Below are 57,671 nucleotides of genomic sequence, written 5' to 3'. Positions count from 1 at the left end.
AAGATGAGGCAGTAAAAAAAGAACTACGTTTGATTGCTAATAATCAAGAGCAAATAGAAACTGCGTCTGCCATTATTGCCGTACTAGGCGATACTGCAATGTACAACAATGTAGAAAAGATCTATACGAAAAACTTTGAGCTTGGCTTTATGGATGAAGCAACAAAAAATATGATGATTGAAAATTCATTAAAGCTCTATCCAAACCTTCCTAAAGAAATTCTAAAAAATATAGCTACATTTGATGCGGGCTTAATTTCTATGCAAATCATGCTGTTAGCAAAAGATATGGGCTATGATACAGTTACAATGGGTGGCTTTAATAAAGAGGCTTTTGCGAAACGCTTTGAATTAACAGATAATCTAGTGCCAATCGTCTTAATCGCTGTCGGAAAAGCAGCAGCACCAGCTTACGGCTCATCCCGTTTAGTGCTAAATGACATTGCAAAATTCATTTAATCCAGAGAAAAGATTGTAGCAACTACGCCTGGTCTGAAATGCCACTGAATAAAGAAAAATGTTTTTTTCGAATAAATATGATACACTAAATATAGAATAAAAAAGACTGGATGCGTCAACATCCAGTCAAAGCAACAATCATGCCGCAACCATAGCGGCTGACCAAGTTAAAGTTGTAGCAATTGCCACCTTACTTAGCCGGCAGGGTGGCTATTTCTTTTTATTTTGAGAGACAATAATGCTAAGCATCAGTGTCAGTACTGCAATTAGCAAAAGGCTACACTGCACAATCAAACTGAATGCCTCAAATACTGTCATCCGCCTCACCCCCTTTCAAAAGGGAGTTCAGCCGCCACCTGCATTATGAATTGTTGCTATTGTTAGTCTAACAATTTTACGAAATATATTCTATGAAAAGTCCTCAGAAAATTCAAAATTACCACTCGATTACGTAATTAAAACAACACTTTAAAGTAGCTCTGTACATTATTCTAAGCCCGACAATTTAGCTAACGACTCTTTCAAAACTTGTAATTCAGACAGTGACAACGTAACACCCTTGCCCATTTTTGTATGATCCTCTGACCAATCTCTAATGTCGTATTTCGGTTCACGACCATTCCAGCTAATTAAATTCAATTCTTTTTTCCAGCCTTTATTGCCTTCCGATAATACCGCAATTGTTTCAACAATTTCGTATTTAATTTCTGCCATATTCATTCCTCCTTATTGTATCTGTAATAAGAACTATATCTTGAAATAATAGGATTATCAAACGTGACAACGCTAAAAATAATTACTCTTCCTAAGAAACATAAAATGCGTCAGGGTTATTCTAGTTCTTCCGTCAAATTAATTTTTTCACTTGTGTATCTTCTTCCTTGGCTCCCATAAAGCCGTATATCCGTTCATTATTGAGTAATCATATAAATCCACAAGTTTTTTATTTTCATATGTATAGAAATAAGTTGATTTTCTCTAACAATTGACTCTTTTGTTGCATAATTTACATATGCAAGTACAAAAACCTCTTTATACCCTTTAAAGGGAAAAGAGGTTTTGAATTTTATATAATATTATCACACACAATAAAAATCAATTTCATTATCACCATGTAAAGGGGTAGACTTTCAGAACTGATGCTCAAAAGGCTCAGCTTGCCCCTCTCCCATACCTCATTTAAGCGCTCCCAAATTAGACAATCTAATTTAGAAAAATAATATATGATATGTTCAAGTCATTTTTATACTAAAAGTGTATCAATCTCGTCCTTCTCTTTCGCAACTAAATGATTGGTTGCAAGGCTAACTACAATAGCTACTGCCAAGTTAAGAATAACAGCAATCATTCCTGTGCTAATGTCATTAATGACGTGTGGGATGTTCGGGAAAAAGTCAATTAGTTTATGTGATGTTATAGCACCATAAAATACGATTCCTACACCGGTTAAAATTCCAGCCATTGCACCGATTTTGTTAAGAATCCTATTTTTACTGAAACTAAAAAGAAGTGCTGGGACAAGTTGGGTTATTAAGCTATATGACATTATATTTAAGATTGCTAGTGCATCTCCTCCAGTTATTGTGAAAATGAATGCAATCAAAATTATAGCAAACACAAATATTTTTGAAGCAAATAACTGTTGGCTATCTGTTGCCTTAGGGTTTACAAGCTTGTAAAATCCTGTCATTAATCCAATTGAAGCAGACATTAACATAACAGATGCTGGTACTAAAGCAGTTAATAATCCAGCAGCACCGACAACGCCTACTATCCAAGGATCAAATGTTTGAATCGTTAATCGGAGTAACGATAAATCTCCTTCAGCCCCTTGCAATCCTGGAATCTCTATAATGGCTGCAAAACCAATAAAAAATGCGAATAAGAGTAATAGCGTATATAAAGGTAAGGTAATGGCATTTTTCTTCAATGCTTTTGCACTCTTAGATGACAATAATACAGAAAAAGAGTTTGGTAATAAATAGAATCCGAATGCATTTAATATAATGGTTGAGACAAACCAAGAAATACTTAATCCTGAACTAGCGAGAGTTAAGCTTTCCGGTTTTATTTTTTCTACAGCTTCAAATAGAGGTTGTACGCCTCCAAAATAATGGTATGGAATATATATACCTAAAAATACAATGACTCCCAATATCATGATATCCTTTAATACAGCAGTCCAAGCAGATCCGTGGATACCTGAAATAGTAACATAAATTGTAATAATTATAGCACCAATTGTACTAGCCATAATTGGGCTAATCCCTCCGTAGGAAGCCTCCGAAACAATAATGCCTAACCCTTTTAATTGTATAACTATATATGGAATTAATGCGATAGCACCTAAAAACGATACAATTAAACCCAATAATGGACTTTTATAGAAGGAAGCAAAATATTCTGGTTGAGAAATAATATGATGATCTTTAGCATAATTCCAAATCTTTGGTGCAATCCAATAAGATAAAACATAAGCTAAACAAATATATGCAGGCACATAAAAAGCAGCGGCTCCATTCGAATAAGCCCAACCGCTACCACCAAGGAATGTAAAGGTAGTATAAACTTCCCCAGCAATTAGAAGGAAAACGAATAATGTACCAAAGCCCTTATTACCAACAGCAAATTCATCTACATTCATTTTTTTCCCATGTGTTGCTCGGATACCAAGGAAAAGAGCAATCAATGCAAATGCAAAAATAATCAGTAAAGCTATATTCATTATTCATCGCCTCCTTGGTTTTCAGGATCCAATTTATACACAATCGCTAACACTAATGACGATAAAATCATCCATAAGATAATCCAGAACAGGAGAAACGGTAAACCAACAATATAAGGCTCTATTTTATTTGCAAAAGGCAAACATAAGCACATTCCGATAAACGGTATCACCAATAACAGTTTAACGTTTTTCATATAAGCCTCCTTTGAATTCCCTCTTTATCAAAGCAAAACACGGTTTCATAATTTATAAATGTCTTTTCTACGGATACGATCTTTATAAGTTGTTGCAGTCCCAGTTTTACGATTTACGTAAAGTTCTTCAAGAGAAAGTTCAGCTGTGACAACTGTACTTGATTTACTTGTAGTTTCTGCAATCACGCCATTTTTTGTCCAAGGTAAGTCAGCAGGCCCAATAATAGCACTGGTCCCAAATCCGTTTTGAATGGGGCCTTGGATTTCGCCAATCGTAGGGCAATGAACGACATAGAGTTGATTTTCAATACTTCGAGCATGAGCACAATGGCGAACCCTCCAGAAACCGTGTTCAGAGGACGTATAGGAAGGACAAAAGATAATATCGGCACCTTTTCGACTATAAATATGTGCAATTTCTGGGATCTCTATTTCATAACATATGGCAATACCAAATATTACTGGCCCAATTTTGAAAATTTCCAATTCATCTCCCTCTATAGTGTTCCAAGCAGATTCAGCAGGGAAAATATGTGTCTTCCGATGTTTTAATACATTACCTTCTCCATCAAAGATATAGGACGTATTGTAGTTTCCTCTAGAGGTGGGTTCAATTGTAGAACCTGCAATAATAATCTGTTTTCTTTTCTGTGAAAGATTATTAAAAAATTCAAGATAATCATCTAAAAAGAAACCTAGTTTCTCTTTATCTTTTTCTGTAAATTGATTGTAATTGTTATAAGTTGTTAATAAAGACATAGTTAATAACTCTGGTAAGAGAACATAATCACTTGAAAGTGGCACTTCATTGAATGCATATAAAATTTGGTCTTTAAAAGAAGAAAAATTATCAAACTTTTGCAATTCAAATTGACAGCTTGAAATTTTTATTGTCATAAAAGTCCCCCAGCCTCATCACTTTATTTTCGTTTTAGAGCGTTCGAAAAGAATATCACCATCTAGTATTGTTAATTCGACTTGAATATCTTTTAATTCTTGTGGAGAGGTTTTCAAAATACTTCGATCAAGTACAATCATATCTGCTAATTTACCGGGCTCTAAACTCCCCTTTATATCCTCGTCAAAACTTGCATATGCCCCGTTATAGGTATATAGACGAATGGCTTCAAGAACATCTATTTTTTGTTTTTCACCAAAGGAAGTTCCATTGGAAGTGCGTCGATTGACCGCTTCGTAAATTCCAATAAAAGGATTGTAAGTTGTAACTGGTGAGTCTGACCCCGCAGCAGCAATAATTCCTTGATCAATAAAGTCTCTTGCAGGATACATAAAATCCGTACGTTCACCGTAGTTCATTAAATAACTTTCACCAAATTCATACGGAAATGGTGGATTAGGTATTGGAATCAGCTTTAACTCTTTCATCCGTCGCTGTAAATCAGGGCTTGAGATACCAGCGTGTTCAATGCGATGTCTATGATTTTCACGTGGATTTTCTTTTAAAGCACGTCCTACAACATTCAAATACATTTCGATTGCTTGATCGCCTTGTGCATGTACAGTAATTTGATAGCCTAATTCATGCGCTTTACCCAGCACCTCATAAATTTCATCCTCAGTGTAATATAAGATTCCATGATCATCTGGATCGCTAGTATAACCTTCACGTGTAGCAATAGTTGGACCTGTACTACTACCATCCGTAAACAATTTAGCAGGACCCACTTTAAAGAATTCATTTCCAGTTCCAGTTACCACCCCAGATTCCATCATATTCAAGGTGAACTGTTTACAGTCATTTATACTAGCAATCATCGCATAGACACGAATCTTCAAGTCTCCTTTTTGGGAAGCTACTTGTAACATTCGGTAATTTTCTTTTGTAAACGTTCCAGCTTCATGAACGCTAGTAATGCCCACTTTTAAGAAATGTTGCTGCGCGATTTGAATAGCTTGATAAATTTCTTCATTTGAAAAAGCCGCATACCTATTGAACTGCATATAAGCATTTTCGATCAATCGACCAGTAAGTTGACCTTTTGCATCACTTTCAATTAAACCTCCTGGAGGATCAGGTGTTGTTTCGTCAATATCTGATAGACGTAAAGCAACTGAATTGACAATTCCTATGTGGGCGCAAGTACGGGTAATTGCAATCGGGTGATCTACCGAAATGTTGTCCAATTCTTCCAGATTAGGATATCTTTTTTCCTTAACAAATTGTTCATTGAAACCCCAAGCACGAATCCACTGACCCTTTGGTGTAGTAGCAGCTTTGTTTTTTAAAGCAGTCAAAATTGCATCTACGGAGTCTAACCCAGGCTCTTTACAGCTGATACTGAGTTGAGAAGTTCCATACATGACCAGATGTAAGTGAGCATCTATAATTCCTGGTAGAATTGACTTTCCTTCCAAGTCAATTACTTGTGTAGAATCACCAATTAATTCTTTAATCTCCTCATTCGAACCCACTGCTAATATCTTGTTATCAGAAATCGCTATAGCCTCATGGATAGAATCTTGTCCATCTACAGTAATTACTTCACCATTAAAAAAAGCAATGTTCGCTTGCATCTAAATCCCCCTTGTTATAAATTTGAATATTCTAAAAAATGAATATGTTAGTCATCTATTTTACCAAAAATAGATGGTCTTATATTTTTACAAAAAGGTAATTATTTTTACTTATTTTTAGACAAAAGGTTAAATGGTTAATATTCTGCAACTATAAAAAGCCTAATTTAAAAAATTGATACTACAGTAAAAAAGAACCTCCATTTTTATGGAAGTTCTTTTTAAATGCTTTCTTCTTCTATACTAAGCCTCTTGAAAGACGAATTTCTCTTGGGCAATCTAGCCATATTTTATAATCATATTTGTCAGCCAGTTCTTTTCGAATGGTATACACCCCTTCGATTATTACAATGCCACCAATTGGAACAGTATGCCATTCAGCTAAGCTATCCATTTCCCAATCATATCTTTGGTAACATCCCTCTTTTTCTTGGCATAGAGGTTCTAACACCCAACCTAATGCTATCATACATTTCCACATCTGCGATACAAACCCTTTAATACCAACATTTTTGTTTCGACTCTGATTCGCTAATGTTGGATACTTTCCAATACTTAGAACCCCACAAGATGATTCAATTATCAAGTTTAAAGAAAGTGTGAAATCATCTAATCACATACTCGCAAGTGATGCTTATCATTATTTAAATAAATGATTAACCTTTCTAAACTGCCAATTTCACTTTCCAACATTATTTTTTCGTGTTGAATTCTGAATTGTTACCATGTTTTGCACATACAATTCAATTGTAATAAAGGATTTCTCGATTCTTTATCTGCCTAATTATTATCTTTTCTTCATATCTTTAAAAGAAAGATTACAGCATATAATGTACTCTGCCGTACTTCCTTTACAGTGTTCGTAGTATCTACAACAAAAAAATTTTATAAAATGATTCTTCACCACTAGATTCCCGATAATTCCAAAACCCTTTCTAATATTTCGATCAATAATTTATCAAAATTTATCACTAAAATAATATAAATATCCCCATAAATAGTAAATATATATCTTTTCCATAAAATACCTGATACTATCCGCTATAGATTTAGCATTTTAGTATTGTTATTATTATGAAGTATTTTTTTTGAAAGGAGGTTTTTCAATGTACAATTCTTATTATTATAATGATACAGATGCCTTTTTTGCTGGTTTCTTCCTTATTATTATGTTAATTTTCCTTGTAATGGCTATTGTAGGCTATATTATTAGTTCACTTATTTATTATCAGGCATCAAAAGCAAATGGCTTTGATGATCTTGCCTATGTCGCTTGGATTCCTATTATTAACGTTTATAGCCTTTTCTTATTAACAGCAAAAGGTGATGATGACGTAACAGTTCGGGCTGAAGCGAAAAAGAATGTTCTAATTTATGCTGGATTTTTACTGGTCTCATTCATTCCATTTATCGGTTTACTCGCCTCGTTAGGTCTTGGTGTTTATGTTTTGTATTTCACATATCGCCTGTTCTATCGTTGGTCTGGTGAGCCTGGGAGAGCCGTACTTTATATTATTTTAACGTTCATTACATTCGGACTTTTCTATTTTATCTATGGCTTAATCAAAATGAATAAACCTTTCGTTGCATAATTACATATGCAAAGACAAAACCTCTTTACGCCTTTTATAGGATAAAGAGGTTTTCACTTATTTTGTAATTTTACACTATAGTGTCTCATTGACTTAGGAATACCTTTTAGTGCAAGCACTCCACTATAGACTAAAAATCTTATTCTATATTCTAAAAAGAAGACACTTGGAAGCTCGTTCACTAAAGCTAAGAGTTCCGCAATCACTGTTCCTGTCTTTATAAAATCTTTTGCTGTTTGTTCATTATGTAACCTGTCTATTGTTTCTATAATAAGCAGATCAAAATAATTTTCTGGTACACCTTTTATTTCATTATTAATCCATAGGCGCAGAACATCTTTTGTTTGCGATAATATTTCCCATTCATTTTGGAAAGTAAGACGTTCCTGGATCGTTAGTGGCTTTTTCCCTTCTAAATCCCTAAATAGCTTCGCCAATTGCTGTGAACAAAGATGACTTGTATTCACACAATGGTCTGTTGTATTTATAAGAAAAATCTCATTTGATTTATCTCGTAATAAATAAAGAAAAAAACGAAGCCCACATTGTTCATCGGCATTATTACCATACCAAATATAGATAGGAACATGATTTGAAATATCCTCTATTTCACGCAATGTATTCATAAACTTATTTTGAATAACATCTTCCTGTTCGTCGTTGATATTTTCGATTAACCAATCATTTCGGAAGGCTTGACCTCTTTTCTCCTCTAGCTTCCACAATGGTCCCATTGACAAGCAATCAGGGAAACCAATCACATGTTTAGGTGGTGCAAGCGCTACTCTCACTGAACCAGCAGCAGATTCAGAACTCACGATATGAACTGCCTGAGTTATTAATCGTTGGTCCATAAAACGATATTTTTGTATACAGTCATTCATGATTTCTACAATGTCGTATAATCGATCTTGCTCTAAATAGAATCCCCTACCCTCAATTGCTTCACTTTCTTCATGGTTGAATCTTTCAAATATAGATTGTTGCGGTAATGTATATACCTCCCATTCACTACTATCTATTAAATCTGAAGCGTTTATATAATTAGATGTTTTCATATGATAGACAAAAACCAAATTTGACTCCAATAATAAGTAAATATATGGATATTTCACTCTCGATTCCATCACTCACCCCTTCTTTCTATATAAATTTTACCATAGTAAAGAAAAATAGGAACTATTCGTTGTTTCTACCCTCTAACGAACTTGATCTATCAAATTTAAAAAAAGAAGTTAGCAATAGAAAAAGTATGCTATATTATAGTTAGAATATTTCAAATTTACATTTTTCAATAACAAAGGGGTTTGATGATTGTGTATGAAAATATTTTAAGACATCCTGGACCTACACCCATTCCGAAAAAGGTTCAGCTTGCGATGAGTCACGATATTATTAGTCATCGTAGCAATGAATTTGTAGAGCTTTACCGTAAAACAATTGAGTTAGTGAAACCTGTTTTTGGGACAAAACAGGATATTCTACTCCTTCCATCAGGTGGTACAGCAGCTTTAGAGGCTGCGGCGGTTAACACCGTTTCTGCTGGTGAAAACGTTGTTGTAGTCACTGTTGGGGCGTTTGGAGACTATTTCGTTTCAATTTGTGAGAAATACGGCTTTCATGTACATAAGCTTGAAAAAGAATGGGGACAAGCTTGCACTGCTAAAGAACTGCGAGAATTCTTGCAACCTTTGAAAGATATTAAAGCTGTTTTTGTTACATACAATGAAACTTCGACTGGTATCTTAAACCCAATCGCTGAATTAGCACAAGTTGTACGTGAGGAAACGGATGCATTATGTATTGTCGATGGTGTAAGTTGCATTGGTGGAGCTCCTGCTGAAATGGATGCTTGGGGAATCGATATTCTTGTTACTGGTTCCCAGAAAGCTATGATGTTACCTCCAGGTCTTTCTCTTGTCAGCGTTAGTGATAGAGCTTGGAACGTTATGGAAGAAAATAGTACACCGTCTTATTATTTAAACTTATTAAGCTATCGTAACTGGGCAGAAAAAGGGATGACGCCAAACACGCCTACTGTCACACTTATATATGGACTTCACGAAGTATGTAAACTTATAGAGGAAGAAGGAGGCTTCGAAAAAACTGTTGCCCGCCATGAACTAATGAAAAATATGGTTCGTCATGCCATGAACGCCCTTAATATTGAACTTCTCACTAATGATGAGCATGCTTCTCCGACCATTACAGCAATTATGGCACCGAAAGGGATTGCACTCGGTGACTTCTTGACACATTTAAAGCAACAATATCATTTAGATTTCGCTGGAGGACTTGGTCATTTGCAGGGTGAAATTTTTAGATTCGGTCATATGGGCTATTGTTTCCCAAGTGATGTTTTACAGGCCGTTTCTTTAATGGAAGCTGCACTTCAAGACTTTGAATATGACTTTGAGCCAGGTGCAGGTGTACGGGCAGCACAGGATGTATTTTTAACCGCTCAGCGAAAACAATGCAAAGATCAAGTGAAACTTTAATTAGCGGGCTTCTTCATTCCCTCTTCACCGGCACTTGCCGCTAGATTATGCGGGATAGAACTTCAAACCTCCAAATCTATATATGGATTTGGAGGTTTGTTTATTTATTGCCCCTATTTAATCTCAAATTGAGTGTGTGGCTGCACTTAAGTCCTCGATTTATCATCCAGCGTATATATAAACTCACTTATATTTTCCCACATTAAGAAACTCTATAGATATCCAATACCCTTAGACGTACAAAAGAAATATCTTAATCTGCAAAACAGGAGTATTAATCTGTAAAAAATTGATTTTGTTGGGATTGCAATGATATAATTGCCTGAAATGGAGGGGGATTTTTTTGAAAAGAAATTTTTTGTATTTTTTTATGATTACCATAGTTTTATCAGTCATTTTTAGCGGTGTCAAACCACAAGAAACAAAAGCAGCAACTATACTAAACCTTGACCCCGAAAATCTCACTAAAGAAGATACAACTTCAGGGAGCGACCAACGCTTAGATACGTTCTTAAATAAAATGTTTAGCGTTAATGATATGTTTAATAACAAGGAGCTAATAAAGCATTTTCCTCTAAACCGCGATTCCCATATTAAGAAATTAGAAAAAAACATTTTTAAACTGTCTGAAGCTAAGAAAATAGTTGATGGTCTAATGAAAATGCAAGATAAGATAAGACTTGGAGAAGCCTTCTACTATACAAAGGCAGAAATATATGAAATTTTATCTCCAGGATTCACACCTAAATATATTGATAAATACATTAAAGAAGATATGATGCTTACGCAAGATAACAAATATATATTTAAAGGCACTGATGATATAAGATTAAATCCAAACACAATCTTTATGGATTCCTGGGCAGAAAATCAGTACGTAAAAAAACCTACTGTAACTTATAGCACAAAGGATGGTAAAGAATATCTACTTATCTCTCAATACCGCAAACCTTTCAAAAGTATGTTATCTTCCCACAATGGATTTTACGACGACCTGTATTTAATAAAAGAAAATTCAAAATCTAATTGGAAAGCATATGATTTTAAACACCCAACAACAAAATAAATCAAAAATAGAAAGTGAACTTCTTGTTCACTTTCTATTTTTGATTTTACCCCTCTTCAATCATCCCAATCATTGGACATCAAGTGGGCCATCTCTTTCTCCCTCCTCTTCCTCACCCCGAAGCATAGTCAATGAGTCCTGATTGATTTTTGTTCCGCAAAAGATCCATACAATGTGGTAACTAATCACAAAAATTTTTACAGCCTAACGACTGAATAATCTTTTATAGTAAAATTATGATTTTAAAAGCTCAAAAGTGTTATACTAATAAGCACGTTATAAATCGAGGAGTTAGACAAGATGAAATATTTTAAACCGCAAATGCAGCAACTTGTGAAAGAAAACCGTGAATTACATGATCGCCTAAAAGAGTTAATGGCCGAAATGGATTTGCAAAAAAATTATGCTTTAAAAGCTCTATATCACGCTGAAGTAGCGGACGGTGGACGCTATCAGCAAGATTATCAAGCGTTGGACTATTTATATAAATAACTCTAAATGTGCAAAAACACATTGAATAATTGAAATAAAACACGATGTGAAGTTTTGAATAAACTCGTGATCCAATTTTAACAGTAATGAACGCAAGAATGTGGATTTTGATAGCATTCTTGCGTTTTCTCATTGACTACCTCATTGATTAATTTTTGCTACTTGCATTGCCTTTGCCATGTATTCCTCACGCATTTCGACCGGCACCATACTTCCGCCTGTTGCCCATATAAGATGAGTAGCTTGCTCCATCTTATCAACTAAATCATGTTTTTCTAAATAACTTTGTCCATTTTTCATTAACTGAATGGGTCCGAACATCCCTGCATGGGCAGATGGCTCTAAAAATAATCCTTCTACCTCCATAGCTAATGCTAGTGATTTAAATAATTCCTCATCTTTTACTGTGTAACATCCGCTCACATAAGTTTCCATCACTTTACCAACAAATTTTGACGCACGACCAACAGCAAGGCCATCTGCTTCGGTTTTATTATTAAGACCGATATCTTCTACACTAATTTCATCATGTAAACCTGTCATTAAGCCCATTGTCATACAAGGGGATGCTACGGGCTCAGCGAAGAAGATATGGGCATGCTCTCCAAAAATTTCACGTATCCCGTACGCAACTCCCCCCGGTCCTCCACCTACACCACATGGTAAATACACGAACAATGGATGGGCTTTATCCACAGTAATATTCGTCTTTTCAAACTGTGCTTTTAAACGCTTCGCCGCCACTGCATAGCCAGCAAATAGGTCCTTCGAATTTTCATCATCAATAAAATGACACATAGGATCTTGTTCAGCCTCTCGACGACCTTGTTCTACGGCAACACTATAATCAGCATCATATTCAATAACTGTCGCACCTTTTTCACGCAGCAAGGTTTTTTTCCACTCTTTTGCATCACTCGACATATGTACAACGACATTAAAGCCGAGTTTTTTGCCCATAATGCCGATACTCAATCCTAAATTACCTGTAGAACCAACGGCAATTGTGTATTGCTGGAAGAACGATTGAAACTCCTCTGTTGCCAACACCGCATAGTTATCCTCTTTTGTTAGTTTGCCTTTAGCGATTGCAAGCCGCTCTGCATGCCTTAATACTTCAAAAATACCACCCCGGGCTTTAATAGAGCCGGAAATTGGCAAGGCATGATCGCATTTTAAGATAAATTGACCTGGTAATAACACATCAAATTCCTTTTCAAGAGCCTTCTTCATGAAAGGTATATCTTGTATCGATGATTCAATAAGTCCTTTGCTTTCCAACAGCTCTGGAAATGCTATTTTTAAATAAGCAGAAAAGCGTTTAAGTGTTTCTTCTGCCTCTTTCACTTCCCCCATTGAAAAATGATTTGTTTGCACCTTTTTTTCTCGCTTTGTATTTTCCCAGAGTACGGTTTCATGATTTGCTAGCTCTTCTAGTCTTGGATATTGGTTAAATAGTTCGTGTTTAGGTTCATTTTCCATCTTGGGATCCCTCCATTTTTTGTGCTAAAATTGCTCGTTCACAAATTTGTCGAAATTTCATTTCAAACGAAATATTGTTTTCTTGAGTTCGTTTTTTAGGTCCTCTCGTACGCCCCCCAGCACGTCTGATTTTTTGTCCTACATGGCGCATTTCGAGCAAACGTTCGATATTTTCATTGGACATTTCTCGCCCATTTTGATCGATTGGATAACCTCCCCTCGCCAAAACCATAGCAGCTAAACCGTAATCCTGCGTAATGACAATATCATGCTTTGAAAGCGCATTCACTAGCGTAAAATCAACTGAATCTGGACCCTTTGGCACAATAATTGTTATTACATTATCACGTTCAATACGATGGGATGTATCGCAAAACAAGATTGTTTCAATCTCAAACTCAGATGATATAGAAAGCGCCAAATCCACGACTGGACAGGCATCAGCATCAATTAAAACCTTCACAATAAAGCATCATTCCTTTCTCATAATTAGATAAATCACTTATTCCATTATTATTTTAAAATAATAATTCTCTACCCCCATTTGTTCAATTTTTCACAAACTTAAGACTGTTTTAAAAAGTATTTTATTGAATAGTGCGAAAAATACATATACGATACAAATATCAAATAACTGGAGGTTTTTTACTATGACAACTACAACTCTAAGCAACGAACAATTAGCAAAAGAATACGTTGATGGCGTATTTGAGCAACTAAAACAACAAAATAGTTATCAAGCGGAGTTCTTACAAGCAGCTGAAGAAATTTTCATTTCATTAGTGCCTGTATTTGCACAACACCCTGAATATATTAAAGCCAATATCTTATCTCGTATCGTTGAACCAGATCGTATCATCTCCTTCCGTGTAGCTTGGCAAGATGATAACAATCAAGTTCAAGTTAACCGTGGTTATCGTGTGCAATACAGTAACGTAATGGGGCCATACAAAGGCGGTCTTCGCTTCCATCCTTCTGTAAATGAATCAATTATCAAATTCTTAGGCTTTGAACAAATCTTTAAAAATGCTTTAACAGGCCAACCAATCGGTGGTGGTAAAGGTGGATCAAACTTCGATCCTAAAGGTAAATCAGATTCGGAAATCATGCGCTTCTGTCAAGCATTCATGACTGAATTATACAGCCATATCGGGCCAGATGTCGATGTTCCAGCAGGTGATATCGGTGTTGGCGCTCGCGAAGTAGGCTATTTATGGGGCCAATACAAGCGTTTAACAAAAGCAAACGAATCTGGTGTATTAACTGGTAAAACTCCTGGCTACGGTGGTTCTTTAGCCCGTAAAGAGGCAACTGGTTATGGTACTGTCTATTTTGTAAAAGAAATGCTTAAAGACGCCAATGATTCATTCGAAGGTAAAACAGTTGTAGTTTCTGGTTCTGGTAACGTTTCAACATATGCTATTGAAAAAGCACAAGCTTATGGTGCAAAAGTTGTTGCTTGCTCTGACTCTTCAGGCTATGTTTACGATCCAGACGGTTTAGATCTTGATGCAATTAAAGAAATTAAAGAAGTAAAAGGCGATCGTATCTCTACTTACGTTAACTATCGTCCAAATGCTACATTTACAGAAGGCTGCACTGGTATCTGGACTATTCCTTGTGACATCGCACTTCCATGTGCAACTCAAAATGAAATTAATGGCGATTCAGCTCGTACTTTAATCTCTAACGGTGTGAAAGCTATTGGTGAAGGTGCAAACATGCCATCAGATCTTGAAGCCATTAACGAATTCTTAAATGCAGGCGTATTGTTTGGTCCTGCTAAAGCTGCCAATGCTGGTGGTGTAGCTGTATCCGCACTTGAAATGGCGCAAGATTCAAGTCGCGTTTTCTGGTCATTTGAAAAAGTAGATGCTAAATTACATGAAATTATGAAAAACATTTATGCAGATAGTAAAGCGGCTGCAGAAAAATATGGTTTCCCTGGGAACCTTGTAGTTGGCGCAAACATTGCAGGCTTCATTAAAGTTGCTGATGGTATGCTAGCTGAAGGCGTATATTAATAACTTTAACTCACCATTAGATGATAGCGAATATTCGTTATCATCTTCTTTTTTAATAAAAAACAAGTTTAAACAGACATTTAGATTAAATTAAAACGAACGATTTTACTATTAAATATTAAAATCATTCGTGTTATAATAATAGAGTACTACGAAATATTGGAGGGTTTTTTGTGGAATTATTGTATACAGGTAAAACGAAAAATGTGTTCAAGTTAGAAGATGGTCATTACTTATTAAAATTTAAAGATGATGTAACTGGTGAAAACGGCGTATTCGACCCAGGTGCTAATACGGTAGGATTAACTATCGACGGTGCTGGTTTAGCTGGTCTTCGCTTAACTTCTTATTTCTACTCAAAACTAAACGAACAAGGTGTTCCTACTCACTACGTTGATGCAAATTTCAACGACGCAACAATGACGGTAAAACCTGCAACTGTTTTCGGTAAAGGTTTAGAGGTCATTTGCCGCTTCAAAGCAGTAGGATCTTTCTTACGACGCTATGGTGCTTACGTGAAAGAGGGACAAGACTTAGATTCTTTCGTAGAAGTTACCATCAAAGATGATGATCGACTAGATCCTCCTATTTCTGAAGATGCTTTAGCCATGTTAGACCTATTAACACACGAAGAATATGCAATTTTAAAACAACGTACAATTGAAATCGCTAAATTTGTTGCTGCAGAGCTTGCCAAAAAAGGGTTAACACTATATGATATTAAATTAGAGTTTGGTCGCGATGCTAACACAAATGAAATTTTATTAATTGATGAAATTTCAGGTGGTAATATGCGTGCTTACAAGGGCGAACAATACATAGAACCATTAGAACTTGAAAAAATTATGTTAGCTGAATAAAAAATCCATTCTATTAAAATGCCACGTCTGACTAGATACGAGTAATCAAAAAGAGTCGCTACCTTTGCGGCTCTTTTTTTAATAAGATGATATTTCTTTCGAAACTTTTCATTGGATCATTCGTATACTAATTATACGCGTAAGGCATTTAAACTATTATTTTGGAGGTAATTCGATGGATAACTTTAATGAACCATCACAAAAAAGGCCAAAGGTTAATCCATTTTTATCTATTTGGTTGCATCCAAAGCAAACAACCCGTTACATGATAGAAGAAAAATCAATAGGTTTTGCGATTCTTCTCATGTCAATTGGTTATCTTGGTGTTACACTTTCAGACCTTATTGATAGCAAATTTATGATAGACTGGTCTCCTTGGTTTATCCTCATTTTTTGTGTTATTGCAGCACCGATTACAGCGATAATTGCTACAGCTTTTTCTGCACTAATCGCTTGGCTGTTCGGTAAGCTTTTTAAAGGAACAGGTACGTACTCAGACTTATTCAAAGGGCTAAGTTTAACGGCTATTCCATTTATAGTACTTATTCCTTTTTATTTAATTTGGTTATTTACATCACCTGAGTCTTTAATGAACCCTGACTTCACTGGACCTTACCCTTGGTTTTTCTGGATAGCCATTTTATTAACCCTTGTGGTTGTAGTTTGGTCCGTCGTTATTACAGTAGGCATTATTGCAGAAGCACATCAAATACCGAATTGGATGGCCTTCTTAACACTCTTAATTCCAAGCATTATTTTAGGTATTCTACTAATTATTCTTATTATTGTGCTGTTTTTAATTTTCGGCATTTTTATCGGAATGATGTAAAAAAATCTCCCCTCTATATGAGGAGGGCACTGAAAAAGTCCATATCTTCTCACTTCGCGAGGTATTCAAGATTAAATCATCGAATACCTTGCTTTTTTCTTTTGGCACTGTGACTCTACTGTTGTTTTCCGAAGCATTCCGCTCGCTTTCCGCGGGCGAGCGCCGAGCCTCCTCCTACGCTTCGCTACGTGCGGGGTCTCGTCTGTCTCGCTTTCCCGCAGGAGTCGAGCGATGCTTCTCCAAACAACGCAATGTATCATACTATTATTTTAGTCACGCTTTCCTTTAAAAGAGTTGTGCAGGTGGTGCCCCCTGATGATTTCAAATCAAGAAACCCTTAATTTTAGTCCATACATGGCGAATTACGATATTATTGAGCCAAAAGATAATATACTTCGCCAGATCAATGAACTTGTTGATTTTTTTCATTCAATTTAGAAGAGTTAAGAACAGAATATTGTTTAGACAATGGACGTAATGCCATTCCTCCAATTCGTATGCTTTTGTTTGAATAAAATTGCAATTTACATCTTTCGTTGTTTTCCGAAGCATTCCGCTCGCTTTCCGCGGGCGAGCTCCGAGCCTCCTCCTACATTTCGCTTCGTGCGGGGTCCGTCTGCCTCGCTTTCCCGCAGGAGTCGAGCGGTGCTTCTCCAAACAATGCAATGTATCATACTATTATTCTAGTCACACTTTCCTTTAAATTACTGTGCAGGTGGTACTCCTGATGATTTCAAATCAAGAAACCCTTAATTTAAGTCCATGCACGGCGATTTATGTATATTAAAGCTACTAAACAAAATAAATAAGAAATAGAGACAGGAATAAGGCACTTCCTGTTCAAAATTGAACAAAAAGTGCCTTATTTTTATTTTAAAAAGGTTCACTATTGTAAAGGCTAAACTGAAAGCACTGTATTTTGTTGGAATAACTCCGACACCCCTGACTCAACAGCAGCACCACTTACAGCTTGTGAAACAATTTCAACAACTCGTTCATCTAATGATTTAGGGACAATATATTCTTCCGTTAATTCTTCGTCACTAACAAGGGCGGCTATTGCTTCCACCGCAGCAATTTTCATTGCTTCATTAATATCTGTTGCTCGAACATCCAATGCACCACGGAAAATACCAGGGAAAGCAAGCACATTATTAATTTGGTTTGGATAATCGGAGCGTCCCGTCCCCATAACACGTACACCCCATGCTTTGGCGTTTTCATACGTAATTTCAGGATTTGGATTTGCTAGTGCAAACACGACCGGATCTTCATTCATTGAAGAAATATGTGCTTCTGTTAATAAATTGGCTACCGATACGCCGATAAAGACATCAGCGCCTTTAAGGGCATCTTCCAACGTGCCATGTAATTTTTCAGGATTTGTTAAATGGGCTACCGTTTCTTTAACCGGATTCATACCATCAGCGCGACCTTCATAAATGAGACCTTTTGTATCACACATATAAATATTTTTATAGCCCATTTGTACAAGAATACGCAAAATAGCAATTCCCGCCGCTCCTGCACCATTAATGACAACCTTCATCGTAGCCACATTTTTCTTCACAATACGATTGGCATTAATCATCCCTGCACCTACTACAATTGCCGTTCCATGCTGATCATCATGGAATACAGGAATATCACATTCTCGACGCAGACGATCTTCAATTTCAAAGCATCTCGGTGCTGAAATATCTTCTAAATTTACAGCACCAAAAGTGGGAGCAAGCGCCTTCACAATACTGACGATTTCATCCGTATTCTTCGTATCTAAACAAATAGGAAAAGCATCCACATTGGCAAAGCGCTTTAATAAAATGGCCTTTCCCTCCATTACAGGTAACGCCGCTTTCGGACCAATATCACCCAACCCTAATACCGCAGTACCATCTGAAACAACCGCTACCATATTCCCTTTCATTGTATAGTCATAAACAAGCGAGGGATTGCTTTCAATCTCTACACAAGGTGCAGCTACCCCTGGTGAATATGCAAGACTTAAATCATATGAATCTTGCACAGGCACTTTAGAAATCACCTCTAATTTACCGCTATAATACTCGTGCATTTCTAAAGCCTTTTTCATAATATCCATTTAACCCCATCCTTTTCCATTAGAATTATTATATATTTCAGAATCATAATACTTTGTGAAAGTAAAGTCAACGAATTTTCTGTCAATTTTAATTTTTCTTCGAAATATCGGGTTTTATTATCCTCTATACTAATTTTTTGTCTTGTTATCAACTTCACAATCAATTATATTAGAATAATTTTTACATCGATTATCCTTTACGTAAATGTACCAATACCACCATTAAGCCTGTTCAACTTTTCACATAGTATTTTTCTTGTGTAAATGAGAATTTTTTCACAAACTAATGTAAGCGTATCCATTTTTTTATATAGTCCCGTCACATTTCCTTCACATTTTTTCACAAAGTTTTATATGATGCCCTCTCTTGTCCTCCTCGATTTCTAAGCAAAAAAAAAAGCCCTTATGTTAAGGACTCTTTTGTAAATTGATTGATGAAAGCGGTGATAATATGCTTGGAAGACCACTGTTCCCCTGATACTTTTATAATCGGATAATCTCGAGGAAAGATTGCTTTTGTTATTTCTTCTACCGAATAACCTTTATAAAATAATTGCTTTATATTACTTTCCAATTCTTCTAAATAAGCAATTTTTTCTTGTATTTTCATTCGACCATCCACAAGAAAGCCTGCATGACAGCAATACACTACTTCGAAATCATAGCTTAATATTTTTTTCAAGGACGCCAAGGTATGTACGATATTTTCTTCATCAAGAACAACCTTAGTTTTCGTCTGTATATACAAATCACCTGTAAACATTGCACCTGTTTCTCGATTGTAAAATGCTAAATGATCTGTCGTATGCCCCGGAGTTTGAATAACATCCCATATAGCTGACTTCGTTTGCAATGTTTCACCTAATGGTTGAGCAATAAACGCTGGTCGCTCACCCCATAACGCCTGTCGATAGAAAGGATACTCCCCATCCTTTGCACAAACGCTCACCGAATCACCATGAATATAGATAGGTACATCCTTATGTTGCTGAATCCATGCTGCATTTCCTGAATGATCCTCATGAGAATGAGTGAGCGCCAATTGCTCAATCGGTATTTCATTAAAAAAGGATTGGAACTCCTGCGAAAGTGAGTACGAGCCCGTATCAATAAGTAAACCATCTACAAAAAAGCTATAAGCACTCATGCCAATCCCCTGAACTGCCACTTTACCGTGAGCACATTGCACACCACGATTTTGTTGAATCTCTATACTTTTTTCTCGTTTAAACATCCTTTTTCACCCCTTTGTACAAAGAGTGTAGCATAAAATGAATAACCAGTCATTTTACGAATTCATCACAACCCTCATCTTAGATTTAATATTCTTTTTCAAGCTACGCAAATGGAAAAGTAAACGTACATTAACGATGAATATCAAAACAGCTCCTACTATTAATAGAGAGACTATTACATCATATTCACTATTCATAAGAAAAGTCCAGCTAGCTGTGACGCAAAGTACAATCCACATATATTGTTTCATAATTCTTGCAGTAGATCCTAGCAAATTATTTTGTCTCTCAATTTCTACTAAAATTTTGCCGAATTCTAAGATAATGAGTAAATCAACACTTACTGTTAAAACTAAGTGCCATGTAATTGATAGCAAATTTGATGCTACAATATTTGCAATTAAAAGTATGATTCCAATGAAAATATATTTTTTGACCAATGATTGACCTTTAAAATAAGACAAACTCTTCATAAATGCTAGGTAAATCAATAATTGCTGCACATAAAAGGCATATGGATAGACATTTAAAAATACTAGTTTTAAGGATAGAGCGATCGTTAGCCACTTTAACAAGTTCAATTGCCGTTGCTTTTCCGCAAAATTAATCATGCCTCTCAATCTCCTCTCGTATTTTTGGAATATTGAATGAAGCTTCTCTATTTATCCATTTTGGTAACATTCCATCTCTACCACTAACACCAACCTTCGCACGTACATCCATTCCTGCCTCACTAGTTTGAAATGTAATTATTACTCTCTGTCCCTTTTTCACAGCAATAGGAAAATCCTTTTCCGTATAGGCAATTTCATTGACTTTAATGTCCGTAAAACTGACACTATGCTTTAATACTTCAGGTATATTTACTGCATCCAGCACAACATCCTGCATCATAACAAAAATCGCCATTTCATCATTACCACCAGATGTCCCTAGAAAGTCCACTTGCACTTTTTCTGGATGGTCAAAATCCATTTGCAAAAGTGTCGGCAACTTTTCACCATCATCAAGCACTAGAAACACTTCTTTACTGTTAATAAGGGTCTGTATCTCTTCTCTATTCCCAACAAAATAAGCTGCGCGCATAAACTGATGCGAACTGTCATTTGTGACATCTACGGGATAATATGAAATTCCTTTATTTTCGCTATTGCCATAATACTTTGCTTGCAAAGTAAGATTATCAGCCTGTAAATATTTCACAAAACGCCGATCACTTTTATTTGTAATATAATGGATTGTAAAGTCAAAGTTCTCATTGCTATAAAAAAAGTCTTGCACAAGTGGGACCGTAATTGGTTTTGGTAATTGATTTTGCAAATAGACTGTACTATTACCGAGCAATAGTGTCATAATGAAGCCCATAGCTATACTCAACTTTTTATCGATCCCTTTTCGAATTGCTATTATCACAACTAAAATAGTCATAATCATTAGGAAGATTGCTATGCACCAATGCACAATAGGTGAAGATAGACTTTCATCTAATAAACTGCTCGACTGCTGTTGTCGTGTATCCTGCTTTCCTACTCCTAAAGCTATAAAGCCTCCAGCTGCGATTGTCACAGTAACTGTCAATATTTTAGGCATCCAGCGCTTATGCTTTTGTTGCTCATTTTTCGCTCGTTTAATTCCTTTTAGGCTACGCTTATGCAACGATTTCGGGATATCAATTCGATCCAACTGCTTTTTAAAGTCGTTCATTCTTGCACCTCCTGTTCAAGCGCTTGCTTTAATTTTTTTAATGCACGATACAAAATGGTTTTCGTAGTTCCTAATTTTAGCTGCAAAACCTGAGCCACTTGAGACAAAGTATAATCATGATAAAATCGAAGTAAAATTACGTCTTTTTCCTCTTTTGTGAGCTTTGCCATGACATCTTCCAACGCCCATTTTTCTGGGAGCTCCTCTAGTGACTCTTCACCTATTTCTAACTCCGCCTCAAAAGGCCTGTTCTGCCCTCGCTTTTTTAGCAAATCTGATGCACAATTAATGACAATCCTCATTAACCATGTTTTTACATAAGTGACGCTCTGTAATGAATGTATGTATTTAAAGCTGCGGTAAGCGACCTCCTGCACAACATCAAGTGCATCAGCCTCATTGCCTACGTATACATACGCCATTTTATATAAGTCTATTTCAAACTGTGAAAATAACTGTGCGAACGCCTCTGCATCCCCCTCTTTTGCTCGTTGGACGAGTATTTCCTGCACTAGCTCACCCCCTATACTTATTAGACCTTAAAATTCCAAATTTGGCTTTAATATTAGCAAATAATTTAAAGGAGTCGAAGTCCTTATGTTATTTGGATCGTACTGTTTTCCAGTACAAAACTTTAAAAAACACTATAATATGGCTATTTACTTTTTTCATACGAATTGGTTTATCAAATCACATACATAAAGTTTCATTATAGAAATATAACGAAGCGAATACATAATTATTATAAATGACAAGGAACTATATTCTACTAAGGCCAAGGTTAGTGAAAGAAGGAATTAATTCCTATTACAGAAAATGGTATGATTTAGACAAGAGGTGAGGTAAATGAGTCTTATTCTTTTTGCTTTCATTCACATACTCATAGGATTGGCATTACTATACTTTTATCGTAAATTACCAAAAGCAATAGCTACATTTGCGTTTGTTTTTCTTACTATGAGTTTTCTTTATTGGGGAGTCGTTTTATTAAAGTAACGAACAATGCAGGTACTTTCTGTGGGGTGTCGTATTAGTTTCTAGAAAAAGAGGAGGGGCTGCATTAAAAATTAGTATAAAAAATTATTGATTAATTTATTTTCAATCGTGATCATAAATTTTTCAATATTCGACTTTCTTTTCAACTCGGGATGAAGAAATGTTGTTGAAACAGATATTTCTAATGCTTATTATTTGTTATTAAGAACAAATGGTTCAGATGTTATTAATACGACATCAAACGTGATAATCCAACATAACCTATTTGGTTGGAAAGTCACTGCAAGATATGAAAGTACAAATGGAGATTTAGATAAACATCTAATTGATAGAGAAACTAAATAATTCGTAAATTTCGATTCACGAACTATCAAACCATGTTGTACAAAAAAGGTACTGCGAATGGCAGTACCCTTTAGTTTTGTACTTCAAAACAGAACTAGTTAACTTAAGTGAGTGTTCTTATTGAATGGATTTATTCATTTGTCCCTTTTTCTACATCATATTGCGTAATCCAGTCACTAAAGCTGCCTACATACAGTTGAATATTTTCGTAACCTTCATCTGCTAACACTGCATACAATGGTGATGCTGTAACACCGCTGCCACAATATACAACAACACGTTCATCACGAGCAACCTTACTGCGCAACTCATCATTGGCTTGCAAATGGCCATCTGACTTTAATTGCTCCCAGTCAAAGTTTTTCGCTGTTGGAATATGACCAGCTACCTTATCTAAAGGCTCCACGTCACCACGGTAGCGAGCTGCGGCACGTGCATCTAGCAACGTTGCATCTACTACCCCATCAACAATGGCTTTAACTGCTTCACGGGGCGCATAAAGTTCATCACGCCAAACAAATTCAATCGTAGTCGGTGGGTATTTTATGATGTCTTTTGTGAAAGTTATTTTTTCCTCAAGAGCAGGTGCACCACCATTTACAATCACTACATTTGGAAAGCCGGCATATGTCAGCATCCACCAAGCACGAGGTGCGAATGGTGCAGCCCCTTGATCGTAAACGACAATTTGATCCTCATAAGTTAATCCTAATCCTTGAAACGTTGCCGATAGCTTTTCCTTATTCGGCATAGGATGGCGGCCATCGCTGGACCCCATATCTGATAGGTCTTGCTCTAGATCGATATAAATCGCTCCTGGTGCATGTCCCTCTTCAAATAACTTATAACCAGCCTCTTTTTTTTGTAAATCAAAACGAGCATCTACGAAACGGACTCCATCTAACTGAATTTCCTCAACTGATTTGAATACTTTTCCCAAATGAATCACCTCATACGTATTGTAATTGATCATAAATAGCTTTCCAAGAAGCTAAACGGCTTTCTTCCTGAAGTGCAAGTCTTTCTGTAGCAATCTGTTCAAGAGCCTGATGATAAATATGCAAACGTAATTTCTCCGCTTCCTCAGCAATATAGGTAATCGCCCATGTCATGAGTGATACTTTCTGAGAATCTAAATAATTTTGCGCATCTGGTTTTGTTAATACCTCTAACGCCTCACTTAGCTTCGTTTTTTCATTCTTCTCAAAGAATGCCTTTTGATTGCGGAAGTATGATTTCACACTTGAATATTTTGCGATATCTGTAAATGGCCCTTCAAAATCAAGTAAATCTGGCTCAGAAGATTCAAACGCTAAGAATGAGAAGCTACGGTTTAATTCTTTTAGCTCACGTACTTCATCTTTAAAACGCAGTTGCATCTTTTTACTAATAAACTGTGATAAACGGAAGTTTGTTACACGCATTTCTTGTGTAAAGTCAAAGCGTAAACTTTGCATTACTTCCTTTAAAGCATGCTCTAATGCTTGCTGAGCTGGCATTGCTGCAAATGTCGAAGGATTATAGCCTTCCTTAAAGAACTCTGGGTAACGATAATACACACGCTGAAGAACATAATACAGTAATTCATCAAGCTCTTGCTTCGTTTCACTTTCCAGCATACTTGTATTCAGCGCATTGAATTTCGATTTTATATGCTGTTCTAAAGTTGTCAATTCCTCTAAACGCTCATCCTTACGCTTTAAGTTCTCTTCTGTCTGCGCAATTAAGTCACCTAAACGTTGCTCCGTTTTATCGACTTCCTCTGCAAGTGCCTGAACAGCCAATGCACTTAATTCATCATTTAAGAATGTGTGGAAGGCATCTTCGAACGGTGGCATACCTGATGTTAAATCAGTACCCTCTACTTTTTCTTTTAAGGCCATTAAGCTTGACACACCGTAAAGTCGAGGGAAGCGAATGCCAAAGCGTTGTAGCTCTGAACGCACATAGCCTTTTACATCTTCCTGCTCTTCTTCTGTTGTCGCTAAATCAATAGCATTAACGATAAAGAACATCTTATCAAGTTCGAAGGCGTCCTTCACACGCCCTAGCTGGATTAAAAACTCACGGTCAGCTTTAGCAAAAGCGTGATTATAATAAGTTATAAACAAGATTGCATCGGCATTACGAATATATTCAAACGCAACACCTGTATGACGTGCATTAATAGAATCTGCTCCTGGTGTGTCAACAAGTGTTACACCCATGCGTGTTAACGGACTATCGTAATAAAAATCAATATTATCGACAAAGCAGGATTTATTTTCTTGTGCAACAAATTTTTCAAACTCTTCACGGTTAACACGTAATACTTTTCCAAGCTCAGACTTAAATGTTGGGAATCCTTCTTTATATGCACGAATAAATGATTTATGCACATTTAAACGTTCGTCAGAAAGCTGTACCGCAAGTCCCTCATCTGCACGATTTAATGCCTCTTCTAAAGAAGAAACCGATAAACCAATTGCAGCGTACGAAGCTTGAATATCCTCTAGCATTTGATCAGCTGTTTTTAACTGTACATCTGCTGTTTCATGAGGATGCTCTGGTGACACAGGTCGAATTTTATTAATAGCCGCTGTTGTAGGGTTTGGTGATACAGGTAAAACTTTGGCACCCATTAACGCATTTGAGAACGAGGATTTCCCTGCACTAAATGCACCAAACAGGGCAATTGTGAAATCCTTTTTCTGTAATCGTTGTACTTTATTTTCTAAATAAGTTGCTACTTCCGCAAAGCCTTGTACATCTTTTACAGCATTTGCCGTATGAAGGGCACGCTTAACTACACCTTCAATAGGAAGACTCGTTGCACTAACAGCTTGCTGGGCCTCTTCCTGTTGTAACGCTTCCTCTTTTGGCTTTAACATCGTTTCATCAAATAATCGAATATCTGCTAAATCTCGCTTAAAGGCATGATCCCAATTTGTCAGCTGTTGATTTGCTAGTTGACGGATTTCATTGCTTGCCTGGTGCATAATACTTGCACTATATTGCTGATAGCCTTCGATTTCAAGCACTGCTTGAATGGCATCAACTTTCTCTTGCATACCGGCCATTTTTAATTTAGATGGAGCAGCTGTTTCAGTAGCTACTGCTTCTAAAGTTGTTGCTTGTGCATCCTTCCAATTATCTGTTTCTTGAATATAGTAGCGTTTTGTCGCCTCTGCCACACGGTTGGCAAAATTCAATACTGCATCTCCCGTTAACAGTGCGCCAACCTGTACTTGCTGCTCAATCAGTGAGAATGGTAATTCAAAGGCGTAGTCATCAATAGCCTTAGCACGTTCTTCATTTAATGCACCAACATCCTTTAAGACCTTTTTCATTAGCCCTTTTAAATGTCCAGTAATCTGTGCATGCGCCACATTTTGATAGGCACTATAAGCATCCTCTTGACGACGATTACGCTCTTCCTCGGTTTTTTTCTTAGCAGTAAATAAGCCCCCTACCTTGAAACCTTCCTGCTGACTCTCTAAATACAGACGTAATTTATCGCGTAAATCAGCTGGCATAATGGCAGCATTCGCAAGAAGTTCTTTACGTTGCTCTTCGAACGTTTCATTCCATGCCTCAATTGAGAACAATTCAACTTGACGATTTAACTTATTGTACTGCTCTAAAATATCTTTATGGTTTGCCCAGTCATCGGCACTTAATACATCTTCATCGATGTCTAAACGATCTTGTCTTTCTTCTGTTAAATAAGTGTCATGCTCGCTTTGTAATAAACGCAGCGTATTTGATGCAGTCTGTACAAGTTGATCCTGCCAATCATTCATACTATCCATAACAATTTTCTTGACAGCTTTAAAATCGTTATTAGGATGCTCAGGCTCTCTTAATGAAGTGAAAAATACTCCCTTTGGTACTACACCCCAAGCCGCGAAGGAATTGTGAACTGTTGCTTTAAATTCCTCAAAGCTTAACTCATTTTCATTGTGCTTATCAATCATGTTTACGATTAAATAAACGTTTGGATTGTACTTCATTAATTGCTTTGTAAATTGAAAATTCAATTCCGATTGAACGTGATTGTAGTCCATTGTATAAAATACAATATCAGCAATATGGAGGGCTGACTCTGTTGACATACGGTGAGCATCATCTGTCGAGTCGACACCTGGCGTATCCATAACTGTGACACCTAGTGGTAATGTCGATGTACTATGACCAATTTCAATTTGTGACACTAAATCCCCATTTTTACTTAGTTCTTTCACTGTTTTAAAATCATAGCCTGCTTCAAACTTTACAGGCTTTTCATTGTGCATATAGACAATCGCAAAGTCTTCATCTGATTTATGGACTTTGACGATATTGGCACTCGTTGGAATAGGGCTTGACGCAAGTAAATCTTCACCTGATAGCGCGTTAATCATACTTGACTTACCAGCAGAGAAATGGCCAGCAAAGCCTATGACATATTCTTTTTGCTGTATTTTACGGGCAAAAAGTGATGTCTTATCCATACGCTCTGTATCACCATTATGCTGATAAATTATGTATTGTAACGAGGCTTGCTTTAATAGCGCCTCCAACTGTTGTTCAAAATCTTTCATAAAACCAGTAACCCCTTTTTTCATATTAATCAATTTCGCCTTGGTGTAATTGAGTCCGGATTTTGAATTGTGCGACCACAATTCACTCCTTTAAAAATCCGTGACATCCGCCGGTGGCCATCATTTGTAATGTTTGGAAAAGAACTATATCCGCATTCATTTTACCACTACAGAGGTGGTAGTTTTTCTGAATGAAGATAGTCATAAATAATATTCTACCTTATTCGACAAGCAAAGTATAACACTAATTTACTTTGAAAAGCACAGATATCAGGGTTTCAGACGCCATATTCATCCATATTGTCCTGTTTAATCAAAAACAAAGCATTTTTACGCTCATCATCAATTTGTTGTGAAGTTCTAATATTTTTCTAAAAAACTACTATTTTCTCTTTCAAAATGGATGTGCAACTATGCAAATAATAATTTTCTTCATAGTTTAAGGTAAGGAAAACTAAGTTTTTAAAATTTAGACATGAGGTTACCATACTACACGGGAGGGAAACAATAATTAAAGGGAGTGATAAAAAATGGTGAACTTTAGGAATCACCGAAAAATCGAGCAAGAATGTGAATGTGCATGTGATGACCGGTTTATTTGGCCTCGTATAAAAGCTAGTACCATTCCTTCGGTAGACCCTCCTCCAGTCGTTGAACCTAGTGGAAATATCATCCCAACAGTAAATAGATATTTCTATATTGCAACATCAGATATTAATTTGACTAATGGGGCGACTCTACCCGCTATCCAATTTTGGGATGATCATGGGAACCAAATAACTGAATTTATCATTTTTAATCCGAATGGCTACGTTAATCTTTATATCAATGCCGTCATGCAAGAAGGTGGAATTTATACTTTAACGCCATCCTCATTAGCCTTAAGTCCAGATAATTCAACAATTTATGAAGGTACTCCAATCATCATAGAATCCTTAGGTTTTTCTATAAAGTAAGAAACAAACCTGAAAGGGGGTGAACATAAGGTGGCACTTTCTATTATTAATATTCATGTAAATGTTACAGGTACTTCAACGAGATTTTTTAATGTTTTAGCTACACCATTAACGATCACTGATCGTACAACAGTTGCCGCTACTACCTTTTTAAATGATAGCGGTATTGAAGCAACTACTTTTCCAATCGTCACAAACGGCTACTACAATTTATATATAAATGGTGTGTTACAGGAAGGTGGTTCTTATACCGTTTCTGCAACAGAATTAACGTTTCATACAGTTACTGGAACTTTACCTGCCGGAACACCAATTATTATTGAGGCTGTAGAATTAGTAACTACACTTTAAAGAGATCAATAATTTGGAGTATGTTGTGATCTAATTAAACTACTTTCCTATTAATTGTTTCATAAATAGATGAATCGACATTAAATAACTAAAAATGGATGCCTAAAAATGATGATTTACGTTTCATGGCATCCATTCTACTTTTTTATTTATTCCATTTGACACTTTCACTCATAATTTTTGTGGCATAATCCAGTACATGTGGGCCTTGGCTAATCCACATCGCAGGAGGAAACACGAATAGCCTCCTCGATACAGAGCCTAATACCAGTTATTAAATCTTGGATATTCCATCCCGGAATTTTTCCATGCTGAATCGCCAAATCAAATGACGCAGGAATATGAATAAATCCAGCACGGACCTCTTTATGTTGCTTCGCGTAAAGTAGTCCTTCGTACATAATATTATTACATAAATAGGTACCTGCCGTATTGGAAATTTCCGCTGGAAACCCTTCTTTGCATAATCGATTTACCATATTTCTAATAGGTAAATTCGTCATATAGGCATCTACACCATCATCATAAATGCTCTCATCTACAGGTGTATAACCAATATTATCTGCTTCCCCATCCTTAATATTAATCGCAATTCGCTCTGGTGTTATTTTGAAGCGACCTCCAGCTAGTCCTAATGAAATAATAATTTGAGGCTTTATCTCAGCTATATATTGTTTCAGCTGCTGAGCAGATTGTTGAAAATCTACTGATAAAATACGTCCTGTAATTTCATAGCCATCCATTATTTCTCCATTTAACTTTTCTACAATTTTCATCGTTGGATTAATTTTATAGTCAAGAAATGGGACAAACCCTGTTAATAATATTTTTGTCATTTTATCCACCTACATTTCTAGAGGACGTAGCTTGATTGCCCATCCGTTTTTTATTCATTAGCTCTAGCCTTAGTATTCTTTTATATTTCAATACTTCATTAACCATACTACAAAAAAACAATTCTCTTTCACAGTATTTTTCTGAAAAAACAAACAACTCCTCCATCTAAAAAAAAGCATGATCTCAAAATTACTCGGACCATGCTTTACTAGTATGAAAATTGTCGTTTTTGATATCTTCTTATTTTAAATGTGCAGTCGCCTGTTTCATGACGTGTTTTCCTACTCCAATATAGATAACCACTGCCGCTCCAATAAATACGAATGTCATTGCTAACCGCTCCTTTTTTATAAAAATATTATTTAAAAATAGACATAAGTGTCTATCTCACTGATTTTGAAAATCATTCTCATTAATATAATATAAATTTCCCATTAATTCGTCAAGACATACTTTCATCTTACCCTTTTAACATGGTAAGATGTAGAAAAGTCGGAAAAAGGATGCGGTAAAGATGAGTAATTCGAAGTACTTTCAAACTATTTTAAACGGGACAATTCACGCTTTAAAATCGATCCTGCCTATGGATATTGAGGTGAAAACGCCTAGTATTATTTCTGAACCTTTTCAACAACAGCAAATGGGTGTATTAATTGGTTTAATAGGAGATTTAAAGGGTCGTGTAATCATTGATTCCTCTCCTGAAATATTTAGTGGCATCGGCAATACAATGTTCGGTATGCCTCTTGAGGGAGAAATGTTGGAATCCTTTACGGGGGAATTCGGCAATATGATTGCAGGAAATTTATGTACTACCGTTGGACAAGAAAGCTTAGAAATCGATATCACACCGCCAACAGTAATGGTTGGTAACACAAAGTTATATGGCTTTGACAAGGCATTTGTACTCCCTGTTTCAATTCCAAACATTGGTCCACTAACAGTTCTTTTAACAATCGAAGAAGAATAGAGTTCTAGCATATCGGACTGTTCCAATTGATATATCCTATGCCAATACATCATGCTTTTATGATTATCCTTTGTCATTCTCTTTAATGAACAGACTATGCCCCATAAGACTCGGGTCTAAAATCCTAATAGTAAAATTTCTTGAAAAATAATAGATTTTGATAAAATTTACTCCGATTTTAACCCAAAAATAACCATCTCAATGACTATTGAGATGGTTATTTTTTATTCACTCCTCATTTTTTCACATTTTTTTCACATTTTTCGCCAAGATGTGTGATTTTTTTCACATCAAAAAGAAATTTATTTATATATCATGGCAATAAGAAAGACACAATAAAAGCGTAGGAGGAGCAAAAATGGCAAATAAAAAAAAGTCAGATGAAAACTTAAAAGGTTCACTCTATGCGGTATTCGGGGTAGGAATCATTATTATCTTACTTTGGGCATACTGCTTCGATTTGTTCATCAATCGTTTTTAACTTCTTACGCAATTATGCCGAGGCATAATTGATTCTACTAAGAAAGGACAGAGACATATGCACTTACATAAGTATGAGAAATATTGGCTTGTGTTTGGAGTTGCTACTTTAGTAGCATTCCTTATCATTTTAGGCATCGGTGCATTCCATCAAGGCTCACATCCGAACAATGGTAAAAAAACACTAGATTATGAGAAAGTAACAGAATTTGCCCCGTTCGATAATCCTGGTGTCCATAAAGTAAAAGGTAAGGACTGGGATTATGAAGTGGTTGTTTTAGCATCAGCGTTTAATTACAATCCTCCAGAAATTGAAGTTCCACTTGGAGCTAAGGTAAAATTTATCGCAACAAGTGCAGATGTAATGCACGGTTTTGAAGTTGCCGGTACAAATATTAATATGATGCTTGAACCAGGTTACATTTCTGAATATGTAACAGAAGTAAATAAAGTAGGAGAGTATTTAATCGTATGTAATGAATACTGTGGTACAGGACATACGATGATGCACTCTATGCTAAAGGTGGTGGATCCAAATGCGTCTAAATAATAATTTGGCAAAAGTGGATCGTCGTGATGCGAAGCTAGCAATGGCGCATATTTACGTGGCATTCTTTGCATTGTTATTAGGGGGTCTTGCAGGTTTATTACAAGTTTTCGTTCGTTCTGGTCAATTTACATTACCAGCAGGCATTGGTTACTATCAAGTTTTAACTGTACACGGTATTTTACTCGGTCTTATTTTAACAACATTCTTTATTTTTGGTTTCCAAATTGCCAGTGTTAGTCGTACGTCAGGGACTTTTTCAAATGGTCAACGTCGCCTTGGCTGGATTGGCTTCTGGCTAATGACTATCGGTACAGCAGCAGCTGCAACAATGGTTCTACTTAATGAGGCATCTGTTTTATATACGTTCTATGCTCCACTGAAAGCTCATTGGATATTTTATCTAGGCCTTACATTAGTCGTGGTTGGTTCTTGGGTTGGCGGCTCTGGCCAAATTTTGCGATATGCACAGTGGCGTAAAGAAAACAAAGGAAGTGGACAACGAAGCCCTTTACTTTCATTTATGGTTGTTGTCAATAATTTAATGTGGTTCGTAGCAACGCTAGGTGTAGCTGCTTCTGTTCTATTCCAGCTACTTCCATGGTCCTTAGGCTTTATAGAACGTGTTGATGTCGCACTATCCCGTACTTTGTTCTGGTATTTTGGGCATGCTCTTGTGTATTTCTGGTTATTACCAGCTTACATGGTGTGGTATGTCATTATTCCAAAGGTTATTGGCGGAAAAATTTTCTCTGATTCGTTAGCAAGACTTTCATTTATGCTATTTTTAATTTTCTCTGTACCAGTTGGGATCCATCACCAATTGACAGAGCCAGGTATTGATGGTACATGGAAATTCATACAAGTTGTATTAACATTTGCCGTAATCGTACCATCCTTAATGACTGCCTTCTCAATGTTTGCCATGTTTGAATTACGTGGTCGTGAATTAGGTGGGAAAGGACTTTTCGGCTGGTTTAAAAAATTACCATGGAAAGATGCTCGTTTCTTTGTGCCATTTATCGGTATGTTAGCATTTATTCCTGGTGGCGCAGGCGGTATCATCAATGCTTCTTACCAAATGAACCAATTAATCCATAATACCATTTGGGTTACAGGACATTTCCATTTAACGATTGCAACAACAGCAGTATTAACTTATTTTGGTGCGGCATTTTGGTTAATTCCATATTTAACAGGTCGTACACTGACAAAATCCTTAAACAATCTTGGTAATTTTGCCGCTATATTATGGGCTACTGGTATGACAATTATGTCTTCCGCTATGCACATCGCCGGTCTGATCGGTGCACCTCGTCGATCTGATTACTCTGAGTATGGTGGTGCTCAACAAGCTTATGATTGGATTCCTTATCAAATTGCTCAAGCTGTCGGTGGTACAATCCTATTCATCGCTATCATTATCATACTTTATATTGTGGTGAAATTAGCATGGTTTGCACCAAAAGGCGAAGAGGAGTTCCCAGTTGGTGAAGTACATGAAAACGGTGGTACGACACCAGCTATCTTAGAGAACTTTAAAGTATGGCTTGTTATTTTAGTAGCCTTAATTTTATTTGCTTATACTATCCCAATTATCGATATTATTTCAAATTCACCTCCAGGCTCAAAAGGCTTTAAGCTTTGGTAACAATGTTTTGCATCTTAATAAAAAGAGGCTAGAACAAAACTAGCTTCTAATATCAAAAAAGTGAAATTGAGTGTGCTTAATTTCACTTTTTTGATTTTCCTCTATATCAGCTTACATTTCTTAGTGAATGACCGTAAATTTCCTCAAATTCACAGCCATAAATGCAAGACCTATTTCGTTTCTACCTTCAATTTTCCTAGGACAGAAAATCAAGTGAAATGATTCCACATCAATTTTGCGGCGTTCGTTTTTTCTGAAAGCTTTGTTTCCACTTGCGTATAGACCCATAAAATCAGTTTAAGCACCATACGTGGATGAAAGGCAGGACAACTCGTACTTCGTATAAACGGTTCGAGTGTTTATTACGAAAAATAGAAAGCCGGTGAAATTTTACAAGTCGTAAAATTTCACCGGCTTTTTGGTATCAGAGGAGGAGTTTGTCCCTGTCTCTTAGTAAAGGCATCTGCAAAATTAGCATGATGGCTCACTTTTTGCCCACCGAACATTTTTTTGAAATATTTTTTAGCGAGCTCCCCTTTTTCTATTTTTGTATGCTTAAATTCCGCAATCTCAATTGCTTTTCATACGACTACCATCAATCTTTATTGCTATTTCGAATATGAAATATTTTAAAAACACGTTTCGTAAGGCCACATTTTGATAATTTGTGAAACAAAGGCTCATATATTAATGTGATGCATCGTGATTGTACGTTTCCATTTCAGAAGCAGGATCGAATTGCTCTTTACCCATGGCAAATACCATAATTAGCGCAATAGCAGCTGGGATTATCGCCCAAGCAAAAGTATGAGCAATTGAAATAGTAAGCGCTTCTTGCATTTTATCGAGAACCTCTACAGGAATGAAGTTTCGAGTTTCAGATGTTAGGATAACACTCGGATCACTTAAATCCATACCAGTAGGTGCTTGACCACTTAACGCGGACGTTAATCTATTTGAGAAAATATGGTTTTGGATAATCCCAAATACTGTAATTCCTGTAGTAGAGAAATCGCTTTATCCTTTAGAGCTGATACAACTTCGTATATTTTTCTTGTAAATAGTTTGCTAAATATTTCGCGTTTAAGCCTTCCCCCGTCGCCTCCTGTAGCAATTCGAACGGCTTTTTCAGCGCACCATATTGATGGACTTTGTCTGTTAACCACTCGCGAATTGGAAGAAGCTCTCCCTTTTCTAATAGCTCATCAAAGTTTGGAATATCTTTATCCATCGCATGTTTCCATTGTGCAGCATACATCATTCCTAAAGCATAGGATGGGAAATAGCCAAACATGCCCCCTGACCAGTGCATATCTTGAAGTACCCCTTGTGCATCCGTCTTAGGACGAATACCTAAATATTCCTCGTATTTATCATTCCATACTTGCGGAAGATCCTTTGCTTGAAGATCGCCATTGAATAGATCACGTTCAATTTCATAGCGTATCATAATATGTAGTGGATATGTTAACTCATCTGCTTCAATGCGAATAAACGATGGCTCCACCATATTAATTGCTCGAAGGAAATCCGTTAAAGCTATATCACCAAATTGTTCAGGAGAATACTTTTGTAGTTGCTCGTAGTTATACGCCCAGAACTTTTCGTTCCTACCTACAAAATTTTCATAAAACAATGATTGAGATTCATGTATCCCCATAGATGTCCCAGTTGCTAACGGTAAACCATCAAGCTTTTCATCGATATTTTGTTCGTACATGGCATGCCCACACTCATGGATTGTTCCAAAAATTGCTGAGCGGAAATCATTTTCATCATACTTCGTTGTAATACGATTATCTCCATGATTCAAGCCAATCATAAATGGATGTACACTTTCGTCTAAGCGACCTGCATCAAAATCATAGCCAAGTTGTGCTAACATTTCTAATGCTAATGAACGCTGAGATTCCCGAGGGAAATGTTTAAATAAAATGCTAGTATCTGGTTTATTTGGTGAAGCTGCAATTTTTTGCACAAGAGAAACGATCGTTTCACGCAATTCACCAAAAACTTGATCTAATACATCAGTCGTCATATCCGGTTCATATAAATCTAGTAATGTATTATATGGAGAACCATTTTTAATGCCCCAATATTGAATGAATTTCTTCTGACAGCTTATAATCTTCTCTAAATAAGGTAGGAATAACGCAAAATTATTGGTTGCCTTTGCTTCTTCCCATGCTGTTTCTGCTTTAGATTGTAGAATGACGAATTCCTTATATTCATCAGCAGGGATTTTTTTATTTTGATCATACTCTTTACGTACTTTTTCTACTAAACGCAACGTAACATAATCGAGATCTGCCTTTTGTCCCTCTAGATCCGTTAGTAATTCCCCTAACTCTTCACTAGTTTGCATATCAAATAAGGAGGCAGATAATGTGCCAACTACTTCTGAACGTTGAGCTAACCCCTTCTTTGGCGCACCCGTTCGCATGTCCCAATAAATCACGCTTAGCGCTTCTTCATAATGCTGCATTTTTTTCACATAGTCAGTAAATTGTTGTACAGTCATGTGCAATCCTCCTCCTTTTCACGCTATTAGTTTATCATATTTTCGAAAATTTTGTATATTATGGCTTTATCGTATTTTTATAGAAAGGAATGCTACATATCTTCAGGAATTTATATTCCGCATTCTAAACTTCAAAAGTAAATGTCCTAGGACAAAAAATAAGAATCCTATTATTATATTAGACCATAATATTGCAAACACTTCCCCATCTATTTGAGTAAGTGGACTAAATGTTAAAACAAAAGGTCGGCCACCTGAAAAGAAAGAAATGGATAGGAAAACTACGATAGCTAGTATTGGAACCATAATATTTTTAAATAACATCATTAATACAAACGCGAGACCAGCATATACAAATCCCTGTGAAGCAAACCTGAACAATAGAAAAGGGATATTCAATGGTATTTCAGAGATTATATTTAGTACATAAAGTTGGATAGCAAGCAATAGTAAAAAAAATAAAAAAAATACTGCTGAACGGAAAATACCAAAGTATTTGGTTGAAATAGGAAGTGAAATTAAAAGCTCTTCATTATTATCCTCGAATGTATCATAATACAAATAACTAACCCACCACGCTGCAAACGGACAGACTAAATATTCAAAAGCTAATGCAGCGTTATATTCCCATCCCTCTTCATGAATAGTGGTGCCAACATAGATAGAAGTAATAAGAGTAGTAAAGATAGGAATAAAAAAGGACAGGCCCATATTGTGTATTTCGAAGCGAATGTTAAGTTTGTTCAAATCGCTCATTGAATATCACCATGGTTCATGTTGTATACATAAAAGTCTTCTAAAGTAGGACTCACAGATGTACCCTGAAACAAATTAGAATTATTTGAGGGTACATACCGTACTTTATACTCGCTTCCAAGTTCTTTAATTGAAATGATTTCATTTGAAAGTGTATTCAATTGTTCAGAGGATAAAAAGACCTCTTTAACTTTTCCATCAATAGAAGCTAACAAATCATTTAATTCCCCTGTCACAACAACCTTCCCCTCTTTTAAAATACATATGTGATCACAGGTATTTTCAATATCTTCTACTATATGGGAGGAAATAAGAACAATTCGGTCTTTACCTAGTTTTCTTAAAAGCTGTCTAAATCGGACACGTTCTTCAATATCGAGTCCTACAGTAGGCTCATCAACAATTAATAAGTTAGGATTGCCTAATAAAGCTTGAGCAATCCCTAGTCTTCTTAACATACCTCCAGATAATTGCTTTACTTTTTTATCTTTTTGAAGCATTAGATTGGTTTCTTCTAAAACCTGTGTAATTTCGTTCGTGAGCTCACTTTTACTAATCCCTTTTAATTTCGCAATATATTCTAAAACACGATAAACAGAGGCATTCTTAAAAAAACTAAATGTTTGCGGAAGATATCCAACATTAGATTTCACAGCATTACTATCTTTCCAATTCAACTGATTATCAGCGTAAATTTCGCCATTTGTTGGTTGTATAATCGAGCAAAGTATTCGAATCAATGTCGTTTTGCCTGCACCATTTGGCCCAAGAAGACCGAATGAGCCTTTTATATCGAAATTAATATCGTTCAAGACCAACTCTTTGTTAAAACGTTTCTGTATATTCTTTACATGAATTATCTTCAATTTAAATCCTCTACCTTTTCTAATAAGTTTTTTAAGCTTTCCCAAGGGTTATTCGAGTGTAGTAGTTTAGCCCATTCTTTATAAAATGAACTGCTTAAATCCTTTGATACTGTACTATTTTTAAAACCATTTAATTGGCTAACCAGGTCATCTATTGGATGTTTATCAGATTGTAATTGACCAGATTCCAACAATTGCTGAAATTCAGATGAAGGGATATTAATTTGTTCCAGTAGGATATCTGTTAAAAATGCTCGATATAAAATGGCAAACTGATAATCTGTAATTTCTCCAAGAGAAGCGTTATTAATGAAAAAGCTGTTGATTATATTAACGAGAAAATTATTTTTATAAGTTGTAAAATATTCTTCAGGATACTCTACTGTTACGTGCGTGCCTAAAATTAAATGATCTTGACTATACCAAGTGCCTTGAAATTCATTTCTATCAACTGTGTTTAGATTAGGCAGAAAGAATATTTTTTTAGGAAAAGAAACTTCTGTTGGTAATAATCGAGAACTGTTAATAATACTTGTTAATTTTTGTACATCAGCTTCTAAGGTAGGGAAATCATCCACTATATCCTTCCATGTAAAAGGAATTACCCATTGCGTATCATTTTTTGTATAAACGTCTAAAAGTCCAGATGCTAAAGTTATACCACTAAAACTTTTTCCAGCCCATTCGTCTTTTTCTGTTTTTGGTAAATTACTATATACTTCTTTCCCTCGATGCTTAAAGACTAAGTTATATGCTACATTTTGCGTAAGCTGGTGATTGACACGTTGTAATAAATTAGATTCGTTTAAGACTATAAAAGAAGGTTTATCATAGATACTCGGTAACCAATTAAAATAACTTGGTAAATACACAGCCTGCTCATTGGCAAAGTAAAAATTAGTTTTTAAACCTTCATATTTTAATGAAATATTTAGCACTTCATTTCGTTCAATAGCTCCATTTAAAATGATTTTTAATCGATCTCCGTTTTGATTGAAATTCACCTGCTTTTTATCTATGAGTACGTCTTTAACTTTTAATTCATGAAATAGACTGAAAATGAGTTCATTAGTAGCTGTTTGTCCTTCATAAATAAGTGAATACCAAACTTCAGCAGATAAATTCTTTTTAGTATCTAGCGATATATTCATTTCATTGATTTTATAGGGCTGCTGTTCCCAACTGTGCGTAATATCGTAATTTTTATAATAATTATGTAGCTCAGCATCATTATCTAAAAGAATTTGCCCTCCATTTAAATTAGAAACAAGGCAGGAGATAGTGAATATCAATACTAAACAAAAAGTTATAATGATATATTTATTTTTCTGTAAGAAACCATGCATTACGTTATATATAAATAATAATAGTATAGGAATGCATATAAATAGTAATTGTTTTGCCAGTTGGTCATGCGAAATGGATAAGCCATATAGTGGATGAAAAGCCATTGTTGGATTTGGCTCACCAACATTCAAAAACTTATCCCATGCAAAAAACGAATTGTTGCTTCTTCTTAAGAACATAAAATTAAGTGGTGTCATCAATACATAAATAAGTAATATGAGCGGAAATACAAATTTTCCTCTTATCCAGGTTGCTACCATAAAACCACTTAAATAACAGACTAAAAAGGCTAGTCCATAGTATAAGGAAATATACAGAAATACATCAACGATGAATGATGGATTAATATATATATATTTCCACATAACCAATAAATAAAAGCTAAATGTGCAAATCACAATAATAAAGATGGAAATAATCCCTACAAGTAGTGACCCCATCTGGTGGGTAATATATCCACTTTTAATTGAACTAAATAAATGTTTAAGATCGTATTTATCGCTTAAGCGTACGTTATAAACGCCTAATAGTAGATAGGCAATTGCTCCTATTTGGACTACAGTACTAGATGATGTTAAGGCATTGCCTGGGCTTCCTTCTAACGAATAAATATAGAAACCTAGAGACGCATAGATGAGAAGTCCAATATATGCAATTGGAATGAAATAACTTAGATATAATTGCCTTAACAGAAATTTAAAGGAATATAAAATATTCATAATTTATCCACCTTCACTATTTATATTATTAAAATATAATTTATGTAACATTTATTGTCAAATTTATAAAATAATACCCAAAAAGGAAATACTTGCATAATAATAAACTATATGGTGATTTATTACACAGGAGGTGAGTTATTATGTTAAAAAAAGTAGGAAAAGTTGTATGTTCCTTAGCTATTATTGGTTTCATAGGAACAAATATTGCACAAGCAGCTGGTAGTTCTATAGCCCAAATCTCTTCAAAAAATATTAATCCTGTTGGTTCTACGGTTTCAGTTAATGGGAAACTAGTGACAGCAGCTCAAAATTATAGTGGTTCTGCAAGTTTTAAAGCTATGTCTAAAAAAGAATCGTGGGGATTTGATTCTGTTATTGCATCTTCTTCAATGAGTCCAGGAGATGAATTTTATACTACTAATAATAATCAAAAAGGTGATTATTACGCTGCAGCACAATATACGAGCGGTGGTGCTGCATATTTAAGCGGATATGTATCTGCCGGGCAAAGTAAATAGTAAAATACTTATGGAAAGAGGCTAGGACAAAACTAGCTGATATCCAAAAAGAGAAATCGATGTCACTCGATTTCTCTTTTTTCTAAGATTTATTGGGTTATTTCATTTTCTCTCTTCTCTCTGTTAATGACCTTGTATAAACATAAAAAGAGTAGATTATAAAAACTCTTCGCATTTGATTATTAAAGGAATTTTTTATTTTCATCCCATAAGCTGTTTGTATCTCAAGTAGATAATATAGCGACGAGAACAAATACTACCAAGTGGTATAAACATAAGAGCATTTGTTAATGAAATCAATGCATGCTCTCTACTCCAATAACCTACCAGTACCCTTACAAGAAGAATCCCGAAAAATAAAATAATACCGGCAATTGAGCTTTGTGTAGTTACGATTCCTCTAGTATGATTCATACGAATTTTTTCTAATTTTCCTTTCCATACTCCTATACCCAATCCAACCATTAAACAACTGATATACATCATAATACTTAAGGGCGTTAATTTAATACTTGAAATAGTAGAAACCATTACACCCATTAACAAAACTGGTATAACCCACATTCGAGCTGGTCTAACTTGTTTCTCTCTTAACATTATAAGTACAATGACAATAAAGACGCCCAAGTAGCTAACCATTTTTTCCCTCACTTTATTTTAAAAATATATTTAACCTCAAACTGAAGATGTAGTGAGAACGACCTCCAGGAAGGAGCCATTTAATACGTTTCTTCTTAAAGAAAACTTCATCAAAAAATGCAATAGACTATTTATTATAGCCTATTGTCTTAACTGATGGGATCAAAATTTTATCTTGGGCTACGGGGTTCATATGATTGGTAAATATATTTAACATTACTTTTGATTCATCAACAAAGTTTGGGATTTCAAACATAAATTGATTAGGAGCGAAATGTTGGGGATAGTTACTGATGCAACTTGAAGAGCGTACATCAACTGAGTTGGTAAGAAAATTAATATTTTATCCCTCTATTTAAAATTATTAATTATTTATTACCGCTGAGATGATATACTCTTTTATTAACGGCCATCTATCTCGTGGATTCATTATAAATTCTGAACTAATCGCCACAACCATATTCATTTTCGGTATACAACAAATCATATTGCCTCCATCCCCTATTGCTGAATATGTAAAAAGTCCATCTTCTTGTCGTAGCCACCATAAATAACCGTAATTGTGATGGTTCATCTCCGTTGATTCTCGAATCCATGCGTCTGAGAGAACCCTAGTTTGATCCCAAACGCCATTGTTTACATAGAGGTAGCCAAATCGCGCCATATCACGAGTAGTTAATGTTAGTCCCCAGCCACCTGTCGAATGACCGTTTGGATCATGAACCCACCCCTTGACATTTTTCCCGAATAAATCATCAAATCCATAGTCGTTCATTTGATAGTCGGGAATTTCTTTCATACCAAGCGGTGTAAACAAATGTTCATTGGCAAACGCACGTGCACTCTTGCCTGTACTTCGGGTAAGAATAGCTGACAATACATGTGCTCCAGCTGTAGAATATTTAAAAGCACCTAAATCCCCATTCTCCCCCATTAAATCTAATGTGTATTTTATCCAATCCTGCTGTTGACATAGCTTTTCTAGTGGCTCCTGCCAATCCTCAAATGGATAGGGTACTGTCATCGTAAGAAGATGTCGTATAGTAATCTGTTGTTTCTGCTGATCGGCAGATGTATACTCTGGGAAAAAATCTAATACCCTCTGTTCAACACTTTTAATATATCCTTTATCAATAGCTATGCCTATAAGTGCAGAAAGTACACTTTTTGTGACAGATGCCACATGGTGACAATGATTAGGACCTTTGCCATTAAAATATTTTTCATATGCTAAATGACCATCTTTAATGATAATCATGCCATTTATATTGTTATAATCATTTTTTATTGTCTGCTCTAGCTTCGAAAGCTTTTCATTATTTATATATATGTTTTCAGGCTTTACCGATTGCCAATTGATTGTTGTTTCCATAAAGAACCTCCTAATTTTCGTTTTATCATTTTTTCTTTACAGGAAAATATACCTCAGTAATATAATCCTCGGGAGCGGTGGCGTGATGTGGATCTGTTATGTATATTTCATATGGTGGCGATATCAGTTCATAACCCTCGTTTTCAATCCACTTCATCAAATTAGCATAGACTGAAGTCAATTCCGGATAAGATCTTTTTAAAACGGATTTAGCACAGAGGCTACCTGGCAAATCTCTCGTTCCTTTGACAGGCTCAGCTACCTGAATAGCGAATTCCGTATCATTGCCCGCAGGATTAAATTCAGGGCTATGGTAAATCGTCATTGGCTGACCAAGTAAAGTGAGCTTCTCTTTCGCAATCTTTTCATATAACTCGCTAAAATAACGACCATATCCCGATGCATAATCATCACTGCTCATTATCAATCGCTTATAAAGGATATTCATTGGCTTTGTTTCTACTAGTTGCACTTCGAAACCGTCTAGATACGACATGATAGGTACCCCCTTTTCTAGGTTTGAAATATCATGACTTAGTTGTTTTACAAGATATTCAAAAGCCTTTAGTTGCTCTTGAATTTCATTTTTCTTCTGGTTTAACGCTGAACAAAGCATTGCTTCGGATTGATCCTCTTCTAATGCCAGCATCATTTTAATTTCTTCAAGAGAAAAATGATAGGATTTTAGACGGTTAATATAGAGCATCTTTTTTAGTTGCTCGATAGAATAATAGCGATAACCGCTTTCAGCATTAATCTCATCTGGGTTAATTAATCCAATTTCATCATAATATCGAAGTGTTTTTGTCGAGACACCACATATTTTTGAGAATTCTCCTATTGATAGCACAAAACCACCTACTCATTTATTTGTTACTTGCTACAATTCATTTATACACCTTCCCCTTAGGACAAAGTCAATCAAGATCCATGCTGTTTTCTTAAATACTTTATTGACCGCTTAGTACAAAAAAGATATTCTAGTAATGTAAATGAGAGGAGGATTAATGTGAATAAACGAGGCAGACCCCGAGAGTTTGATTATTCCTCGATTGTAGATGTCGCCATGAAAACTTTTTGGATAAGAGGGTATGAGGGATGTTCTACACAGGATTTATGCAATGATACTGGACTTGGGAAAGGCAGCTTATACAATACTTTTGGTAGTAAACATGAACTGTATCAACAAGTATTAGAACGCTATCATGAATTTGGAATTAAGGCACAGCAGGAATTGTTATATGCTCCAATTGCATTGAAAGAACGATTAAGTAATTTTTTAGAATGGGCATTGAATGAAGACTTTGGGAATATTGATCAAAAAGGTTGTTTATTAATCAACGCAAGTGTGGAAAGAGCTAGGAATGACGAAATGGTTCAAGAAATTTTTTCAAGGCATGTCGAGCTTCTTAAACAAGCTATTGAAAAAGTCATGGAGGAAGGATTGCAATCTGGAGAAATTTCAAAAAAGCAAACAGCTGAGGAATTAGCAAGTCTATTTTTAAGCAGTTATTATGGGTTTCGTGTTCTTAATGTTTCGATGCAAAATCGAATGCTATCCGAACAGATTATGAAAGGAACATTAGCATCTATTTTCGGCGCTTAGTGCGCTCTTTTTTAGCATCATTTTTGTACCGAACGTTACAATAATTAATTTAGGAGTGTTTTTATGCCATCAATTATTTATTTACTAGCTTTAGCGATATTTTGTATGACTACATCAGAATTTATGGTTGCAGGTATGATGAACGAACTTGCTCTTGCATTTCAGGTTTCTGTATCTTCAATTGGGTATCTAATTACAGCTTATGCAGGTGCAATGGTAATAGGAGGACCTATTTTAACTGCAACTCTTCTACGAATACGCAGCAAACAAGCTTTATTATTTTTAATGTTTGTATTTTTAATTGGCCAATCGCTCGGAGCTATTGCTTGGAACTATGATAGCATGATGGTTTCCCGTATTATTACTGGTATTGCTTCATCTTCGGCATTTGGTGTTGCTATTTCCTTTTCTGCAACATTGGTTCCTCCTAATTCAAGGGGAAAAGCTGCATCTATTGTACTTGCAGGTTTAATGATTGCAACTGTCATCGGCTTACCTATAACAACGATTATCTCGCAAAACTTTGGTTGGCGTATTAGTTTTTGGTTTGTTTCTATTCTCGTACTAGTTTCCGGGATTATGATTCAATTTTTACTACCCTCGTCGCCAAACAAAAAGCTATTAAACTGGAAAGACGAACTTATGCACTTTAAAAACATTCATCTTTGGGCAGCGTACATAACAAGTATGTTTATTATAGGTGGTACGTTTGCAGCATTTAGTTATTTCACGCCCATCTTTACAACTATCACAGGCTTTTCAAGCGCAAGTATTCCCTATTTACTTGCTCTCTATGGTAGTGCAACAGTCATTGGGAATATAGTGATTGGCAAGTTTGCTGATAAATATACAATGGAAACACTGTTGAGTGGATTGATTATATTAATCGTAGCATTATCTTTATTTGCTGTAGGCGCTGAACATAAATACATTGCAGTTATTACTACTATTTTTACTGGCTTGACTGGTGTAGCAATGAATCCAGCTATGGTGGCGAGAGTGATGAAAACAGCTAATAATGGCACGATGATTAATACCATTCATAGTTCTTTTATTACGCTTGGTATTGTGATTGGTTCTTCACTAGGCGGTCTAGGTATTAGTAAGGGATATGGCTATTTGTCGCCACTGTGGATTGGCGTTTGTTTAGCTGCTTTAGGGTTACTTTCATTATTCCCTTATTTACATAAAAGGAAGGGAAATTAATATTTAAATATATACTTAATAAGTTGGGGTGAGGTATATATTAGGGAGCTTCTCTCTCAAACATTTCGACTGCTGCAACTCCCTTTATAATGCTCTATTCGTCTCTTCTTTTTCTATGGATAAAATGCGTAGCTTCTTGTCTGAATACCCCACTCCATCTTAAATAGGGTCCATTGCATTTTGAATTTGAAATTAAAGAAGCAGTCGTGTGATTAGGAAAATATAGGTATTATCATTGACTGATAAAAGGATTTTTTCTTGATATTTTGCTAATATAATACCCATTTTAACTGATTGTAACGTAGGACTGCTCGACTCCCGCAGGAAAGCGAGTAGCCTGTAGCATAAATCAAAGCCTACAAATAAATTGGAATGGATAAAAACTGTTAATCAACACACCTGCTAAAGAAGCCCTCCTAATCGTTTTCACGATCAAAGAGAGCTTCTATTCTATATTAATACGGGGAGTTTTAACTAGCTTTCAATAATAATGTTCGGTTTCCAATCAAACATTTTTAAGAGAGAAAAGTTATAACAACAAATATATAGTTGGGGATCCTATATATCTTACTGTTGTAAAGCGTCTTTAAACATTTTGACAAATTGTTAATACTTGTTTGACGGCTTCTGCCGATTGACGGAGCGCCGTTTTTTCTTCATTTGTCAGGTGTAATTCAATGACTGATTCAATGCCATTGCCGCCTAAGATTGTCGGTACACCTAAAAATAAATCATGGTAACCGTACTCTCCTTCTAATAGGGCGATAGAAGGGATTATTTTACGTTGATCTTTCATGATAATTTCGACCATCTGTGCACATGCAGCAGCTGGTGCATAATAAGCACTACCGTTGCCTAACAACCCAACAATTTCTCCGCCACCTTTACGTGTACGTTCTACGATTTGCTGTAGTCTGTCTGAGGGAATTAGTTTTTCTAATGGGATACCTCCAGCATAGGAATATCGAATTAAAGGGACCATTTCGTCGCCATGTCCACCTAAGACGAATCCTGAAACATCCTCTGGTGCAATTTGCAGCTCTTGTGCTACAAATGTATTAAAACGCGCTGTATCTAGCACACCTGATTGGCCAATGATACGATTTTTCGGAAAACCTGTTTCCTTATGGCAAACATAGGTCATGGCATCCACAGGATTACTTAACACAAGAACAATACTGTTTGGTGCATAGTGTTTTATTTGTCTAGACACTTGTTGAATAATTTTGGCATTCGTCATCACTAAATCATCCCGACTCATGCCTGGTTTACGAGGAATACCAGCTGTAATAATAACAATACTTGCTCCTGCTATATCCTCATAATTACTCGTTCCTTTAATAGCAACATTAAACTTTTCGATTGGTCCTGTTTGTAATAAATCCAGTGCCTTTCCTTTTGTCGGATTCTCCGCTTCTGGAATATCTAACAGCACAACATCTCCTAGCTCTTTTTGTGCCAAGAATAAGCTTAATGTGGCACCTGTATGACCAGCTCCGATCACAGCAATTTTACTTTTTCGAAATGTCATTTTGTCTCACCCCGATTTTCAGTAGTTGCTGTTTCCGTCGTTGTTTTTTTAGCACGTGTTGCTGCTGGTGCCGGCTTTTTCTTCGGTGCTTCCGGTCCTTTAATCATCTGAAAAACATCTTCATCAGGTCTCGGAATTACGTGAGCCCCTAATAGTTCTCCAACGCGCATTGCAGCGGCTTTTCCAGCTTCTACTGCTGCCTGGACAGAACCAACATCACCTTTTACGACGACAGTCACAATCCCACCATCAACGAACTCTTGCTTGACGATTGTTACATCTGATGACTTAATCATCGCATCAGCCGCTTCGTAAGAGCCTACCAATCCTTTAGTTTCAATCATTCCAATTGCGCTACCCATTTTCCTCACCTCGCATCACTTCAGTAGAATCTATAATACCTATAACGACAGCATCGATAGGCAACGGATTTTCTTTCATAATATATCGGGATGATCCACCACTTGTAATGAGCACATCATCGCCGATCCCTGCCCCGATACGATCTGCTGCTACAATTTCTGTACGAATCGGCTGTTGATTGGAATCGATTGGTTGAATAATTAATAATTTCAAGCCATTCAACCCTTCTTCTTTACGTGTTGCCCATACACTACCAATAACTCTTCCCATCTGCATGAACTTCACCTTCTCTATCCTGAATAGACTTTTCTAATTACTTAGAGCGGATTGTTAACGTCTTATTCAACTCTCGTATTTTGTCATAAGCCAATGCTGTCACAATTGTTTTTTTAGGAACAACAATTTCCTGTGCCTCTATTTCAAGCACTTCTACTTGCGAAAGTAATTTCTTATCAAATTGATGGCTTACTGGTTTTTCAGTCTGACTTACGACTGTCGGAAGTTCTTTAACATTCATTTGTTCCTTAGCTTGGGCATTGACAATTTCCCCAAATGCACCTTGTTGGATTAAACCGGCATTTGCTTCATCTGTATCGATATGCATTTCCAATCGATAACGCTCAGAAACACGAATCATTACATTCGATAAAATAATCGGTCTCATACCTTCTACTTTAATTTGTACCGCTTGTCCATCCACTACTTGAAATCGCGCACTATCCGCCGGTGACATATGAATATGTGCTTGAGCAATAATGAGTCCCTCTAGTAGCACAACACTGCCCTTTGGACCAATAAGTGTGACCGGGCTAGAGCCCTTTATATCTCCAGAAATTCTTAAAGGTGGCTTAAGCCCTAATTTCATTGCGTCTGTCCAGCTTACTTCTACTTGAGATAATGAACGAGCAGGGCCTAAAATGCGTACCCGCTCAATAGAACCCCTTGGACCAGCAATAACAACGGTTTCCTCAGCAGCAAACTGACCTGGCTGTAAAAGTTCAAATTTAGGTGTTAATTGATAGTTCTCACCAAAAAGCTGTTCTACTTCCGATTGAGCAAGATGAACATGTCGTGCTGATACGCCAATAGGGATTTTTCCATCATGTTGAGGGGAAGGCTGATTTTTTAAAACTTGCTGTAATACTTCTTCGACAATTTTTTGGATTACATTTTCCTGCATCCAACCTCCTCCTTATATTAATGGTCTGATAATTCTTCCTTTGGCTTGCTGTTCAATAAAGCCCGCATTCGCTTCATCTGTATCAATATGCATTTCTAAACTAAAATCGTTCGACACGCGAACTACAACCCCACGAAATGTAACAGGGCGCTCACTATCAACCTCAACAGATACTAAATCATTATTTTGAACGTCCAATGCAATTGCATCTTCTTCCGTCATATGAATATGTGCTTGTGCAATAATGACTCCCTGCTTGATGTTTATTTCTTTTTCTTGATTGATTAATTTGATGCCGGCTGAACTTTCGATATCACCCGATTGCCTCAAAGGAGGGGTTAATCCTAATTTCATTGCATCTGTTCGACTAATTTCCACCTGTGTTGCCGCTCTTACAGGACCTAATACACGTACATTGTGAAGAACACCTTTTGGCCCCTCAATGGAGACACGCTCTTTGGCTGCAAACTGTCCTGGCTGTGATAGATCGAAATCCTTCGTTAGCGTTGCATTTGGACCAAAAAGTGCTTGTAAATCCTCTTCACTGACATGTATATGACGAGCTGAAATTGCTACAGGAAATGTTTTTATCGCTGTCTTCAAGTTTAGCCACCTCTATTTCTTTTAGTTGTTATAGGAAATGAAAGCAGGATGAAGCGCAATGTGTAGCATCCTGCCCTTTATTTTATGATGTTCTATCCGTCGATTCGTACTCTATCCGTCATTTGGCGATTCTTTCCGTCGTTTCGATGGTTCTATCCGTCGCTTGGGCGATTCTTTCCGTCGCTTCAGGGGGTTCTTCCGTCGCCTTTATTGCTTAAATTAAAATTAAGCCTCTGCTTTCGGTAAGATTAATTCTAATTCATGGTGTGGGCGTGGGATTACATGAACAGATAGAAGCTCTCCAACACGTTGGGCCGCTGCTGCACCTGCATCAGTAGCTGCTTTAACCGCTCCTACATCACCACGCACTAATACAGTGACAATACCGCCCCCAACATGTACTTTTCCTACTAAATTAACGCTAGCAGCCTTCACCATTGCATCTGCTGCTTCAATTGCTCCTACTAATCCTTTTGTTTCTACCATTCCTAATGCTGTACTCATTTGTCATTCCTCCAAATTATTTATTTTGTAATGTTATTTGTTTTAATACTTGGTCAACAATTTGTTGAACCACTGCTGTATCTAAAGATGGATCTTGGGTCTTAATCGTCTCTACTACTGGTTTTGCTAAGAAATCTGGTTTTGGCACTTCTACATCTTTAATGCCATGAGCCATACGTTTAATATTCAATAAATGTCTTGCTGTAATGTTATCGGACGTAATATTGCCACCAAACGTACCACATCCTAATGTGAAGGATGGTGCTAATCCAGTAGTGCCTCCAACAGCGCCAATTGATGATAATGTATTAACTACAATTCTAGACACTGGTAATTCCACTGAAAATTGCTCTGCTAAAGCTGTGTTTTCTGTATGAATCGAGCATGTATGTCCTCTTCCACCGATGTTTAGCAAATCAATCATTACCTGTTTTGCCTCCGTACTATCCTCGACTGTGTATAAGGCAAAGAGCGGTGACAGTTTTTCAAGTGAAAATGGAATGTTCTTGCCAATCATCGTTTCTAGTCCAACAAGTACTTTTGTATCTTCTGGCACGGTAATACCGATAGAATCTGCTAGACAAGCTGCTGATTTACCTACAATTTGAGGATTTACTTTCCCTGGGACAGGAGAAATTAACTTCTCCATCTTCACCTTCTCTTCATCACTCAAAATATAGGCATTGTTTTTCTTAAGCTCTGTTAAAACATGCTCGGCAATGACTTTATCTACAATAATTGATTGCTCTGTTGCACAAATTGTCCCATTATCAAAAGATTTACTTTGTACAAGCTGGCGAACTGATTTAGAGATGTTCGCTGATCTTTCAATGTAAGCTGGAACATTTCCTGGTCCTACACCATAAGCAGGCTTACCTGAACTATAGGCTGCTTTGACTAGCGCACCACCACCAGTCGCTAAAATTAAGTGAACAGCTGGATGCTTCATTAATTGCTGCGTAGCTTCCATAGAAGACATTGTTAAACAATGTAGTAATCCTTCTGGTGCACCCGCCTTTTCTGCAGCTACTCTACAAATCTCTAAAGCTTCCTTTGTACATTCAACCGCATATGGGTGTGGGCTTAGAACGAGACCATTTCTAGTTTTCAATGAGATAAGTGTTTTAAAGATTGCTGTTGATGTTGGATTTGTCGTTGGTACAATGCCCGCGATGACTCCAAACGGACTAGCAATCTCAGTCACTTTCTTCACCCGATCGAAACCAACGACACCAACCGTCTTCAAATCTTTAATATCTTCATAGACATCTCTAGAGGCGACCTCATTTTTTATTTTTTTATGATTTGGGATGCCCATCCCAGTTTCTTGAAAGGCCATATTTGCCAAGCGTTCAGCCTCTTTAAATGCTGCATCCGCAACAGCTTTGACGATCGTATCTACTTGCTGCTGTGAATACTGCATGTAAGTAGCCTGTGCAGTATTGGCACATGTCACGGCATCTCTCATTTCTTGAATTGCTAATAAATCTTTATCTAGTGTGGTCATACAGCCCCTCCTTTCTAAACAACTGGATTTCTCGCTAAATTCTCAATAGCATCTCTAAAAGCATTAGCGGCAGCTTGGCAGGATGATTGGCTCCCACTTACTAAACCGCCACCGAAATTGGTTTCAGATGGTGGACCAAAGAAAACCTTTAGCTCTACATCTGCCGCCTTCAATGCAGCATCTAAACCAACAACAGCCTCAAGCGGCGGTGCTATTAAATAAGCAAGAGCTGTTCCAACCTTAACGTTTGCTAGCGCCGCCAGATACGTACCACAGCTTGCTACAGTATGTGCAAAAAGAGCGTGGTTTTCATTTTGAAGAATGGCTTCAAAATACGTATCAAACTGGATTTTCTGCTGAATCGCATCGAAACCACTACGAATTTCATCAGGCGAGCTACCAGCTATGATGCCAATGACCTCGCCAGATAATGGCCCAGATGCGTGTGCTGCTCCAGCATAAAAGCTTTTTGCATAGACAACGTCAACATCTGCTTTTTTCGTAGCTTCATCTAGCGCTACATAGCCAACATCATCGATTGTTAGCGTTACGAGTCCGATGCTATTGTGATTTGGCTTTAAATCCAATTGCTCCGCTAATTCACTATTCACTCTTGGAATGATTTGCATAGCTAAAATTTCCGCCATAATTTTTTGAGGATTCATTGTTTGGCCCCCTAACCTTCTTTTGCCACAAGACCTACTCCACTTGCCTTGTAATGCAATATTTTTTCAACGACTGTTCCTAAGTAAGCACCTGCCTCTAATGGCGGAATACCACCCTTATGAATGTTCGAAACGACCATTCGATCAGCTTCTACTGTGCCAATTCTAGGTTGATAGCATATATAAGCACTCATCGACTCAGCAGATACAAGTCCAGGACGCTCACCAATTAAATAAACAATCACTTCTGCTTGTAAAAGCTCTCCTATTTCATCCATAAGCGCAACTCGCCCTTTATCAATATAGAAAGTAGTTCCTATTTCAATATTTAAATTACTAAGGCTTTGCTGTAACGACAAATAAACATCTTGCACATTTTCTTCAATCGCACTTGCACTTAATCCGTTAGAAATAATGATCTGTACCTTTGGATTTTTTTTGCACTTCGATTGAATCAATGCCTTTGATTCATCTGACAAACGACGACCTAAATCTGGTCTAGTAATGTATTCTTCTTTATCTATCACTCTTGTTGTTACCTGAAAGACATCAAGTTTTTGTAGTAGCCCTTCTGTCACTTCTCCGTATACTGCATCTACTGCTGCTGCATGATCGAGGCGGAACTTTAGCCAAGTTTTTGTTTTAGGCCTTGTCCCAGCTCTCCCAACACCTATTCTTGCTGGTGTATGCTTTTTTGCAGCTTGAACACTTTCAGACACTGTATCCGCCTCAAATTTAAAGGCTGTGATTGGTGCTAAAGTGTCATCATTATTTGCGCTGTTCAATGATTGTTCATGATTACCGGATCCCGTTTGATAAAGTTTAATTAATGGTTCATTTGATTGTTCTGTTGTACCCGGACTTGCTACTTCATCAGCATTATTAGCATTAGCTAGCGTATTTTGAAGCTTTAAAAGTGGTTTCTTTTGGTCTTCTGTTGGCACAGCCGTATCAGGAGAAGGTTCCTCCAGTGCATTATTCCCCATCTTTTCCATTACGAGTTGTGTAATCATCGATACTAGTTGTTCATTCAATAGACTCACCTACCTTTCAAATATTGATAAATCGCCAGCTCTTGCAGATAGATAACCATTTTCATAAATGCCCATTTTTTCTAACCATGCTAGAAATGCAGGTGCTGGTTTTTTACCAAACGTTTGAAGTAATGTAGCGACATCATGGAAGCTCATGGATTGATAGTTCAGCATAATATCATCGCCCATCGGTGCAGCTATAATAAAGTTGACACCAGCAGCTGTTAATAAAACACTTAAATCTTCAATATCATTTTGGTCTGCCTTAATATGGTTCGTGTAACAAATATCAACGCCCATTGGGATGCCGTGCATTTTGCCCATAAAGTGATCTTCTAGTCCTGCCCGTATAACCTGTTTGTTATTGTATAAATACTCCGGTCCAATAAAGCCAACAACCGTGTTCACAATATACGGATTAAAATGTCTAGCAAAGCCGTAATTTCGCGATTCAAGTGTTACTTGGTCAATCCCCATATGTGCCTCAGCAGATAGCTCTGAACCTTGCCCAGTTTCAAAGTAAAATAAATTCGGGCCAGTTCCTGTTCCTTGCTTTTTCACAAGCTCCTCTGCTTCCCTTATTAGGTCAGCAGAAATACCAAACGAGCGATTCGCACTTTCCGTTCCGGCAATACTTTGGAAAATCATATCGGCTGGAGCACCTTGTTTAATAGCCTTCATCTGTGTTGTAATATGTGCTAACACACAGTTTTGCGTAGGTATCGACCAATCATTGATAAACTCCTTTGTGGCTTGCAATACTTTCTTCACACTTTCAACTGAGTCATCGACTGGATTAATCCCAATAACCGCATCGCCAATACCATAGGACAATCCTTCTTTTAATGAAGCGATAATACCGTCAATATTGTCTGTTGGATGATTCGGCTGTAATCTTGAGGAAAGTGTGCCCTTTTGTCCGATCGTACTATTACAAGTTGACAGTATTTCCACTTTATTGGCAGCATGGACGAGATCTAAGTTGGACATCAGCTTTGTAACCGCAGCAATAATTTCTGAATTCATGCCTTTGCTTAATCGTTTTAATTCCCGATCGCCTGTTTCATTGGATAAAATGTATTCTCTTAGTTGCTCGATACTCCAGTTTTTAATTTCTCCATAAATTTGCTCATTGATATCTCCTTCAATAATGCGTGTTACTTCATCATTTTCAGGAGGAACTAATGGATGTTCTCTTATATCCTTTACTAATAACTCACTTAGAACAGCTTTTGCCGCAATTCGTTGCTGAACAGATTCAGCCGCAATTCCAGCTAGCTGATCCCCTGATTTTTCTTCATTGGCCTTGGCCATTACATCCTTTAATGAATTAAAATTATATTTCTCTCCACCAAATATCACCGATAGATTCACATTCATCCTCCTTACTTTGAGTGGAAAGCAAGTGTTTTTACAACGACCGGGACAACACCAGAAGGTAGTACTTCCCCAATGTCAATATAATCACCTGTTTCTACTTTGATTTGATCGATGCAAATGACGGGAACTGTTTGATTGAGTGCTTGTATCGTTTGCCCAATAACCTTTGCATAATCTGACTGAATGACTATGATAATTGGTATTTCCTTGGAGCTTCTCGTCGCTAAATGCTTCAAAATAGCCTCACATAATACATGGACGTCCTGAAAACTTAAATATGGTAACTGACTAAAATAGAGTGCAAACGGCCAGCGACTCTCCTGTATAGAAAATAGAGCATCGGCTCGTTCAATAGCTGTTTTCACCGCATAGTCGAATTCTTTGTTGTTCGTATCCATATGGCAATCAAAGACAGGTACATTTTTTAAAGGTAATACTTCTGCATCTACCTGAATCGTTGCACCACTAATCTCAGTTGTTTGCGTACCCGCACCAGTCACTGTTGCCCTAGCTGTTTCCTCTGGTTTTAGCCATAAAAAGGATTGTAGCTGTTCATGCTGCAAAAGACTTTTTGCTAATTTTTCTCCGATATCATCATACTGACGACTTGAACATTCATTTTCATAAATACAGGCAGCTACTCCACCGGAAAAAACAATTGCTTCAACAGGTTTATTCCAAGTTGGTAAATGTCCTAGCAATAATGGATGTTGTTCGTCTGTTAATTGTCCGCTTAGCGTCTTCGCTAAAATATCCGCCATCTCTTGGATTAGTCTTGCGACACGAACATCTTCTGCTGAATCGCCAACCTTCAATGGCTTTGACCATTTCTCCATCAGTTTCATAAGGGGTGGTGAAATCGATTGGACATTGCCATTCTGAAATTCTATAAGTCTTCCACCGACATGCAATGTACACGTCCCCATTACTTCTCCGAACTGCATTACTGCTATATTTGCCGTACCACCACCAATATCAATGTTCGCGATAATTTTGGCTGTATTTTTAGATTGTTGTAAGGTACCTGCGCCTTTTGCTGCAATAATACCTTCCAAATCCGGGCCAGCAGTAGCGACTAAAAAGTGTCCGGCTGCATCTGAAATCGCATGAACAACTTCGCTAGCATTTTCCTTTGTTGCAGATTCGCCCGTAATGATAATGGCACCTGTCGAAATGTCTGCTGGTGCAATTTGGGCCAATTGATATTGTTGAAAAATAAATTGCTCGATTTTTTCCATATCGATCATTTCTTTATTGATAAATGGTGTTTTAATAATCGGACTTTGATGTAGAACCGTTTTGTCAATAATTTCAATTCGCGGCACATGCGTTACACCTGCAACGTTTTTCAACAGAAAACTACTGACAACCATCTTTGTTGTACTTGTCCCAATATCAATGCCTGCACTATAAATTTTTTCTGTCTTCAACTTACTCCCCCTCTAGCCATTACTGGCAATACATGAGATAAGGACTATCACGATCCTTCACAAATTGACGAATTTCTTCGTCAGAATTGATCTGAATAAGTAGCGCAATAAATTCAATACCAAGCTTTTGCCACGAAGAAGTTTTCACAATTGGACCATGCGTCATGACATTTTGTATTAACGCTGTTGCTCTCTCTACATCTGCATGGGGTGCATCAATTTTTGTTATGACACCAATTTGTATTTTGGGAATTCCTAAGCTAAATTGCGGAGGAAAAACACTCTTTGATGACGTGGCATCCTGCAAATAAATCACATGTGTCACTTCAAGCGATGTTGCCATGATGTTTTTGTAATACATCGGATTTTCTATATATTCTCCAGGTGTATCAACAATCCAGTCATCATAAACGAGCGCCTGTGTTTTATTAGCTTGTCCATCTTTCCCCAATAACGCATTCATCAGTGTCGACTTACCTGCTTGCACACCGCCTATTATCATTACTCGATTTTTCATACGGCACATCCTATGATTTCGTTATTTTTGATGGTGTATAGCCTAGCATCTCTGATAGAAAACGATTGATCTCTAACATCGCCATTTCAACCTCAGAAACACTACCAACAATAACAAGACTGCCAGTAAAGCGATCTAAAAACCCTAGTTTTACATTGGCTGACTTTGTTGCTAAATCTCCTGCAATAATTACTGTCTCACTCGGTGTACATGTCATGATGCCCAGTGCACCCGCTTCTTGAATGCCCAACTTTTGAAACATGTCTGGATCAGGATTTGCTATTAGATGGCTCAATGTTAGTTGCTTACCTGGCACAAATTCCTGAATAAACCGTTTCTTTTCTTCACTCACACCCCATCACCTCTTTCAAGATTTTTATCTGTTAGGTATTCACCTTCTTTAATAATCCCTGCCTTACGATCCTCTTGTTCAAGCCTTAAAGCAGTTGGAACAGATAGCTTATAGGCTAAGATAATTGCGATAACACCCGCCAAAAATTTACCAGTAATTACTGGTAAAATGATGGTCGGTTGGAAGTTAGCCGTAAACGATAAATGATCCCCTAAAAGGAATGCTGAACAAACTCCAAAGGAAATGTTAATGACCTTATCTTTCGGTGGCATGTGTCGAATAAGTGTAAACATGGCTAAAATGTTAGCAATTGTCGCTAAAATACCTGCGCTTCCTACTGATGAAAGGCCTAACTTTCCACCTGCTGCTTCTAAAGGTTTCGATGCATATTTTCTTATTAAGTACACCATTGGAAATGCACCCGCTAGCATAATACCGATGTACCCAGCAGTTTCAAGTGCCCGGAATTGATCGACTTTATCCGCCATGATCGGATCAAAGCCCCATGCACCAAAAACCTTTGTAAAAATACCTGTGAAAATTTCTACAATTGAGAACACTAGAACAAGCTTGATAGCCGCATCCATCACGCGTCCAAAAATCATGAAACCTTTGATCATGCCATTTGGAATTAGTTTTAGACCTAACGCAATTAACACGACGAAAATAAATAAAGGCAATAAATTAATTAATATTTGTAAAACAGAAATGGCAAAAACATATGTTGGTGCCGCTGTTGTACTAATTACTTCACGAACATCTGTATTGAATATCACAATCAAAATAGAAGATATAAATGCGCCAATCGGAATAGTTAAAACACCCGCCATAATACCTAAAGCCATATATTTATGATCTCGCTTATCTAACATGGCAAGACCCATTGGAATAGAGAACACAATTGTTGCGCCTGACATAAACCCTACCACCAGAGCCATAACCCATCCTTCATAAGACTCCTTTAACGCATTTGCTAATTGGTATCCTCCCATGTCCGAAGCTAAAATTGTTGTGGCTGCAATTGCTGGATCAGCACCAATCCATTCAAAAATCGGACTAATAAAATGACTTATAAACCATGTTAAGTAAGGTATAGCAGCCATGATCCCTGCAGCAGGTACAAAAATATGTCCAACCGTATGAATACCATTCATAAACTCTTTTCCGATTCCATATTCAGCATCTCGAATTGCTCCGATTGCCCCTAAAACTGCACAAATCATAATAATATAAACGATTATCGTTCCTATCATTGCCATCCTTCTCATCCCCCCTTTGATTTTTCTATTTATAAAAAAAAGACGCATTGAAAGAGGAAACCTCTTCAAAGCGTCTTTGCTTTAACTATTTACTTGTAAGGTATTGATAATGCGCCTTGCAATTAGCGCCATTTCCTGTTGAGCCCGCATACTCTCAGTGCGAATTTTTTTATAAGCTTCGTCCTCACTAAGGTTTTCTGCCTTCATAAGCAACCCTTTTGCTCGTTCGATTATCTTTCGCTTTTCTAATTCTGTTTGTTTATGCAGCAATTCTCCGTTTAGGCGGTTGAACTTATCAAT

General features: G+C 36.7%; 58 protein-coding genes and 1 pseudogene (2 of these 59 cut by a window edge). 18 read left to right on the top strand and 41 right to left on the bottom strand.

Annotated elements, in window-relative coordinates; translation table 11 throughout:
- Window positions 1–458: the 3' portion of a nitroreductase family protein gene (locus MOK21_RS00545; RefSeq protein ID WP_249071797.1), read on the top strand. The gene continues 169 nt to the left of window position 1, outside the view; the window shows 458 of its 627 coding nt (coding positions 170–627); its start codon lies off the left edge, out of view; its stop codon occupies window positions 456–458.
- 210 nt (window positions 459–668) lie between these two features.
- Here the strand turns inward: MOK21_RS00545 and MOK21_RS23965 are convergent, their stop codons facing one another.
- The 7 genes from MOK21_RS23965 to MOK21_RS00515 form a co-directional block, all read right to left on the bottom strand.
- On the bottom strand, window positions 669–776 hold the full coding sequence (locus tag MOK21_RS23965) for a putative holin-like toxin (RefSeq protein WP_220443510.1): 108 nt from the start codon (window positions 774–776) through the stop codon (window positions 669–671).
- A gap of 168 nt (window positions 777–944) precedes the next feature.
- The gene (locus MOK21_RS00540; protein WP_249071795.1) at window positions 945–1,172 is read right to left on the bottom strand and encodes a YdbC family protein; all 228 of its coding nucleotides are present in this window, start codon (window positions 1,170–1,172) and stop codon (window positions 945–947) included.
- 529 nt (window positions 1,173–1,701) lie between these two features.
- The gene (locus tag MOK21_RS00535) at window positions 1,702–3,183 is read right to left on the bottom strand and encodes a sodium:solute symporter family protein (RefSeq protein WP_249071793.1); all 1,482 of its coding nucleotides are present in this window, start codon (window positions 3,181–3,183) and stop codon (window positions 1,702–1,704) included.
- Window positions 3,183–3,380, bottom strand: a complete 198-nt coding sequence (locus MOK21_RS00530) for a DUF3311 domain-containing protein (protein ID WP_249071790.1) — start codon at window positions 3,378–3,380, stop codon at window positions 3,183–3,185. The genes MOK21_RS00535 and MOK21_RS00530 overlap by 1 nt, the downstream gene beginning before the upstream one ends.
- A gap of 45 nt (window positions 3,381–3,425) precedes the next feature.
- Entirely contained in the window at window positions 3,426–4,277 is an 852-nt protein-coding gene (locus tag MOK21_RS00525) for a nitrilase-related carbon-nitrogen hydrolase (protein WP_249071788.1), read from the bottom strand.
- A gap of 18 nt (window positions 4,278–4,295) precedes the next feature.
- A complete protein-coding gene (locus tag MOK21_RS00520) occupies window positions 4,296–5,915 on the bottom strand; it encodes an amidohydrolase (RefSeq protein WP_249071786.1) in 1,620 nt (539 codons plus the stop codon).
- A gap of 238 nt (window positions 5,916–6,153) precedes the next feature.
- Window positions 6,154–6,396 carry a hypothetical protein gene (locus MOK21_RS00515; protein WP_374110077.1) on the bottom strand — a complete coding sequence of 81 codons (243 nt, stop codon included), beginning with the start codon at window positions 6,394–6,396 and terminating at the stop codon, window positions 6,154–6,156.
- A gap of 625 nt (window positions 6,397–7,021) precedes the next feature.
- Between MOK21_RS00515 and MOK21_RS00510 the strand changes: the two genes are divergently transcribed.
- Window positions 7,022–7,507 (top strand): hypothetical protein, encoded by a 486-nt coding sequence (locus MOK21_RS00510; protein WP_249071783.1) that lies wholly within the window; start codon window positions 7,022–7,024, stop codon window positions 7,505–7,507.
- 53 nt (window positions 7,508–7,560) lie between these two features.
- On the opposite strand, the gene MOK21_RS00505 is transcribed toward MOK21_RS00510, so the two are convergent.
- On the bottom strand, window positions 7,561–8,634 hold the full coding sequence (locus MOK21_RS00505; protein ID WP_249071781.1) for a DUF1835 domain-containing protein: 1,074 nt from the start codon (window positions 8,632–8,634) through the stop codon (window positions 7,561–7,563).
- A gap of 189 nt (window positions 8,635–8,823) precedes the next feature.
- Here MOK21_RS00505 and MOK21_RS00500 point away from each other — a divergent pair, with 189 nt between their 5' ends.
- The 3 genes from MOK21_RS00500 (at window position 8,824) to MOK21_RS00490 (ending at window position 11,563) form a co-directional block, all read left to right on the top strand.
- Complete coding sequence (locus tag MOK21_RS00500; protein ID WP_249071779.1) at window positions 8,824–10,005, top strand: pyridoxal-phosphate-dependent aminotransferase family protein; 1,182 nt, start codon at window positions 8,824–8,826, stop codon at window positions 10,003–10,005.
- A 343-nt stretch (window positions 10,006–10,348) separates the two neighbouring features.
- Entirely contained in the window at window positions 10,349–11,071 is a 723-nt protein-coding gene (locus tag MOK21_RS00495; RefSeq protein ID WP_249071777.1) for a hypothetical protein, read from the top strand.
- Window positions 11,072–11,371: 300 nt separating this feature from the next.
- The gene (locus tag MOK21_RS00490) at window positions 11,372–11,563 is read left to right on the top strand and encodes a hypothetical protein (protein ID WP_053482024.1); all 192 of its coding nucleotides are present in this window, start codon (window positions 11,372–11,374) and stop codon (window positions 11,561–11,563) included.
- A gap of 141 nt (window positions 11,564–11,704) precedes the next feature.
- On the opposite strand, the gene MOK21_RS00485 is transcribed toward MOK21_RS00490, so the two are convergent.
- Together MOK21_RS00485 and MOK21_RS00480 are read right to left on the bottom strand one after the other, a co-directional pair.
- The gene (locus MOK21_RS00485; RefSeq protein ID WP_249071775.1) at window positions 11,705–13,045 is read right to left on the bottom strand and encodes a D-serine ammonia-lyase; all 1,341 of its coding nucleotides are present in this window, start codon (window positions 13,043–13,045) and stop codon (window positions 11,705–11,707) included.
- Complete coding sequence (locus MOK21_RS00480; protein WP_249071773.1) at window positions 13,035–13,508, bottom strand: YaiI/YqxD family protein; 474 nt, start codon at window positions 13,506–13,508, stop codon at window positions 13,035–13,037. Before MOK21_RS00480 ends, MOK21_RS00485 begins: the two co-directional genes overlap by 11 nt.
- Before the next feature lie 187 nt (window positions 13,509–13,695).
- Here MOK21_RS00480 and gdhA point away from each other — a divergent pair, with 187 nt between their 5' ends.
- The 4 genes and pseudogenes from gdhA to MOK21_RS00460 form a co-directional block, all read left to right on the top strand.
- Window positions 13,696–15,069 carry an NADP-specific glutamate dehydrogenase gene (gdhA, locus tag MOK21_RS00475; RefSeq protein ID WP_249071771.1) on the top strand — a complete coding sequence of 458 codons (1,374 nt, stop codon included), beginning with the start codon at window positions 13,696–13,698 and terminating at the stop codon, window positions 15,067–15,069.
- A gap of 173 nt (window positions 15,070–15,242) precedes the next feature.
- On the top strand, window positions 15,243–15,929 hold the full coding sequence (locus MOK21_RS00470) for a phosphoribosylaminoimidazolesuccinocarboxamide synthase (protein WP_249071769.1): 687 nt from the start codon (window positions 15,243–15,245) through the stop codon (window positions 15,927–15,929).
- 175 nt (window positions 15,930–16,104) lie between these two features.
- Window positions 16,105–16,758, top strand: a complete 654-nt coding sequence (locus MOK21_RS00465; protein WP_249071768.1) for a YIP1 family protein — start codon at window positions 16,105–16,107, stop codon at window positions 16,756–16,758.
- 315 nt (window positions 16,759–17,073) lie between these two features.
- Window positions 17,074–17,267: pseudogene (locus MOK21_RS00460) on the top strand (transposase); the annotation flags it as partial.
- Between the two features lie 389 nt (window positions 17,268–17,656).
- On the opposite strand, the gene MOK21_RS00455 reads toward MOK21_RS00460, so the two are convergent.
- The 7 genes from MOK21_RS00455 to MOK21_RS00425 form a co-directional block, all read right to left on the bottom strand.
- Window positions 17,657–18,859, bottom strand: a complete 1,203-nt coding sequence (locus MOK21_RS00455; protein WP_249071766.1) for an NAD(P)-dependent malic enzyme — start codon at window positions 18,857–18,859, stop codon at window positions 17,657–17,659.
- A 403-nt stretch (window positions 18,860–19,262) separates the two neighbouring features.
- Window positions 19,263–20,093, bottom strand: coding sequence for an MBL fold metallo-hydrolase (locus MOK21_RS00450; RefSeq protein WP_249071763.1), 831 nt, complete (start codon window positions 20,091–20,093; stop codon window positions 19,263–19,265).
- Between the two features lie 54 nt (window positions 20,094–20,147).
- Window positions 20,148–20,705, bottom strand: coding sequence for a hypothetical protein (locus MOK21_RS00445; protein WP_249071762.1), 558 nt, complete (start codon window positions 20,703–20,705; stop codon window positions 20,148–20,150).
- Window positions 20,698–21,798, bottom strand: a complete 1,101-nt coding sequence (locus MOK21_RS00440; protein ID WP_249071759.1) for a hypothetical protein — start codon at window positions 21,796–21,798, stop codon at window positions 20,698–20,700. Before MOK21_RS00440 ends, MOK21_RS00445 begins: the two co-directional genes overlap by 8 nt.
- On the bottom strand, window positions 21,795–22,310 hold the full coding sequence (locus tag MOK21_RS00435; RefSeq protein ID WP_249071757.1) for a sigma-70 family RNA polymerase sigma factor: 516 nt from the start codon (window positions 22,308–22,310) through the stop codon (window positions 21,795–21,797). The genes MOK21_RS00440 and MOK21_RS00435 overlap by 4 nt, the downstream gene beginning before the upstream one ends.
- A 959-nt stretch (window positions 22,311–23,269) precedes the next feature.
- Window positions 23,270–24,079, bottom strand: coding sequence for a sulfurtransferase (locus MOK21_RS00430; protein WP_249071755.1), 810 nt, complete (start codon window positions 24,077–24,079; stop codon window positions 23,270–23,272).
- A 10-nt stretch (window positions 24,080–24,089) separates the two neighbouring features.
- Window positions 24,090–27,701, bottom strand: a complete 3,612-nt coding sequence (locus tag MOK21_RS00425; protein WP_249071753.1) for a dynamin family protein — start codon at window positions 27,699–27,701, stop codon at window positions 24,090–24,092.
- 530 nt (window positions 27,702–28,231) lie between these two features.
- Between MOK21_RS00425 and MOK21_RS00420 the strand changes: the two genes are divergently transcribed.
- Window positions 28,232–28,657 carry a DUF4183 domain-containing protein gene (locus MOK21_RS00420; protein WP_249071751.1) on the top strand — a complete coding sequence of 142 codons (426 nt, stop codon included), beginning with the start codon at window positions 28,232–28,234 and terminating at the stop codon, window positions 28,655–28,657.
- A 30-nt stretch (window positions 28,658–28,687) separates the two neighbouring features.
- The gene (locus MOK21_RS00415) at window positions 28,688–29,008 is read left to right on the top strand and encodes a DUF4183 domain-containing protein (RefSeq protein ID WP_249071750.1); all 321 of its coding nucleotides are present in this window, start codon (window positions 28,688–28,690) and stop codon (window positions 29,006–29,008) included.
- A 212-nt stretch (window positions 29,009–29,220) separates the two neighbouring features.
- On the opposite strand, the gene MOK21_RS00410 is transcribed toward MOK21_RS00415, so the two are convergent.
- The gene (locus tag MOK21_RS00410) at window positions 29,221–29,844 is read right to left on the bottom strand and encodes a pyroglutamyl-peptidase I (RefSeq protein WP_249071747.1); all 624 of its coding nucleotides are present in this window, start codon (window positions 29,842–29,844) and stop codon (window positions 29,221–29,223) included.
- 515 nt (window positions 29,845–30,359) lie between these two features.
- Here MOK21_RS00410 and MOK21_RS00405 point away from each other — a divergent pair.
- From MOK21_RS00405 to MOK21_RS00395, 4 genes are all read left to right on the top strand, one after another.
- Window positions 30,360–30,815, top strand: a complete 456-nt coding sequence (locus MOK21_RS00405; RefSeq protein WP_249071744.1) for a chemotaxis protein CheX — start codon at window positions 30,360–30,362, stop codon at window positions 30,813–30,815.
- Between the two features lie 358 nt (window positions 30,816–31,173).
- Complete coding sequence (locus MOK21_RS23660; protein WP_255349996.1) at window positions 31,174–31,296, top strand: hypothetical protein; 123 nt, start codon at window positions 31,174–31,176, stop codon at window positions 31,294–31,296.
- Between the two features lie 57 nt (window positions 31,297–31,353).
- Window positions 31,354–31,845, top strand: coding sequence for a cupredoxin domain-containing protein (locus MOK21_RS00400; RefSeq protein ID WP_249071743.1), 492 nt, complete (start codon window positions 31,354–31,356; stop codon window positions 31,843–31,845).
- Complete coding sequence (locus MOK21_RS00395) at window positions 31,832–33,493, top strand: b(o/a)3-type cytochrome-c oxidase subunit 1 (RefSeq protein ID WP_249071741.1); 1,662 nt, start codon at window positions 31,832–31,834, stop codon at window positions 33,491–33,493. The genes MOK21_RS00400 and MOK21_RS00395 overlap by 14 nt, the downstream gene beginning before the upstream one ends.
- A 687-nt stretch (window positions 33,494–34,180) precedes the next feature.
- On the opposite strand, the gene MOK21_RS00390 is transcribed toward MOK21_RS00395, so the two are convergent.
- The 5 genes from MOK21_RS00390 to MOK21_RS00370 form a co-directional block, all read right to left on the bottom strand.
- Entirely contained in the window at window positions 34,181–34,333 is a 153-nt protein-coding gene (locus MOK21_RS00390) for a hypothetical protein (RefSeq protein ID WP_249071739.1), read from the bottom strand.
- Between the two features lie 184 nt (window positions 34,334–34,517).
- The gene (locus MOK21_RS00385) at window positions 34,518–36,014 is read right to left on the bottom strand and encodes a carboxypeptidase M32 (protein ID WP_249071737.1); all 1,497 of its coding nucleotides are present in this window, start codon (window positions 36,012–36,014) and stop codon (window positions 34,518–34,520) included.
- A gap of 102 nt (window positions 36,015–36,116) precedes the next feature.
- A complete protein-coding gene (locus MOK21_RS00380; protein WP_249071736.1) occupies window positions 36,117–36,770 on the bottom strand; it encodes a hypothetical protein in 654 nt (217 codons plus the stop codon).
- A complete protein-coding gene (locus tag MOK21_RS00375; RefSeq protein WP_249071734.1) occupies window positions 36,767–37,636 on the bottom strand; it encodes an ATP-binding cassette domain-containing protein in 870 nt (289 codons plus the stop codon). Before MOK21_RS00375 ends, MOK21_RS00380 begins: the two co-directional genes overlap by 4 nt.
- Window positions 37,633–39,702 (bottom strand): hypothetical protein, encoded by a 2,070-nt coding sequence (locus MOK21_RS00370; protein ID WP_249071732.1) that lies wholly within the window; start codon window positions 39,700–39,702, stop codon window positions 37,633–37,635. The genes MOK21_RS00375 and MOK21_RS00370 overlap by 4 nt, the downstream gene beginning before the upstream one ends.
- Window positions 39,703–39,845: 143 nt before the next feature.
- On the opposite strand from MOK21_RS00370, the gene MOK21_RS00365 reads away from it, so the two are divergent.
- Window positions 39,846–40,223: a hypothetical protein gene (locus tag MOK21_RS00365; RefSeq protein WP_249071730.1), complete on the top strand. Its 378-nt coding sequence runs from the start codon at window positions 39,846–39,848 to the stop codon at window positions 40,221–40,223.
- Between the two features lie 201 nt (window positions 40,224–40,424).
- Here the strand turns inward: MOK21_RS00365 and MOK21_RS00360 are convergent, their stop codons facing one another.
- From MOK21_RS00360 to MOK21_RS00350, 3 genes are all read right to left on the bottom strand, one after another.
- Complete coding sequence (locus tag MOK21_RS00360) at window positions 40,425–40,862, bottom strand: CcdC protein domain-containing protein (protein WP_249071726.1); 438 nt, start codon at window positions 40,860–40,862, stop codon at window positions 40,425–40,427.
- A gap of 364 nt (window positions 40,863–41,226) precedes the next feature.
- Window positions 41,227–42,234: a serine hydrolase domain-containing protein gene (locus MOK21_RS00355; protein WP_249071724.1), complete on the bottom strand. Its 1,008-nt coding sequence runs from the start codon at window positions 42,232–42,234 to the stop codon at window positions 41,227–41,229.
- Between the two features lie 25 nt (window positions 42,235–42,259).
- Complete coding sequence (locus MOK21_RS00350) at window positions 42,260–43,084, bottom strand: MerR family transcriptional regulator (RefSeq protein ID WP_249071723.1); 825 nt, start codon at window positions 43,082–43,084, stop codon at window positions 42,260–42,262.
- Window positions 43,085–43,243: 159 nt separating this feature from the next.
- Between MOK21_RS00350 and MOK21_RS00345 the strand changes: the two genes are divergently transcribed.
- Both MOK21_RS00345 and MOK21_RS00340 read left to right on the top strand, forming a co-directional pair.
- On the top strand, window positions 43,244–43,840 hold the full coding sequence (locus MOK21_RS00345) for a TetR/AcrR family transcriptional regulator (RefSeq protein ID WP_249071721.1): 597 nt from the start codon (window positions 43,244–43,246) through the stop codon (window positions 43,838–43,840).
- 63 nt (window positions 43,841–43,903) lie between these two features.
- Window positions 43,904–45,046 (top strand): MFS transporter, encoded by a 1,143-nt coding sequence (locus tag MOK21_RS00340; RefSeq protein ID WP_249071719.1) that lies wholly within the window; start codon window positions 43,904–43,906, stop codon window positions 45,044–45,046.
- Between the two features lie 586 nt (window positions 45,047–45,632).
- Here the strand turns inward: MOK21_RS00340 and mdh are convergent.
- From mdh to MOK21_RS00265, 15 genes are all read right to left on the bottom strand, one after another.
- The gene (mdh, locus tag MOK21_RS00335; RefSeq protein ID WP_249071716.1) at window positions 45,633–46,577 is read right to left on the bottom strand and encodes a malate dehydrogenase; all 945 of its coding nucleotides are present in this window, start codon (window positions 46,575–46,577) and stop codon (window positions 45,633–45,635) included.
- Window positions 46,574–46,939, bottom strand: a complete 366-nt coding sequence (locus MOK21_RS00330) for a BMC domain-containing protein (RefSeq protein WP_249071714.1) — start codon at window positions 46,937–46,939, stop codon at window positions 46,574–46,576. Before MOK21_RS00330 ends, mdh begins: the two co-directional genes overlap by 4 nt.
- Window positions 46,932–47,216, bottom strand: coding sequence for a EutN/CcmL family microcompartment protein (locus tag MOK21_RS00325; protein WP_132359031.1), 285 nt, complete (start codon window positions 47,214–47,216; stop codon window positions 46,932–46,934). Before MOK21_RS00325 ends, MOK21_RS00330 begins: the two co-directional genes overlap by 8 nt.
- 37 nt (window positions 47,217–47,253) lie before the next feature.
- On the bottom strand, window positions 47,254–48,120 hold the full coding sequence (locus tag MOK21_RS00320) for a phosphate propanoyltransferase (protein ID WP_249071713.1): 867 nt from the start codon (window positions 48,118–48,120) through the stop codon (window positions 47,254–47,256).
- Window positions 48,121–48,132: 12 nt separating this feature from the next.
- Complete coding sequence (locus MOK21_RS00315) at window positions 48,133–48,723, bottom strand: phosphate propanoyltransferase (RefSeq protein WP_249071711.1); 591 nt, start codon at window positions 48,721–48,723, stop codon at window positions 48,133–48,135.
- Between the two features lie 225 nt (window positions 48,724–48,948).
- A complete protein-coding gene (locus tag MOK21_RS00310) occupies window positions 48,949–49,227 on the bottom strand; it encodes a BMC domain-containing protein (RefSeq protein ID WP_053482447.1) in 279 nt (92 codons plus the stop codon).
- Window positions 49,228–49,243: 16 nt separating this feature from the next.
- Entirely contained in the window at window positions 49,244–50,734 is a 1,491-nt protein-coding gene (locus tag MOK21_RS00305) for an aldehyde dehydrogenase family protein (protein ID WP_249071710.1), read from the bottom strand.
- Between the two features lie 14 nt (window positions 50,735–50,748).
- The gene (gene eutL / locus MOK21_RS00300; protein ID WP_249071709.1) at window positions 50,749–51,399 is read right to left on the bottom strand and encodes an ethanolamine utilization microcompartment protein EutL; all 651 of its coding nucleotides are present in this window, start codon (window positions 51,397–51,399) and stop codon (window positions 50,749–50,751) included.
- A gap of 11 nt (window positions 51,400–51,410) precedes the next feature.
- A complete protein-coding gene (gene eutC, locus MOK21_RS00295) occupies window positions 51,411–52,433 on the bottom strand; it encodes an ethanolamine ammonia-lyase subunit EutC (RefSeq protein WP_249071707.1) in 1,023 nt (340 codons plus the stop codon).
- Between the two features lie 9 nt (window positions 52,434–52,442).
- Window positions 52,443–53,813, bottom strand: coding sequence for an ethanolamine ammonia-lyase subunit EutB (locus MOK21_RS00290; RefSeq protein ID WP_249071705.1), 1,371 nt, complete (start codon window positions 53,811–53,813; stop codon window positions 52,443–52,445).
- Window positions 53,814–53,818: 5 nt separating this feature from the next.
- The gene (locus MOK21_RS00285; protein WP_249071704.1) at window positions 53,819–55,243 is read right to left on the bottom strand and encodes an ethanolamine ammonia-lyase reactivating factor EutA; all 1,425 of its coding nucleotides are present in this window, start codon (window positions 55,241–55,243) and stop codon (window positions 53,819–53,821) included.
- 19 nt (window positions 55,244–55,262) lie between these two features.
- On the bottom strand, window positions 55,263–55,760 hold the full coding sequence (locus MOK21_RS00280) for a EutP/PduV family microcompartment system protein (protein ID WP_249071701.1): 498 nt from the start codon (window positions 55,758–55,760) through the stop codon (window positions 55,263–55,265).
- 10 nt (window positions 55,761–55,770) lie between these two features.
- A complete protein-coding gene (eutS, locus tag MOK21_RS00275; RefSeq protein ID WP_249071697.1) occupies window positions 55,771–56,112 on the bottom strand; it encodes an ethanolamine utilization microcompartment protein EutS in 342 nt (113 codons plus the stop codon).
- Window positions 56,109–57,371, bottom strand: a complete 1,263-nt coding sequence (gene eutH / locus MOK21_RS00270) for an ethanolamine utilization protein EutH (protein WP_249071694.1) — start codon at window positions 57,369–57,371, stop codon at window positions 56,109–56,111. The genes eutS and eutH overlap by 4 nt, the downstream gene beginning before the upstream one ends.
- A gap of 81 nt (window positions 57,372–57,452) precedes the next feature.
- Window positions 57,453–57,671: the 3' end of an ANTAR domain-containing response regulator gene (locus MOK21_RS00265; RefSeq protein WP_249071693.1), read on the bottom strand. It continues 360 nt past the right edge of the window; only the last 219 of its 579 coding nucleotides appear in the window; its start codon lies off the right edge, out of view — the gene reads right to left on this strand; its stop codon occupies window positions 57,453–57,455.

The organism is Lysinibacillus sp. BPa_S21 (genome assembly GCF_023337795.1).
Lineage (GTDB): Bacteria > Bacillota > Bacilli > Bacillales_A > Planococcaceae > Lysinibacillus.
This window is presented reverse-complemented; position numbering and strand designations above follow the sequence as displayed.

Bases quoted from the DNA above. Each gene is read 5' to 3' on its own strand.
- MOK21_RS23965 (WP_220443510.1), bottom strand. From the start codon at position 776: ATGACAGTATTTGAGGCATTCAGTTTGATTGTGCAGTGTAGCCTTTTG.
- MOK21_RS00540 (WP_249071795.1), bottom strand. From the start codon at position 1,172: ATGGCAGAAATTAAATACGAAATTGTTGAAACAATTGCGGTATTATCG.
- MOK21_RS00535 (WP_249071793.1), bottom strand. From the start codon at position 3,183: ATGAATATAGCTTTACTGATTATTTTTGCATTTGCATTGATTGCTCTT.
- MOK21_RS00530 (WP_249071790.1), bottom strand. From the start codon at position 3,380: ATGAAAAACGTTAAACTGTTATTGGTGATACCGTTTATCGGAATGTGC.
- MOK21_RS00525 (WP_249071788.1), bottom strand. From the start codon at position 4,277: ATGACAATAAAAATTTCAAGCTGTCAATTTGAATTGCAAAAGTTTGAT.
- MOK21_RS00520 (WP_249071786.1), bottom strand. From the start codon at position 5,915: ATGCAAGCGAACATTGCTTTTTTTAATGGTGAAGTAATTACTGTAGAT.
- MOK21_RS00515 (WP_374110077.1), bottom strand. From the start codon at position 6,396: ATGTGGAAATGTATGATAGCATTAGGTTGGGTGTTAGAACCTCTATGC.
- MOK21_RS00510 (WP_249071783.1), top strand. From the start codon at position 7,022: ATGTACAATTCTTATTATTATAATGATACAGATGCCTTTTTTGCTGGT.
- MOK21_RS00505 (WP_249071781.1), bottom strand. From the start codon at position 8,634: ATGGAATCGAGAGTGAAATATCCATATATTTACTTATTATTGGAGTCA.
- MOK21_RS00490 (WP_053482024.1), top strand. From the start codon at position 11,372: ATGAAATATTTTAAACCGCAAATGCAGCAACTTGTGAAAGAAAACCGT.
- MOK21_RS00485 (WP_249071775.1), bottom strand. From the start codon at position 13,045: ATGGAAAATGAACCTAAACACGAACTATTTAACCAATATCCAAGACTA.
- gdhA (WP_249071771.1), top strand. From the start codon at position 13,696: ATGACAACTACAACTCTAAGCAACGAACAATTAGCAAAAGAATACGTT.
- MOK21_RS00465 (WP_249071768.1), top strand. From the start codon at position 16,105: ATGGATAACTTTAATGAACCATCACAAAAAAGGCCAAAGGTTAATCCA.
- MOK21_RS00455 (WP_249071766.1), bottom strand. From the start codon at position 18,859: ATGGATATTATGAAAAAGGCTTTAGAAATGCACGAGTATTATAGCGGT.
- MOK21_RS00450 (WP_249071763.1), bottom strand. From the start codon at position 20,093: ATGTTTAAACGAGAAAAAAGTATAGAGATTCAACAAAATCGTGGTGTG.
- MOK21_RS00445 (WP_249071762.1), bottom strand. From the start codon at position 20,705: ATGATTAATTTTGCGGAAAAGCAACGGCAATTGAACTTGTTAAAGTGG.
- MOK21_RS00440 (WP_249071759.1), bottom strand. From the start codon at position 21,798: ATGAACGACTTTAAAAAGCAGTTGGATCGAATTGATATCCCGAAATCG.
- MOK21_RS00425 (WP_249071753.1), bottom strand. From the start codon at position 27,701: ATGAAAGATTTTGAACAACAGTTGGAGGCGCTATTAAAGCAAGCCTCG.
- MOK21_RS00420 (WP_249071751.1), top strand. From the start codon at position 28,232: ATGGTGAACTTTAGGAATCACCGAAAAATCGAGCAAGAATGTGAATGT.
- MOK21_RS00410 (WP_249071747.1), bottom strand. From the start codon at position 29,844: ATGACAAAAATATTATTAACAGGGTTTGTCCCATTTCTTGACTATAAA.
- MOK21_RS00405 (WP_249071744.1), top strand. From the start codon at position 30,360: ATGAGTAATTCGAAGTACTTTCAAACTATTTTAAACGGGACAATTCAC.
- MOK21_RS23660 (WP_255349996.1), top strand. From the start codon at position 31,174: ATGGCAAATAAAAAAAAGTCAGATGAAAACTTAAAAGGTTCACTCTAT.
- MOK21_RS00400 (WP_249071743.1), top strand. From the start codon at position 31,354: ATGCACTTACATAAGTATGAGAAATATTGGCTTGTGTTTGGAGTTGCT.
- MOK21_RS00395 (WP_249071741.1), top strand. From the start codon at position 31,832: ATGCGTCTAAATAATAATTTGGCAAAAGTGGATCGTCGTGATGCGAAG.
- MOK21_RS00390 (WP_249071739.1), bottom strand. From the start codon at position 34,333: ATGCAAGAAGCGCTTACTATTTCAATTGCTCATACTTTTGCTTGGGCG.
- MOK21_RS00385 (WP_249071737.1), bottom strand. From the start codon at position 36,014: ATGACTGTACAACAATTTACTGACTATGTGAAAAAAATGCAGCATTAT.
- MOK21_RS00380 (WP_249071736.1), bottom strand. From the start codon at position 36,770: ATGAGCGATTTGAACAAACTTAACATTCGCTTCGAAATACACAATATG.
- MOK21_RS00370 (WP_249071732.1), bottom strand. From the start codon at position 39,702: ATGAATATTTTATATTCCTTTAAATTTCTGTTAAGGCAATTATATCTA.
- MOK21_RS00365 (WP_249071730.1), top strand. From the start codon at position 39,846: ATGTTAAAAAAAGTAGGAAAAGTTGTATGTTCCTTAGCTATTATTGGT.
- MOK21_RS00360 (WP_249071726.1), bottom strand. From the start codon at position 40,862: ATGGTTAGCTACTTGGGCGTCTTTATTGTCATTGTACTTATAATGTTA.
- MOK21_RS00355 (WP_249071724.1), bottom strand. From the start codon at position 42,234: ATGGAAACAACAATCAATTGGCAATCGGTAAAGCCTGAAAACATATAT.
- MOK21_RS00340 (WP_249071719.1), top strand. From the start codon at position 43,904: ATGCCATCAATTATTTATTTACTAGCTTTAGCGATATTTTGTATGACT.
- mdh (WP_249071716.1), bottom strand. From the start codon at position 46,577: ATGACATTTCGAAAAAGTAAAATTGCTGTGATCGGAGCTGGTCATACA.
- MOK21_RS00330 (WP_249071714.1), bottom strand. From the start codon at position 46,939: ATGGGTAGCGCAATTGGAATGATTGAAACTAAAGGATTGGTAGGCTCT.
- MOK21_RS00325 (WP_132359031.1), bottom strand. From the start codon at position 47,216: ATGCAGATGGGAAGAGTTATTGGTAGTGTATGGGCAACACGTAAAGAA.
- MOK21_RS00320 (WP_249071713.1), bottom strand. From the start codon at position 48,120: ATGCAGGAAAATGTAATCCAAAAAATTGTCGAAGAAGTATTACAGCAA.
- MOK21_RS00310 (WP_053482447.1), bottom strand. From the start codon at position 49,227: ATGAGTACAGCATTAGGAATGGTAGAAACAAAAGGATTAGTAGGAGCA.
- MOK21_RS00305 (WP_249071710.1), bottom strand. From the start codon at position 50,734: ATGACCACACTAGATAAAGATTTATTAGCAATTCAAGAAATGAGAGAT.
- eutL (WP_249071709.1), bottom strand. From the start codon at position 51,399: ATGAATCCTCAAAAAATTATGGCGGAAATTTTAGCTATGCAAATCATT.
- MOK21_RS00290 (WP_249071705.1), bottom strand. From the start codon at position 53,813: ATGAATGTGAATCTATCGGTGATATTTGGTGGAGAGAAATATAATTTT.
- MOK21_RS00280 (WP_249071701.1), bottom strand. From the start codon at position 55,760: ATGAAAAATCGAGTAATGATAATAGGCGGTGTGCAAGCAGGTAAGTCG.
- eutH (WP_249071694.1), bottom strand. From the start codon at position 57,371: ATGGCAATGATAGGAACGATAATCGTTTATATTATTATGATTTGTGCA.